We start from the raw sequence: 57,671 nt of genomic DNA, 5'->3' as shown, positions 1-57,671 counted from the left end.
CGTCGCTGCTGCGCGGCTTCTCGGCACCGGTGATCGTCGAACACGAGTACACCATCGACGAACTCGCGTTCCTGATGGCGCACGACAGCGATCCGTTCAACCGATGGGAAGCCGGGCAGCGTCTGGCGACGCGCCAGTTGCTCGCCCTCGTCGAATCGATTCAGATGGGCCAGTTGCCGAGCGTGGACAGCTATGTGCTCGAAGCCTTCCGTCAGGTGCTGCGCGACGAAACGCTCGATCCGGCGTTCCGCGCACAGGCGCTGACGCTGCCCGCTGAGTCGTATCTCGGCGAACAGATGACGGAGATCGATCCGGCCGCCATTCATGCCGCGCGTCAGTATCTGCGTCAACGTCTGGCCGCGTCGCTGCATACGGAATGGCTCGCGGCGTATCACAACCATCGTGTGCCGGGCCCGTATCAGCCCGATGCCGCATCGGCGGGTGAGCGTGCGCTGAAGAACCTCGCCCTGTCGTACCTGATGGAACTGTCGGACGCCGGTGTCGCGCAAACGGCACGCACGCAATACGACACGGCCGACAACATGACGGACCGCTTCTCCGCGCTTACCGCGCTGGTGCAACGCGGCGGTGCGGCCCGCGAAGGCGATGCCGCGCATGGCCCGAACCACGCCGCCGAAGCGCTCGTGGACTTCTATCAGCGCTTCGAGAACGAGCCGCTCGCCATCGACAAGTGGTTTGCACTTCAGGCAATGCAGCGCGGCGACGGCAGCCACTGCGTGATCGATGCGGTGCGTGCGCTCATGGGGCATCCGGCCTTCACGCTGAAGAACCCGAACCGCGCCCGCTCGCTGATCTTCAGCTTCTGCAGCGGCAATCCGGCGCAGTTCCACGCCACCGACGGTTCGGGCTATCAGTACTGGGCCGAGCAGGTGCTGGCGCTCGATGCGCTCAACCCACAGGTCGCCGCACGACTGGCACGCGTGCTCGACCGCTGGCGCAAGTACACGCCCGCGCTTCGCGAGCGCATGCGTGACGCCTTGCAGCAAGTGGCGCAGCATCAGGCGCTGTCGAAAGACGTGCGCGAGATCGTCGAGAAGGCGCTCGCCTGATCGATGACGAAAGCATGCGGCCGAGGGCGATCACCGTCACGGCCGCATGACTTCGAAGTACCCGCAGGTCAGGCAAAGTTTGTAAGGCCAGCGCGGTCCCGCACCGATCAACGGCCGCAGCGCCGGCACCGGAATCACCACATCCTCGAACGTCCCGCCCATGAGAAAGTTGGCGGGATCGTTGCATAACTTCACCTTGCCGCTCATCGCACTGACGGTGATGTGCACGTCCTGCCCCGGGTAGGCGGGCGGATCGCGAAACGTCAATTGATAGATCATCATCACGTCGGCGTCCGGCGGACTCTCGACCTCGTAGGTGCCATTGAGCAGGTGCGAGCGAAACGTGATGCGCAGCGACTCGTCGAATGCCGCGTGAGACGCAACCGGTGAGCGAACTTCCGCGCGCACACTCCACCAGTGGGGCGAGCCCTCCACGAAATCCAGACGCACGTCGACAGGCAAGAAGCGCCGCTTTTCCTCGCCGTCGTAGCACCACGACTTCATGCAACCGTCGTAATGCAACGCCGCGCGTTCGGGCGTTCCCTGCTCGTCGATCATCACCCTTGGATAGCGGCTGTCGACGGAAACTGGCGGCACGAGATCACCGCGCGAAAGTAGAATGAACTCTTCCATGCGCTACCTCCCGACTTCTGCACTGCAATTCCGAGTCGTTGCCGCGAGCGTGTCTTGCCGTCACCCGCATAGGCGCGCAACTTGCTATCTCTAAAAGTTCTGATGGATGCGCGCCATTTGGAGCGCAGTCTAGTCAACGCAATGCAATTGCGCACCTGTCAACCCTGACAGGTGCGGCGTCGCGCCTTCCGATCCGAGAATGAAAAACGCTGCCCCGCATTTCTGCTTCGGCAGCGTTTTTCTTTCGGTGCAGTGTGACTGGCAGTATCCCGGGTGCCCATGTATTATTTGAACGAAAGTTTTTGGCTTTTACCATTAATTTCATTCATGCAACGCACCCCTATCGAACTTCGTCACTTGCAGACCTTGCTGGCGTTGCGCGACACCGGCAGCGTCTCCCGCGCGGCGTTGTGGCTTCACCTGACGCAATCCGCTCTGTCGCATCAGATCAAAGCATTGGAAGACTTCTACGGCTTGCCGCTATTCATCCGCAAGTCGGCCCCGCTCGTGTTCACCCCGGCAGGGAAGCGTCTGCTGGCGCTGGCGGAAGAGGTCGTACCCGCTGTCGACGAAGCGGGGCGCGACCTCACTCGACTCGCACAAGGCACGCAAGGGACATTGCGTATCGCCGTGGAATGCCATACCTGCTTCGACTGGCTGATGCCCGCGATGGACGCGTTTCGTCAGCGCTGGCCGGAGGTGGAGCTGGACATCGTGTCGGGCTTCCATGCCGACCCGATCGGGCTGCTGCATCAGGACCGCGCGGATCTGGCGATCATCTCCGAGCATGAGGAAGGCGAAGCGGTGGACTTCCATCCGTTGTTCCGCTTTCAGATGATGGCGCTCATGGCGAACGACCATCCGCTTGCCGCCAGGTCGCATGTCGACGCCGAAGATTTCCGTGACGAGACGCTCATCACCTATCCCGTGCCCGACGACATGCTCGACATCGTGCGACAGGTGCTGCGCCCGGCGGGCATCGAGCCGACACGTCGCACGACCGAGCTGACGGTGGCGATCCTGCAACTGGTGGCAAGCCGTCGCGGACTGGCCGCGCTGCCGCTGTGGGCGATTACCGGCTATCTGGAGCGTCGCTATGTGAGTGCACGGCCCATCACACCGCAAGGGCTGACAGCCGAACTGTGGGCTGCCACGCTACCGGCAACAACGGCACGCCCGTACATCGGCGAGTTCGTCTCGATCATGCGCGAGACGAGTCTGCTGACCTTGCCGGAAATCGAGTTGATCTGACGACGTGTGCAGGCGGAGCGAAACCTTCGCCGCGTTGCCGCTCGTCAGGCGGGACGCCGCACGGTCAGGCGGCAGACGCGCTTGCCCGAACTCGCGCTTGTGACGTCTTCTTCGTGAAGGACGACGCCCTCGTGCAGCGCTGCGCGCACCACGGCAGGCTCGAAGGCGCTGTAGAGACGACCGTCATCGTGCCGAAGATCTTCGCCCTGTGTCACGCGCCATGAGACATAGAGCACGCCACCGGGGCGCACCAGCGTCCATAGCCGGTCGGCGGCCTGCGCGATCTCCTCGGCAGGCAGATGCATCAGTACCGTCTCGCAGATCACGTTGTCGAACTGCGTCGTCACGCTCTCCATTAGCGGCAAACGGTCGACGTGAAACGTCACCCACGGGAAGGTCTTGCGCGCCACCGCCACGAGCGCCGGTGAGGCGTCGTAGCCGGTGACCTCGAAGCCTTGTTGCGCGAGCCATGCAGCGTCGCGCCCATTACCGCATCCCACGTCGATTGTCCGGCCGCCCGGCACGAAATGGCGCATGAGCAATGCGTACATATCGTCGGGCGGTGGCTGTTCAAGCCAATCCTCACTGTAACGTTCGGCATTGGCCTCGTAGGCCGCTTCGGTTTTCAGGTCCACCATGATCGGGATCTCCGGGGGAGGCTGGGAACGCTAGCTTATTGCGAAATCTTCTCCAGCGCGATGTCCTTCGTGCGCGGCCCCATCAGGCCGATGGCGAGCATCACGATCAGCATCGCGCACGAGATGAACGCGAACACACCGGTCACGCCGAAATTGCGCAGCACCGACGCAATCAGAAACGCCGTGAAAATCGCCGAGAAGCGGCTCCACGAATAGACGAAACCCACCGCACGCGCGCGAATGCCCGTGGGGAACAACTCCGTCTGATACGCGTGGTAGCTGTACGACATGATGTTGTTCGCGAGCGTCAGGCCAATGCCCATTGCGATCAGCATGACCGACGACGTGACCTGCGAGAACACCATCCCGCACACGATGCCGATACCGGCCGTCCACACGATGGCGTGCTTGCGCTCGACCTTGTCGGCCATCCACAGCCCGATCAGCGGACCGACCGGTGCGGCCAGCGCAATCACGCTCGAATACGCCAGGCTCGTCGTCACCGTGACGCCCTGCTTGATGAGCAGCGTCGGCACCCAGTTCGCGAAGCCGTAGAAGCCGACCGTCTGGAAGATGTTGAAGAGAATCATCATGATGGCGCGCTTGCGATACGGCGGTACCCACATGTCGCGAAACGCGCTCTTGGGCACGACCGGCTCCGGCACGCCCGGCGCGGGCAGCGGCTTGCCGTACTCGCGCTCGACCTTGGCTTCAAGCGCCGAGAGCACACGGTCCGCTTCATCCAGACGCCCCTTCTGCGCGAGCCAGCGCGGGCTCTCCGGCAGGGCCCGGCGAATCCACCAGACGAACACCGCACCGTGCGCGCCGATGAGCACCACCCAGCGCCAGCCTTCCAGACCGAGGAATTCGCGCGGCACGAGCCAGTACGCCAGCAGCGCCACCACCGGCACCGCCGTGAAACCGACGGCCTGCTCACACGCGAAGGCGCGCCCGCGAATCTGCTTGGGGACGAGCTCCGCGATGTAGGTGCCGATCGTCACCAGCTCGACGCCGATGCCGAGGCCGACCACGAAGCGCCAGAAGTTCACGCCGGTGGCCGTCTCCTGAAACGCCATGATGACATTAGCGACGGTGTACCAGAGCAGCGAGCCGGTGAACACCGCGCGACGCCCGAAGCGGTCGGCGAGAAAGCCGCACGCAATGGTGCCGATAAACAGGCCCGAGAACAGCGCGGCGATGAAACTCGCCACGCCGGTCGTGCCGAACAGGCCCGGTGTCGTGGGCGTGAGAATGCCGCTTTTCACCAGACCCGGTGCGATGTAGCCGGTGTAGAGCAGGTCGTAGAGTTCGAAGAAGAAACCGAGACTGAGCAGGACCACCAGTTTCCAGACAGTACGGGTCGGGGGCAGACGGTCGAGTCGGGCGGAAATGTCGCCTGCGGTCAGGCGGGTTGCCGCTGTCGTTGCTTGAGCGGCGCGAGGCATGGAAGGCATTGATACGTCGGGGGATGGCATGGAAATCGTCTCCGGGCCCGTTCGGTCATGGCCGAACTGCTCACAGTCCGATGTCTCTTCGGACATCAGATACACCATGAATCGACAGGCGCGAGGCCGAAATTGTGCCACGAATGACACCGCGCCAGTCACCTTTGCCACGCACTACGAAAAATTGCGATGTTCATCAACAACAGCACAGCCGCATTCCGATGCGACGGTGCGCAGCACATCGTGTCGAATCGTCGATGCGCTGCGGCATGCGTCGCACACAGCGAAATCGTCGCGACGCGCGTTACTGCAATGCCGTCGCTTTCAATTCGTCGAAGCTGACGATGCGACCCAGCAACGCGCTCGCCGCGACCGTATAAGGACTCGCAAGCCAGACGCTGCCCGGTCCCGAGCGCCCCGGAAAGTTGCGATTGATGGCGCTGATCGTGACCTGTGTCGCTGCCGTCGATTGCCCCGGCCCGCAGTTCGCACACGCGCCGCAACCGGGCATGATGAGTGTCACACCGGCGTCTTCGAACGTCTTCAGATAGCCTTGCGCCTCGCAGTAGGCGCGCACGTCCATCGTGCCGAATTGCAGGAACAGTGACCGCCCCTGTGCGACGCGCAGTCCGTGCGCGACACCCCACGCAAGCACGTCGTGGTAGGCGTCGAAGTCATCGCGCTTGCCAGCGGTACAGGAGCCGCCGTAGGCGATGTCGATGGCGACGGGGGCGTCCAGCTCGGCGAGCGCCACACCGTTGCCGGGGTCGCCCGGACGCGCGAGCATCGGCGTGAGCGCTGCCGCGTCGATTCGGATCACGTCGCGATAGTGCGCGCCAGCGTCGCTCGTCATCCACGGTTCGAGCGTGAAGTCGATGCCTCGCCGCACCTTGAGGAACGCCACCGTTTTCTCGTCCGGTGCGACGATGCCGGTAAAGCCGCCCAGCTCGGCCACCATATTGGTGAGCGTGGCGCGCTCGTCGACCGACATGGCCCGCACGGCGCTGCCCGCATATTCGAAGACGAGGCCGATGGCGCCACCGCTGCGGATGGCGTCGAGGCGCAGCAGATGGAGCACGACGTCCTTGGCCGTCACACCCGGCGCGAGGTCGCCGTCGATTTCGATGCGCAACGTCTGCGGCACCTTGCAGCGCACGTAGCCCGTCACCCAACTGTTCGCAATGTCCGTCGCCCCCGCGCCGAAGGCGAGGCAACCGAGCGCGCCCGCGTGCGGCGTGTGCGAGTCGGTGCCGATCACGATCTGGCCGGGCAACGCGTAGCGCTCGGCCATGAGGGCGTGACAGATGCCGTCGGCACCGTGCTCACCGTCATCTGTCAGTTGCCCGTGCGCCAGCACGGGGTAGCGCGCGACGAACTCGCGGTGACCGCTCGTCAGGTTTGCGACACCGGGCAACAGGCCTTGCGAGACGTGCGGGAAGCTTTGCTCCGCGAGTACCAGATGGTCCTGGAACGCGATGATGCGCGACGGATCGTGCAGCGCCGCCGGTTCGCCGAATGCACGATGCATCAGATGCGCGCACATCCCCGTGAAGTAGTCGTGCGAGAAGCGCCAGTCGACGCGCACGAACACACCGTCGCCGTGCTCCGCCCCCGGCGTGGCCGGATGCAGGCGGCGCGCCATGATCTTTTCGACGAGGGTGCGCGGCGGTTGGGTGGGTGTCTTCGCTGTGTCGTCGTTCGCGAGCGGCGCAGGCCACTCCGCAAACTTGCTGTACGCGAGCAGGCCGCCGCTGCGGATGATCTGCTGCGTGAGGGCGTCGCGCCCCTTGAGAAATTCGGTAATCGGAATGGCTTCGCCCGCGAGAATGCGGTCGAGCACACCGAAATCGGTCGTCGTCAGAATGCCGATGTTGTCGCAATTCTGCTGATAGATGCGCTCGAAACTCTCGGCGACGATCAGACGGATGCCCGCCGACAACTCCGCCAGCGGGCTCGACTCACGCGACGAGCCTTTGCCGTAACGCTTGCCAGCGACGGTGACCTGAAAGCCACCGCGACGCACCTCGTGCTCGCCCACGGGCATCTCGTTTCCCGCTTTGAAACCGACATACGGATAGCGTCCGAGCCGCTCGTCGTACGTCAGCATGACGGTCACCGGTGTGATTTCGTCCGTTGAAACGTTGTCGCGCAGCACACCAGCCTCGGCGCGCGTGACGGACTCGCCCGACAACTGGCGGCGCACGATGGCCGGGTCGTCGGACAGAAACAGCACACGGCCGTCGAAACGAATGATGTCTTCCATGCGGCATTAACCTCCGGAAGACAGCATAGCGGCCGTGTCGTCGCCCTGCCGTGCCGTCTCGGCAAGGCGGGCGTGACCGATGGCGAAGGAGGGAAAGTGCAGGCGCCTGGATGCTTACAGGCTCTGCGCGCCCTGCCCTTGCGCGAGGAAATTGACTACGGCCGATGCCGTTGCACTGAGTTGCTCACGCGACGGGAAGACCAGCCAGAGCTGACGATGCGCCCACTCGTCCGTGAGCGGACGCACCACGACATCGAGCTTGCCGACGTACAACTGGCCCACCTGCTCGGGGGCGATGGCGATGCCGAGTCCCGCATGCGCCATGCGGCACAAGGCGTCGAGGCTGGAGACGCGGATCTTGATACGCAACGACTCGCCCGCCGCACTCGCCTGCTGACGCAGCATCTGCGTGAGCGCGCTGTTGCCCTGAAGCCCCACCAGCGTCTCGCCGACGCACGCGGAAAACGGGATCTCGCCGGTACGCGCCGCAAGCGGATGCCCCGCGGGCAAGATCACGGCGAGCCGGTCGCGGCGATACGGCACCATCGTGAACGCTTCGATGCCCTCGACGGCGTTGCAGATGCCCACGTCCACCGCGCGCTCAGCCACGCGTTGCAACACTTCGTTGCTGTGCTGTTCGTCGAGTTCGACATCCACGGCGGAAAAGACACGCCCGAACGCCGCCAGATCCTCGGGCAAGAACTGCACGATGGCCGACAGATTGGCCGCAATGCGCACGCTGCCGCGCGCGCCCTCATGGAATTGGGACAGCTCGGCACCCAGCGATTCAATCGTGCCTAGAATACGTTCAGCGTAACGGCGCACGGTCTCGCCCACCGGCGTGACGGTGATGCCGCGCTGGTGACGCTGAATGAGGGGGAGTCCCACGATGGCTTCGATGTCGGCAATGCGACGGCTGATCGCCGAAGGCGCGATGAATTCGCGCTCGGCGGCACGCGCCATGCTCCGCTCCTGGCAGACGGCCACGAAAAGACGCAAAGAAGTGAGGTCAAGCTTGCGGAGAAGGTTTTCCATACCCGTACGGCAATACACCGGAAATGCCGGAAACGCCCGGCTGGCGCGGCCCCGCGAGGGGCACGTCTTTTGCTGGACAAACAACGAATCGACGCTTATTATACGCATCGCGTACACATTCCTGCCGACCCGACCATGAGTGCACAGCAGACTTTCCTGCGCGACGCGATGCGTCGCCTGAACATGACCCGCGACACCTTCGCCGAGCGTATCGGCGTTCGTCGGCGCGCCCTCGACACGTGGCTGCTGCCCGAAGATTCCAGCGAATATCGCACGATGCCGAGCATCGTGGAGAAATTCGTCGGTGAAATTCTCGGTCGCGAAGCGCCGTCTGCGGAATCTACGCAAAGCGCACACAAGCCGCTGCGCGAACGCATGGGGCTCGACGGCAAGCCGCATCTGATCTCCGTCGACCAATTCTCGCGCGATTCGCTGGAAGAATTGTTCCACGTTGCCGACATCATGCAACCGATCGCGCGCCGCCAGAAGATCTCGCGCGTGCTCGAAGGCGCAGTACTCGGCAATCTGTTCTTCGAAGCCAGTACCCGCACCCGCGTGAGCTTCGGCTCCGCCTTCTGCCGCCTCGGCGGCTCGGTGTGCGACACAACCGGCTTCACGTTCTCGTCGATGGCCAAGGGCGAATCGATCTACGACACGAGCCGTGTCATGAGCGGTTACGTCGACGCGCTTGTCGTGCGTCACCCGGAAAAGGGCTCGGTCGCCGAATTCGCACGCGCCACGAACATCCCCGTCATCAACGGCGGCGACGGCCCGGGCGAACACCCGAGTCAGGCCATTCTCGACCTGTACACCATCGGCCGCGAGTTCTCGCGTCTGGGCAAGCTGGTCGACGGCGCCCACGTGGCAATGGTCGGCGACCTGCGCTACGGCCGCACGGTGCACTCGCTCATCAAGCTGCTCGCGCTGTATCGCGGCCTGAAGTTCACGCTGATCTCGCCGCCGTCGCTGGAAATGCCGACGTATATTCTCGACCAGATCTCGCAGAACGGTCACGTCATCGTGCAAAGCAATTCGCTCGCCGATCTGGCCGGTGCGGACGTGGTCTACGCGACGCGCATCCAGAAGGAGCGCTTCGCCGACGAGGCCATCGAAGGCTACACGCCGGACTTCCAGATCAACGAAGCGCTGATCAACCAGTATTGCGATAGCCGCACGATCATCATGCACCCGCTGCCGCGCGACAGCCGCCCGGGCGCAAACGATCTGTCGACGGACCTGAATCACGATCCGCGTCTGGCCATCTTCCGTCAGACGGACAACGGTATTCCGGTGCGCATGGCGATCTTCGCGATCCTGCTCGGCGTGGACAAGCAAGTGCAGCACAGCATGCGCGACGCTGCCTGGCGCTCGCCGTCGCACATCGGTCCGGACGACGCGCTGTTCGACGGTCTCGACTGATTTCGCACGCCGCGAACGCGTCGGAGAAATCCGAATCGTTCGTCGGACGATGCCGATACTGCACTGCCCCCAAGGATTTTTCGCGGGGGCAGTGTCGCTTTACGAGTAAAATTGCGGGCATCTCGATATGTACGCTTTTTCGCTTTTCCGGAGGCCCACATGCGGCGCAAGACCCTTACCCAATATCTGATCGAACAGCAGCGGGAATTCAACAACATTCCCGCCGAGCTTCGTCTGCTGATCGAAGTCGTCGCACGTGCGTGCAAATCCATCAGCCACGCCGTGTCCAAGGGCGCGCTCGGTGGCGTGCTGGGCAGCGCAGGCAGCGAGAACGTGCAGGGCGAGGTTCAGAAGAAGCTCGACGTGATCTCCAACGAGATCATGCTCGAAGCGAACGAATGGGGCGGCCATCTGGCGGCGATGGCTTCGGAAGAGATGGAAGACGTCTTCCACATTCCGAACCGCTATCCGCAAGGTGAATACCTGCTGATGTTCGACCCGCTCGACGGTTCGTCGAACATCGACGTCAACGTGTCGATCGGCACGATCTTCTCGGTACTGCGTTGCCCGGAAGGCGTGACGGATCCGACCGAGAAGGACTTCCTGCAACCGGGCACGCAGCAAGTGGCGGCCGGTTATGCGGTGTACGGTCCGCAAACGGTGCTGGTGCTCACGACGGGTCATGGCGTGAACTGCTTCACGCTCGATCGCGAGATGGGTTCGTGGGTGCTGACGCAGGAAGGCATGCGCATTCCGGAAGACACCAAGGAATTCGCGATCAACATGTCGAACGAGCGTCACTGGTATCCGCCGGTGCAGCGTTACATCGGCGAGTTGCTGCAAGGCAAGGAAGGCGTGCGCGGCAAGGACTTCAACATGCGCTGGATCGCGTCGATGGTGGCGGACGTGCATCGCATTCTGACGCGCGGCGGCGTGTTCATGTACCCGGCCGACAAGCGCGATCCGGACAAGCCGGGCAAGCTGCGCATCATGTACGAAGCGAACCCGATGAGCTTCCTCGTCGAGCAAGCGGGTGGCGCGTCCACGAACGGCACGCAGCGCATTCTCGACATTCAGCCGCAGAAGCTGCATGAGCGTGTTGCGGTGTTCCTCGGCTCGAAGAACGAAGTCGAACGCGTGACCGGTTATCACCTCGAAGGCGACAAGAAGTAAGCGACGTGAAGATGCGGTTTCGTCGTCGCGAAGACGATGCGATGACGCGAAAATTTTTTCGCGACGACGGAAGCGCAGGATTTCTGAAATTTCAATGATTTACGCGTGACTGATGCAGTCGCAGCGAAAAATCTTCGAAAAAAGTAGTGACAAATCCGTAAAGTCTGCTAATATCCCACATCTTCGCAGCGCCGGAGTAGCTCAGTCGGTAGAGCAGCTCATTCGTAATGAGAAGGTCGGGGGTTCGATTCCTCTCTCCGGCACCAGCGACTTACTCAGTCCCTGGTGATGCAAGCAAGACGAAGTACTTAGCAGTCAACAGAAAAGCCGCCCGATTATGTCGCGCGGCTTTTTTGTTTTTCGGCACTCTCCGATACCGGAGAGAGGGATCGAATCCTCCCCCTCTCCGCAGTCCCTCATTACTTTCCTGCGTTGCCTTCGTCGTCATCGATGGCGTTGTCATTCGCACCATCTTCGTCTTCCGCCGGTTGCGCCATCCATTCGTGGTAGCCCGCGACACCCATCTTGCGCATCAGCGCTTCGTTACGTTCGTATATCGTTTCGGCTTCCGGGAAGGCTTCCACCGCGCGGTCGATGCTCGCTTCGCGCAGCAAATGCAGAATCGGATACGGCGAACGATTCGTGAAATTCTCGGCGTCGTCCGGATCGGTGCCTTCGAACTGATAGTCCGGATGGAAACTCGCAATCTGTAGTTCGCCTTCGAGCTGCAACTGCTTGAGCATGCGCTCGGCAAAGAACAGTGCGTCGTTGTACTCGTGGAAGTCGAGCAACGCGTCCGGCACGATCAGCAGCGTCGTATCGACCGCTTGCGGGTCGGTCTGCGCCAGCCACTGCAACTCCTTCTCCAGATCGAGCAGCACGCCCTCCATATCGCGCGCGGCGCTCACGACATACCGGATCTGATCTTTGACGTGCACCGCCTTCGCAAAGGGGCAAAGGTTCAGGCCGATCACGGCGCGCGTGAGCCAGTGGCGTGTCGCCGCAATCACGGCCTCGTTGTCCTGCGTCTGCAACGGGTTCGTGGCGGACGCGGCGTCTGGAATGTTTTTCTCCGTCATACAAAAGCGTGGCGATGATTCATGAATACCGCATTGTAGTGCGGCATTCGCGCCGCGTCGGCATGTCCGTCATGGAGAACCTGACGGGGCGAATGCCAAAACCCGCACGCGGCGCGTGCGCGACCATGCGGCTTCTCCACGCCACGCGCCCAACGACCATGCCCAGTACTCCGCCCATCACCACCAGCGCTCACAGTACGTACACCTTCAGCGCGAGCGACAACATCGCCGCCTCCCATCCGCAACCCGAGGGACGGCATTTGTCCGCCACCTCGTTGGTCGACCTGCTCGACGTGCGACGCGGCTCGCTGTACCACGCACAGGACATCTGGAACATGCTTGTCGATCCGCAGAGTTGTGCGGGACGCGAGTTGCGCGGCGCGTGCGAAGCCGCATCGCCGAACGGTCCGCTGTTTCTCGAAATGGTGACGTTGCTGACCCTGCCCGAATCGGAGCGCACGATAGACCGGCTCACGGACGCAGGCGTCTTCCTCATTCCTGCGCGTGCCGGTTACCTGCGTCCAGAAGACGCCGCCCTGCTACGCAGCAACGAAGGACTGCTCCTCTGGCTGCAATATGCGGCAACACCGACGGCTTACCTCAAGGTGTTCGACGGCTCCGACATCTTCGGTGCGACGTCCACGCACGACCGCACACGCATCGCCAAGATTCTGCGGATTCTCATCGCCTGCGGACGCGATCGTACCGCCGCCACGCCATCGAATCCATCCGACCTCGCCCCCGTCAATCCGCTCTCCCATCTGTGCAGCCAGGTCGCGCCGCACTGGTTGCGTCGCGTGCTCGAACTCGGCGGCTGCCCGCATCAGATGAGCCAGCGGGGTGTGCCGCTGATTGTTAATGCCATGCGCGCGGAAGCGATCCGTCTGCACAACGCCGGGCAAGACTTCATGTGCGCCCACACCTCACTCCGGCAACTCGCCGAACTGCTCAAACGGCACGGCGCCGATCTGACCCAACCGAACGGACGCGGCGTGCCCTCCGTCGCGCTACTCGCCTTTCATGGGCTGTGCGGCGCAGCCGAAGCGCTGCTCATCAGCGGCGCCAGTCCGAACGCGGCCGATACGCATGGCAACACCCTCTTGCATCACCTGGCCCATGCAGTTCACATGCGGGAGACCCCAACGCACACCGAAAACGCCAAGCTCGCCCACTACGTCCTGATTCTCGCCCTACGCCACGGCGGCAGTCTGGACCGGCCGAATGCATCGGGACATACGCCCCGCTCATGGTTGCCCGAACCGACATCGCTCGGCCCGCAAGTCGACGAAGCCTTCCTCACGACGGTCCGTACCGCTGCCTTCCGTCGCATCAGAGCCCTTAGCTGATCCTCTCGTCCGACATGCCCATCCCCTCAGTCACCGCCCACTCGATATCGTCAGCGACGCATCTCGGTTCCGTAAGCGACAGTGCCGTCCCACCGGAAAGCCTCGCGCTCGAAGCACTCCTTCGTGCGCGACGTGAGGCGCGTTGTACATCGCGCGAAGTGTGGGACATATTGATGTGCCCCACGACGGCCGCTGGCTGCGAACTCCACGACAGTTGTTCGCTTGCAAGACCGGACAATCCCAAAAGGCTGGTCTTCTCGATGGCCACTCTGTTTTGCACACCGGTGCAGCACAGAACCCTGAGCGATCTCGAGAACGCCGGTATCTTCGTCGACCGCTCACGGCGCGACGACCTCGAACCAGATGACGCCGATCTGCTGCTCAGCGACTTCGGCCTTCAACTCTGGCTTCGGTACGCAGCGGAGCCATCGGCTTACCCCACGGTATTCGTCGACGCCCTTATGGCTGATGACTTCCCAGCGCTCCCGTCGTCCACCGCTGTCAGCGCGTTGCGCGTCCTGATCGCGTGCGGTCGCGACAAGACCAACAACGTGCCGGTGTCCGAGGTCACAGGAGACGTACACCTGCCGCTCACGCATTTGTGCGGTCACGTCGCCGTGGAATGGCTGCCGTCGCTTCTAGAACTAGGTGCCGACGCCAATCAGGCCACGGCAAACGGCGTGCCACTCATCGCCACGGCGATGGCTGCCGAAGCCGAGCGTCTGTATCTGAACGGCAGTGACCTGCTCGTGGCAAACGATTCGCTCTTTCGTCTGGGAAAGATGCTCCAGTCGCACGGTGCCAGCCTCACACAACCCGCACTCACGGGCTCGCCCCCGGTCGTGTTACTGGCATTCAATGGCTACTGCGCAGCGGCCGACGTTCTGCTCTCGCTAGGTGCCGCCTGCAACACCGCCGAAGTCGGTCGCGGGGGCAACACGCTCATGCATCAGCTCGCGGCCACCACGCGGTTGCGCCCCTATTCGTTTTCCGCCTTTTTCCTCTTCATCCTCGCACTGCGATACGGCGGCGACCCCGATCAGGTCAACTTCACCGGCGTCACCCCCGCATCGCTCTTGCCGGAAAGCCTCGTGCAATACCTGCGGCTAACGCAAAAGATGGTGAAGCAGGCACGCGAACGCGCCGTGCACATGATCGCCAACCCGGGAACGGTATCGGGCAACGCGACACTGGATCACGTACCTGCTGCTAGCGCGGCCATGATGCGCGAAGCGAAGCGGCTTTGCGACGCCGGACAGGATCCGCTGCGGGCGCACGAAACCCTTTTTGCGATGGCCGCGCTGCTCCAGCAGCGTGGCATGGATTTGACGCAACCCCATGCGGACGGCACGCCGCCGGTCATATGGCTGGCGTCACAGGGCTATTGCGGTGCAGCCGAGGTGCTGCTCGCCTTTCATCCCGACTGCAACGCGCCCGTGTATGAGGGCAACTCGATCATGCACTTCCTTGCTGCGACGACACACCATCCCCGCGACGCCATCTACGCCGACTACATGCTCAACACCGCGCTGCGCTACGGCGGCGATCCGACCCGGCCCAACAATGCGGGCAACACGCCGCTCACGGCGCTCTCTGCCGAACGGGTTCGCTTCGTGCGCGCAGGCTTCTTCTTCATCGATCAGACCCGCAAGCGCGCCGTCCAGATCGTCGAGCGCCGCCGCGCACCTCGTCTCGGACAACACCTGCCCTCACAGCAAGCTGCGCCCACCGATCCGTTGCGACATTCCGCCGCAGCCCTATAACATGCATTTAATTTGCATCTTATAATCACTCCGCCGGCCCCCTGAAAGTTGTTGTCGAGTTGTGCGAGTTGTCCATGATGTGAGCCCTGGGGACCGGCGACCGAATGCCGCACCGTGGACGCCCCAGAGCGTGAGCGTCGACGGCGTCGATGAAACACCCACAAGTACGACCAAAAAGATGCATTTAATTTGCATCTTATAAATTCAGGAGTCTTGCCATGCTTTCCGCCGCATCCCGCCCCTACATCGACGCAAGCGTTCCGGTCTTGCGCGAACACGGTCTTGCGATCACGCGCCATTTCTACGCGAGCATGTTTGAAGCGCATCCTGAGCTGCGCAACCTCTTCAACATGGGCAATCAGGCAAGCGGCGCGCAACAGCAATCGCTCGCCTCTGCCGTCTTTGCTTACGCCGCGAACATCGACAATGCAGCCGCCCTCGCCCCCGTGCTTGAGCGCATCGTTCACAAGCACGTCTCTGTCGGCATTACGCCCGCACACTACCCCATCGTCGGACGTTATCTGCTCGCCGCCATCAAGGCCGTGCTGGGCGACGCCGCGACGCCTGAACTCATTGCCGCCTGGGACGAAGCCTACTGGCTACTCGCTGGCGAACTGATCGCGGCCGAAGCGCGACTGTCGGAGCAGTCGCGTGCGCCGCTGGGCGCGCTGCGCGAGCTGGTCGTGGCTGACGTCGACCGCGAGACCGAACACGTCGTGTCGTACTACCTGCGCACGCCGGAAGGCGGCTCACCGGGCGAGTTCGCACCGGGCCAGTACGTGAGCGTCGCCGTCACGCTGCCGGACGGCCTGCAACAGCGCCGCCAGTACAGCCTCTCGGACGCCCCCGAAGCGCCGCACTGGCGCATCACCGTCAAGCGCGAAGAAGCCAATGCGTCGAAGCCGGAAGGGATGGTTTCGAACTGGTTGCACGCGAACGTCAAGGCGGGCGATCGCATTCTGGTCGGTCCGGCCTACGGCGAGTTCACGCTGCCGCAAGACTCCGCCCGTCCGCTCGTGCTGCTGAGCGCCGGTGTAGGGATCACGCCGATGATGTCGATGGTTGCGGCGCTGGCCGCCAAGGGATCGCGTCGCGAAGTGCTGTTCGCCCACGCCGGTCGCAACGGCTCGCACGTGGCGCTGCGCCGTCATCTGGCCTTCGCGAAGACGCAGTTGCCGAATCTGCACACCGTCACGTTCCTTGAAGCGCCGTTGAGCACGGACCGTGAAGACGTCGATTACACGCATGCCGGACGCATGGACCTGTCGCGTCTCTCGCTGCCTGCCGACGCCGACTACCTGATGTGCGGCCCGTCCGCCTTCATGCAGACGCAGTGGCGTGCCTTGCGCGACGCCGGTGTGTCCGCAGGTCGCATGCGCCGCGAAGTCTTCGGCCCGGACGCACTGGATCACCTGCTGTAATCCTTCGCAGACACTCGTCACACCCGAAACGCAAAAGGCTCCCGAGGGAGCCTTTTTGCATGAGGGCATTGAGCGCGACATCGCTGCCACAACCGGCTCAGTCGATCAACTTACCCGCCGCGTCATAGAACGGATGCGAACCGCCTGCGTCATCGACGAATGCGAGATGCGAGACGAGTCCCGTCTGCGGTGTGAATCGATGCAATTGGAACGCTGGCGGATCGAGTACCCACGCCGACGGCCCACCCTCGCGCAGATCGAGCGCGACCTGATGCGCAGGCGACGGACACACGCTCGCTACGGTACCGGCAAAGCGCGTATGAATCGGACGATGCACGTGGCCGCAGATCACGCGCTCCACGTTGTCGAACTGACGCACGATGGCAGCCAGCTTCGCCGCATCGCCCGAGTCGAGCGCCTGAATGTCCATGTGCTCGATGCCGCACGCGAACGGCGGATGGTGCATGGCGACGACCGTCGGCGTTTGCGTATCGCTGGCAAGCGTCGCTTCGAGCCATTGCAGGCGCTCGTCGCACAACTTCCCGCCGCCATTGGGCGGATCCTGCGTATCGAGCGCTACGAGTCGCAGCGGTCCGAACATCGCCGTGTATTGCACGAAGTCGCCCGGTTTGCCGAGATACGTGTGCTCGGGGAACACTTCGCGCAGCGCGTCGCGGCCGTCGTGATTGCCGATGACGAGGTAGTACGGGATTTCCAGCGGCGTGAGCAAACGACGCAGATGTTCGTATTCCTCGCGCGCACCGAAGTCGACGAGATCGCCCGTCAGCACAACAAAGTCGGGACGCGGCGTAAGCGTATTGAGACGTGCCACACAACGCTCGAGATAAGCGGCGGTATCGACGCGGCGATAGGCCAGCTTGCCGGGGCGTTTGATGTGAAGGTCGCTGATTTGCGCGAACAGCATGAGCGGTTTATCCGTGAAGCGAAAAGACATGGGCGGCGGGCAGCGACAGGCCCACCTTATCGCCGACGCGGCACTCGCGACGGCTGGAAACTTCGACGAGCACCGCACCGGCCGTGGACACGCCAGTGAGCGTCAGACGCGTGCGGTCGCCGAGGAACTGCACCTCTTCGATCTGACCGGTCAGCGGCGCGTCGCCAGCGGGCACGACGATGGCGTCCTCGGGGCGGAAGTACAACTCCTGCACATCGGCACGCACGTTCGGGCATTCGACGCGACCGCCTTCCAGATGGAAGTGCCCGTCACGCCACACACCGGCCAGACGATTGAGCGTGCCGACGAAGTTCGCCACGTGACGCGACGCCGGTTGGTAATAGATGTCGCGCGGCGCACCGATCTGTTCGATACGACCGGCGCTCATCACCACGATGCGGTCGCCAAGCGCCATCGCTTCGTCCTGATCGTGGGTGACGTACACCGTCGTCACCCCGAGCCCACGCAGCAGGCGGTCCATGTCCGCACGCACCGTCTCGCGCAGCTTGGCGTCGAGGGCAGTGAGCGGTTCGTCGAGCAACAGCACGCGCGGCTCCGGTGCGAGCGCACGTGCCAGTGCGACGCGCTGCTTCTGGCCACCAGAGAGCTGTGCGATCGCGCGGTCTGCGTAGGGCGTGAGATGCACCAGATCAAGCAACTCGTCCACACGCTTGTTGATCTGCGCCGAGGGCAGACCGCGCAACTTGAGGCCGTACGCGACATTGCCGCGTACGGTGAAGTTCGGGAACAGGGCGTAATTCTGAAAGACCATGCCGACGCGGCGCTTCTCGATGGGCAGGCGCGTGACGTCTTCGTCGCCGAAGCGAACGCGTCCACCGGCGTCGGGACGCTCAAGCCCTGCGATCATGCGCAGGGTCGTGGTCTTGCCGCATCCCGACGGGCCGAGCAGCACCAGCGTCTCGCCCGCACCGATCGTCAGATCGAGCGGCTGCAGGACAGTGTTGCCGTGGAACGTCTTGGCGCAGCGTTCGAGATGAATGGGGATGGAAGTCAGTTTCATCGTCATATCCGTAATCAGGTGCGACCGCGCGAATTGCGGACTTTTGCCCGTTGAGCCGTCATCTGCATGACGATGAGCAGCGGCACGATCAGCACGAAGAACACCGCCGTGTACGCACTGCCGATCTCCAGACGCAGCGACGCGTAGGCGTCGGCCAGCCCCACCGGGAGGGTCTTGGTGTCGGGCGTGTGCAGCATCCACGTGAGGTTGAATTCGCCGAGCGAGAGCGTCACGACGATCAGCGCCGCCGCCACGATTTCGCCGCGGATGTTAGGCAGCACGACGGTCATGAAGCGTCGCAGGAAGCTCGCGCCGAGACTTGCCGCGCCCTCTTCCATCATCTTGATGCGCGAGTCGGCGCAGGCCGCCGCCACCGCACGCACCATGAACGGCAGCGTGAAGATCACGTGCCCCACGACGATGAACGCCAGACTTTCGCGAAAGCCGCGCATGCCGCCGTACACGCTGATGAGGGCCAGCGCACTCGCCAGTCCCGGCAGCGCGATGGGCAACGTCAGCAGCTCTTCGATCCAGCGCGCGAAACGGCTCTGCCAGCGGGCGAGCACGTAACCGGCAGGCACGCCGAGCAGCGCGACCAGCACGAGCGTGGCGGCACCGACGTACAGCGAATTCAGAATCGCGTCGTGATAGTCCTGCCAGACCTGAATCACCCACTTGAACGTGAGACCCGCCGACGGACCACGGAAATAGTTCACCGACAGCCCGGCGAGAATCGACATCCCCACCGGAATCAGCAAGAACGCGCACATCAGCAGCGTAAGCAGCAGTTGCAGCGTGAAAAGGGTTTTCTTGAGCATGCGGATCAACCTCCGGCGGCGACAGCCTGCCCAGTGAAATTGCGGGCGAGCATCAGCACCGCCCACGTGACGATGCCGAGAATCACCGAGAGGGCCGCCGCCGTCGCCACATTGGCGTTAAGCGTGAACTCGGTGTAGATGGTCATCGGCAGCACGTCGATGTCGGTGGCGAGCGTGAAGGCCGTGCCGAACGCGCCGACCGAGGTCGCGAAGCACATCGCGCCCGAGGCGATCAGCGCAGGGGCAAGTGCGGGCAGCGTCACGTCGCGGGCAATCGCGAAGGGCCCTGCGCCCAGCGACGACGCCGCTTCCGTGAGCGAATGATCGAGGGATTCCGCGGCGGCCATCACGGCCAGAATCACACGCGGAATCGAGAAGTACAGGTAACCGAGAAACAGGCCCGTGAGCGAATACGCGAACACGACCTTTGAGCCGAAGAGTTTCGACGTCAGATCGCCGATCAGGCCTTGGCGACCCGCCAGCATGATGACCATGAAACCGACCACCACGCCGGGGAACGCCAGCGGCAGGGTCAACATCGACACGAGTGCCGATTTGCCCGGAAAGTCATGACGGGTGAGGAAGAGGCCCGCCACAAGCGACAACGCCAGAGTAGCCAGTGTGACCAGGGCTGACAGCACCACGGTTTGCCACAGGCTATCGAGATAACGCGCATTGGTGAGAATGGCGCGATAGGTCTCGAACGCGTGACCGTCGCCGCTTACCTGCACAAGTGCGGCCATCGGCAAAAGCCAGAACGCCAGAAAGACCGCCAGTGCCGGTAGCAAAAGTGCCACGCGCCAGCCGCGCGGCAGAGTCAGGTCACGCATCGCTTGCTTTGCTCCTCTTCCTCGTTGGACATTACCGTGCGTTTAGTCGCGAGGACTTAGCGCACGTTCTTCAGATACTGCTGACCGAACGCGTCCTGCTGTGCGGCGAGCTTTTGCAGATCGACCGGCTTCACGCGGGCATAGTCGCTCGCGGGCAGGAACTTCGCAGCGACGTCGGCCGGCATGGTGCTAGCGCGAACCGGACGCAGGAACGCTTGCGCCCAGTGGGCCTGCCCCTTGTCCGACAGCGTGTAGTCGATCACCTTCTTGCCGTTGTCGGCGTGCGGCGCGTTCTTCACGAGCGCGATCACGTACGGCAGCGACACCGAACCTTCCATCGGAATCACGAACTGCACGTTGGCGCGGTCCTTGTAGATGGCGCGGTAAGCGTTGAAGTCGAAATCGATCAGGATGGGGATTTCACCCGAGAGCACGCGGGCATACGCCGTTTGCTTCGGCACGATCGGCGCGTTGGCCTTGAGCTTCTGGAAGAAGCTGATCGCCGGACCGAAGTTCTCCATCGAACCGCCGAGCGCCTGGTTGGCGGCAATCGCGGCTGCGTAGCCTGCGAAGGCGCTGCTCGGGTCCAGATAACCCACCATGCCCTTGTATTCCGGCTTGAGCAGGTCGGCCCACGAACGCGGCACCGGCTTGCCTTCCAGGGCGTCGCGGTTCACGAAGAAGCCGACCGTGCCCGAGTGGATCGTCGTCCACAAGCCGTTCGGATCCTTCAGGTTGGCCGGTACCTGATCCCAGTTTGCAGGCTTGTACGGAGCGAGCAGGCCCTTCTTGCCCGCTTCGATCGCCGCCGTGATACCCAGATAGACGATGTCGGCGACCGGTGCCTTCTGTTCTGCGATCAGTTGTGCGACCGCTTGTCCCGAGTTCTTGTTGTCCAGCGGCACGCGAATGCCGGTGTCTTGCGCAATCGACTTGACCTGACCGGCCCAGTCCGCCCATTCCGGCGGGCAGTTGTAGCAGATCGCCGTCTGCTGGGCATGCGCGGCGCCAGCGCCGAGCAAGGTGAACAACGCCAGCGTGCGAGCGGCGCGGGTGATCCAAAGCTTCATTTCTGGGCTCCTGAAAGTCTGAGCGTTGGCGGCACGCGTGTGCCGCCGCAGGTTACGTTTCTACCGTGTGGTACAGGCCTTGCGGCCGGATGCCTGATTGCCTCGGCCCACGCCGCGCTCTCTTGATGGAGTCGGTCGTCGGCCACTTTCTTGCTTGCTAGTACTGGGGTCCTGCGTACTGCAGTGCTGCGATTGCTTCGAAACCGGTGGTGCGCGTCGTCATGCGGGTTTGGCGGGCGGTGCCGACACCGTGCCGCCCCGGCGAATCTCGTGTGGCAGGATCAGCGCATGGTTGAGCGCGGGATCGTGCGATGCGGTCACACCGGCCGCGCCGACACGTCCGTCGATCTGTGCGAGCAGACGCTGCGCCGCGTGGCGGCCGATCTCCACGCTGGGCTGCACGACCGTCGCGAGCGTCGGCGAGAGCAGTTCACCGACGGCGAGGCCGTCGAAGCCGAGCACGGAGATGTCGTCCGGCACACGCAGCCCGGCTTCGCGCAGCGCACGCATGACGCCGAGCGCGAGCAGATCGTTGGAGCAGAACAGCGCCGTGGGGCGCGCGCCGTCGCGCTCACGCTGCGCCAGCCATTCGCGCACCCGCTCGCCCCGCGCCCCGCTGTTGAAGTCGATTTCGAACGCTGGCAGCGGCGTGAGACCGGCGGCCTGCATGGCGTCGCCGTAGCCGAGATAGCGACGCTTGGCGCGGTCGGACGCATGCAGCGCCCCCGTCACCATCACGATGTCGCGATGTCCGGCCTCGATGAGCATGTTCACGCCCTGAGCGGCGGCCGCGCGGTTATCCACGGACACGCACGGGCGCTCGGGGGCGTCGTTATAAACGAGCTGGCACGCCACGCCCTCGGCCGCGAGATCGTCGACGAGCGCGCTGTGTTCGGCATCGGCGAGCGTGAGGAGCAAACCATCGACCCGCTGTTGCAGCAGGGTTTCGATGGCGTTGCGTTCGCGTTCCGGATCGTATTGGGTGGTGACGAGCAACAGGCGGCGGCCCGTGCCGTCGACAGCGGCTTCGATGCCTTCGAGGCAATCGGCGAAGACCGGATTGCCGAGTGTGGGCAGCATCACGCCGATCAGGCCGGTGCGCTCGCCGCGCAGTTGACGACCGAGCGCGTTGGGACGGAATTTGAGTTCAGCGGCCGCCGCCTGCACGCGGGCGAGCGTCTCGGGACGCACCAGTTGCGGCGAATTAAGTGCACGCGACACCGTCGCGATCGAACAACCTGCACGCTGCGCCACATCCCGAATATCAGCCACACCCCGCTCCTCTTATCTGGACCGTCGAATTTTGAAGTTGACGGATTTTACGCAAATGTAAACGTTTACGAAAACGTTTTCACTCCGGGATTCTATGGAGGCATTGTGATGAATTCATGACAGTCCGGGGAGCCTCATGGATGCTGGATCGGCGCATTGGCCGTCCTTGCATGGCGACTTGCGGCTATCGAAACGGACGCGCCGACGCTCTCCGTGATGCCGCCTATACTGAAAATCCCCCCTCCAACGGGGGGCATCGCGGCATGAGGACCACCTCCATCCACGACCGGGAACGGCCATGAACGACTATCACTTCCTCACCTTGTGGCGGCTCACCGCGCCGCTGAACGAAGTCTGGGACACGCTACGGGACGTCGACCATTGGGCCCGCTGGTGGCCCTGCGTGCGGGAGGTGCGCACGCTCGATCCGGGGGATGCCGACGGTATTGGTGCGGTGCGCGCACTGACCTGGCACGGGGCTTTGCCCTATTCGCTGACCTTCGAGACCCGCATCACGCACATCGACCCGATGCGCGAGGTGCGCAGTGTGGCGACAGGTGAGGCCGAAGGCACGGGGGTCTGGCGCTTCGAGACGGAAGGCTCGATTACGGTGGTGCGCTATGCGTGGGACGTCCACACCCGGCGTGAGTGGATGAACAAGCTCGCGCCGCTGGCCCGGCCGCTGTTCCGCTGGAACCACAATTACGTGATGCGACGTGGCGGCGAGGGACTTGCTGCGGTGCTGAACGCCCATCTGGTCGAGTGTCTCGACAGCGACCTGCCACCGGCCGCCATCGGCAAGGAACGCGATCCGCGCGAGTTGCGCGAGGCCCGGGCGCGTGTGAGTCACGATTCGCATCGTTAGCCGTCACGACCGACGATATTCCCATTGACACACGGATCGTCGGAGCTCCATACAACGATGATGAGCGCGGCAGCGCTGTCTCTGGGCTGCGAGTTGCCTCCCGCGCCTCTTTTCCCCCATCTATTCCATTAAGGAATAGACGCCACGATAGATTTCATTATTTTTTATATCGACGGTTGCCTAGACTTGTGAGCATCCGGCGGTTGTGCCGTGACGCTGCGTTGCATGGCGTCACCGGCGACCTGCCGCCCCGCAAAACAATCCGCTCCAGGAGACCTCGTGAGCCTTGCGAATGCGCCGCTGCTGCGGCATTACGTGGATGGTGCGTTCGTCGCCACCGATCGCCAGTTCGATAACGTCAGCCCGGTGGACGGCCACCTCGTCGCGAAAGTGTGCGAAGCCGATGCCGCCACCGTCGACCGCGCCGTGAGCGCCGCCCGTCGCGCCCTGCACGACGGCCCGTGGGGCAAGACCACGCCCGCCGAGCGGGCCGCTGTCCTGCACCGCATCGCCGACGGCATTCAGGCCCGTTTCGACGAGTTCGTCGCCGCCGAAGTGGCCGACACTGGCCGCCCCGAGGAACAGGCACGCACGCTCGACATCGCGCGTGGCATCGCCAACTTCCGCATGTTTGCGGACCTCATCAAGACCGCCGGTAGTGAAGTTTACGAAATGCGCGCAGCCGACGGCGGCGACGTGATGAACTACGTTACGCGCAAGCCGCTCGGCGTCATCGGCATCATCTCGCCGTGGAACCTGCCGCTGCTGCTCTTCACATGGAAGGTCGCCCCCGCGCTGGCGATGGGCAATTGCGTCGTTGCGAAGCCCTCGGAAGAAACGCCTTCGTCCGCCACGCTGCTCGCCGAAGTCATGGACGCCGCTGGTGTGCCGCCCGGTGTCTTCAACCTCGTGCACGGCTTCGGTCCCAACTCCGCCGGTGAGTTTCTGACCAAGCACCCGGACGTCTCCGCCATCACCTTCACCGGTGAATCGCGCACCGGCAGCGCCATCATGAAAGCGGTGGCCGACGGCGTGAAGGAAATCTCGTTCGAACTGGGTGGCAAGAACGCCGCCGTGGTCTTCGCCGACGCCGACTTCGACAAAGCGGTCGACGGTGTGGTGCGTTCGTCCTTCACCAACGCCGGTCAGGTCTGCCTGTGCTCGGAACGTGTCTACGTCGAGCGCCCGATCTTCGATCGCTTCGTCGCCGCGCTCGCCGAGCGTGCCGCCGCGCTGCGTATCGACGCGCCGGACGCAGAAGGCGTTCAGATGGGTCCGCTCGTTTCCCGCAAGCATCGCGAGAAGGTGCTCTCGTACTATCAGTTGGCCGTCGAAGAAGGCGCGACGGTGGTCACCGGCGGTGGTGTGCCGACCTTTGGCGACGCGCGCGACGAAGGTGCTTTCGTCCAGCCGACGGTCTGGACGGGACTCCCCGACACGGCCCGCTGCGTCCGCGAAGAGATCTTCGGCCCGGTGTGCCACGTCGCCCCGTTCGATAGCGAGGACGAAGTCATCCGCCGCGTGAACGACAGCGACTACGGCCTTGCCGGTTGCGTGTGGACGACGAACCTGTCGCGCGCGCACAGGGTGGCGCGTCAGTTCCAGACAGGCCTCGTGTGGGTCAACACGTGGTTCCTGCGCGATCTGCGCACGCCGTTCGGCGGCGTGAAGCTCTCGGGCCTCGGCCGCGAAGGCGGACGTCACTCGCTCGATTTTTATTCCGAAATCACCAACATCTGCATCAAGCTATAAACAACGCGGTACGTCAAAGCCATGTAGGGAGGCGACGGTGCGGCAATCTCGATGGGGGTCGAGGCTGCCGCACCCGCGCGCCGTCCCATGACAAGAACACAACGGAGACTCGAATCCATGAGCGCATCGCAAAACACGCAAGCCCGCGTCGTCGAAGGCAAAGCCAAGCCGCGCGGCAAGTTCCCGCACATCAAACGCGCAGGTGACTTCCTGTTCGTCTCGGGCACCAGCTCGCGACGCCCCGATAACTCGTACGCCGGTGCGCAGGTCGATGCGCTGGGCGTCACGCAGCTCGACATTCGCGAGCAGACGCGCACCGTCATCGAGAACATTCGCGACATTCTCGCGAGCGAAGGCGCGACACTGGCGGACGTCGTCGAAGTCGGTTCGTTCCTGGTGAACATGAACGACTTCGGCGGCTACAACGAGGTGTACGGCGAGTATTTCGACGAGAACGGCCCTACCCGCACGACGGTCGCCGTGCACCAGTTGCCGCATCCGCTGCTGCTCATCGAAATCAAGTGCGTGGCCTATGCGCCGCGCGCACGCTAAGCCTTCGCTTACGTATGAATGCAGGCAGGCACACATAACACCACGCGACATGACCCGGGAGACAAGCATGTTGACGTATGGCAAGCCGTTCAATTTCCAGCGCTGGATCGATGATCACGCGCACCTGCTCAAGCCGCCGGTCGGCAACCAGCAAGTCTGGCAGGACAGTGATTTCATCGTGACGGTCGTCGGCGGTCCGAACCATCGCACCGACTATCACGACGATCCGCTCGAAGAGTTCTTTTATCAGTTCAAGGGCAACGCCTGGGTCAATCTCTGGATCGACGGCAAGCCCGAGCGCATCGACCTCAAGGAAGGCGACATCTTCCTGTTGCCGCCGCATGTGCGCCACTCGCCGCAACGTCCCGAGGAAGGCAGTCTGTGTCTCGTGATCGAGCGCCAGCGCCCGGCCGGTCTGCTCGACGGCTTCGAATGGTACTGCCTGAGCTGCGGCACGCTGGTGCACCGCGTGGAAGTGCAACTCAAGAGCATCGTGACCGATCTGCCGCCGCTCTTCGAAGCGTTCTACGGCAACGAAACGCTGCGTCGCTGCCCGGGCTGCGGCGAGATCCATCCGGGCCGTGCGGCACAACCCAAGACTACTGCGACGTCGGCCTGATCCGCCGCGTCACCCAGGCACACAGACACTCACACGTCACGTCATGAAGAAAATCGACATGCACGCCCACTTCTTCCCGCGCATCACGCAGGAAGAAGCGGCCCGCCTCGACGCCGCCACCGCCCCGTGGCTGCGGATCGACGAAGGCGGCGAGACCGGCAACATCATGCTGGACAATCGCGCCTTCCGCCCGGTTTACCGCGCCCTGTGGGACCCGTCGCTGCGCATTGAAGAACTCGACCGTCACGGCGTCGATCTGCAAGTCGTATGCGCCACGCCGATCATGTTCGGCTATCGCTACGACGGGCGCGCCGTCATGGACTGGGTCCAGCGCATGAACGACCTTGCGCTGGAGCACTGCGCCTACGCCCCGAACCGCCTGAAGGCGATGGCGCAGGTACCGCTGCAAGACCTCGACCTGGCCTGCGCCGAAGCCTCCCGCGCCAAAGCCACCGGCCACGTCGGCGTGCAGATCGGTAACCACCTCGGTGAAAAAGATCTGGACGACGAACAACTCGTGGCATTTTTGCGGCACTGCGGCGACGAACACATCCCCGTGCTGGTGCATCCGTGGGACATGATGACCGACGGCCGCATGAAGAAATGGATGATGCCGTGGCTCGTGGCCATGCCCGCCGAGACACAACTGTCGATCCTCTCGCTGATCCTCTCGGGTGCGTTCGAGCGCCTGCCGCGCTCGCTCAAGCTGTGCTTCGCGCACGGCGGCGGCGCCTTCCCGTACCTGCTCGGCCGCGCCGAGAACGCCTGGCATTGCCGCGACATCGTGCGCGCCGACAGCCCGCACCCGCCGTCGCACTATCTGGACCGCTTCTACGTGGACAGCGCCGTGTTCGATCCGCGCGCCCTGCGTCTGCTCGTCGACACGATGGGCACGGAACGCATCATGCTCGGCTCGGACCACCCGTTCCCGCTCGGCGAGCAGGACATCGGGCGTCTGGTGGCCGATCAGCCGGGCCTCGACGACACCGCGCGGCACCGCATTCTGGCCGGGAACGCGCTGGAGTTCTTCGGGCTGTAACTGGTGCTTTCCCGAGGTGTTTTTGAAAATGCTTGCCTACGCAAAAGGCGTCGTTTAGGCTGGGCATAGAAATATTTGATGCTTAAACAATTCTGGAAGTTTTGAATTAGTCTGACGCGCCTGGCCTGCCATGACCGACGTGAAGAAGCGGTCAAGTATCCCGGCGCGAGTCCGCAGCTGACAGTGCTTGAATTCATCGTTTGGAGACCATGATGACGGGAACGAAGACCACGCAACGCAAAGCCATCGCCGTGCTGGGTGCCATCGCAGCCGCTGCTGCGATGTTCGCATCGGGCGGCGCCCATGCTCAGGTGAAGATCGGCTTCATCGGCACGCTCTCCGGTCCGGGCGGCGCGCTCGGGCAGGACCAGTACGACGCCTTCATGCTCGCGGTCGAGCAAAAGGGCGGCAAGCTCGGTGGCGTGCCGGTGCAGGTGATCAAGGAAGACGACCAGCTCAAGCCGGACGTCGGCGTGCAAGCGGCGACGAAACTGGTGGAGCGCGACAAGGTCTCGCTCATCACCGGCGTGACGTTCTCGAACGTGATGATGGCCATCCACAAGAACGTGACGAACGCGGGCGTGGTCATGGTCGGCTCGAACGCTGGTCCGACGCCGATTGCGGGTGAGCAATGCTCGCCGAACTTCTTCTCGACCTCGTGGGACAACGACGAACTGCATGAAGCAGGCGGTCAGCTTTCCACCGATCTCGGCTACAAGAAGATGTACGTGATGGCCCCGAACTATCAGGCCGGACGCGACGCCGTGAATGGCTTCAAGCGCGACTACAAGGGCCAGATCGTCGACGAGGTGTACACGCAGGTCAATCAGCCCGACTATTCGGCCGAAATCGCCCAACTCGCCGCCGCCAAGCCGGACGCCGTCTACGTGTTCTACCCGGGCGGCATGGGCGTGAACTTCGTCAAGCAGTACCGCCAGGCCGGTCTGCTCGGCAAGATTCCGCTGATCTCCGTGTCGACCATCGACGGCTCGACCTTGCCCGCACTGAAGGAACAGGCCGTGGGCAGCATCACCAGCGCGCCCTACTCGCCCGACCTCGACAACGCGCAGAACAAGCAGTTCGTCGCGGCCTTCCAGAAGAAGTACAACCGCGTGCCGTCGATGTACGCCGCACAGTCGTACGACGCTGCGAATCTGATCGACTCCGCACTCACCAAGACCAAGGGCAGCGTGACCGACCGCGAGGCGTTGCGCGCCGCGCTCAAGTCCGCCGACTTCCAGTCCGTGCGTGGCTCGTTCAAGTTCGCCAGCAACCAGTTCCCCATCGCGCCGTTCTATCGCGTCGATGTGGTGAAGGACGCCAGCGGTGCCGCCTTCGTGAACAAGGGCAAGATCGATATCAAGACGCGCGCCAACCTCGCGTCGATGTGCAAGATCCGCTCGTAAGCCGCTCAACGTTGTGCAATGCAGTAAAGCGGGGGCGCCCAGCCCCCGCGGTCTTTGAGCACTATCGAGGGTTTATGAAGCGCTACCGCAATTTCGACGAAGCCGAGCTGGACGTTCAGTACAACGCTCGCGCCACCACACCCAACATTCTCGACATCCTCACGCAATACGCCGAGCAGAGCGCGCATGCCCGCGCCACCGTGCCCTGCGTGCTCGATGTCGCCTACGGGGACCACCCCGACGAAACGCTCGACATCTTCCCCGCGCCGCAGCCCGGCGCGCCGGTGTTCTTCTTCGTTCACGGCGGCTACTGGCGCGCGCTGAACAAGAGCGATTCGAGCAACATGGCACCGGCATTCACACAGGCGGGTGCCACCGTCGTCACCGTCAACTATTCGCTCGCGCCGGGCGCATCGCTCGACACTATCGTCGACCAGACGCGTCGCGCACTCGCGTGGGTCCTTCGTCACATCGGAGAGCATCAAGGCGACGCGCGCCGCATTCACATCTGCGGCAGTTCGGCAGGCGGTCATCTCGTCGGCATGCTGCTTGCGCAGGGCTGGCATGCCGAATACGGCGTGCCTGAGGATGTCGTCGCAGGGGCAGCACCGCTGTCCGGCCTGTTCGACCTCACGCCGATTCCGTTCACGCACATCAACGAATGGATGAAGCTCTCGGCAGACGACGCACAACGCAACAGCCCGTTCTTCCGCCTGCCCGTGCGCGGTTGCCCGCTCGTGGTCTCTTACGGCGAGACGGAGACGGCCGAGTTCAAGCGCCAGACCGACGACTATCTCGCCGTGTGGCTCGAGAAGGGTTACACGGGCGCGTACATTGCGATGCCGGGCACGAACCACTTCGACATCGTGCTCACGCTTAACGACGCGCAAAGCCCGCTCACGCAAGCCATCTTCCGTCAGATGGGCTTGCCCCGGGAGGCCACATGAGCCTGACGCTCTTCATCATGCAGTGCCTGAACGGACTGCAACTCGGGGTGCTGCTGTTCCTGATGGCCGCCGGTCTCACGCTGGTGTTCGGCATCATGAACTTCGTGAACCTCGCGCACGGCTCGCTGTACATGATGGGGGCGTTCATCGCCGCCACCGTCTACAACTACACCGGGTCGTTCGCGCTGGCCGCTATCGCGATCATCCCGGCAATGTTGTTGATCGGCCTGATCGTCGAGTTCGTCGCGCTCAAGACGCTTTATGACCGCGATCACCTCGACCAGGTGCTCGCAACCTTCGGTCTGATCCTGTTCTTCAACGAACTGGCGCGCATGATCTGGGGACCGTCGCCGTACTACATGGAAGTGCCAGAATGGCTCTCCGGGACGGTCAACCTCTTCGGTCTCGACTATCCGGCTTATCGCTTTCTCATCATCGTGGTGGGCCTCGTGGTCGCGCTCGGCTGCTACCTGCTGATTCACCGCACGCGCATCGGCATGCTGATCCGTGCAGGCTCGACGCACCGTCAGATGGTCGGCGCACTCGGCGTGAACATCGTGCTGCTCAACTCGCTGCTGTTCGGGCTGGGCGCGATTCTCGCCGGGATTGCCGGTCTCATGGCCGGGCCGATTCTGTCGGTGCAACCGGGCATGGGCGAGCCGATCCTGATTCTGACGATGGTCGTGATCGTGATCGGCGGCATCGGCTCGGTGCGCGGGGCGTTCCTCGCAGCACTCATCGTCGGTGTGGTCGACACGCTGGGCCGTACGGCCCTGCCCTCGATACTGCGCAGCATGATGGAGCGCAGCACGGCCGACACTGCCGGTCCCGCGCTGGCGTCGATGCTGATCTATCTGGTGATGGCGGCGGTCCTGGCGGTGCGTCCGCAAGGTCTGTTCCCGGTGAAACACGGCTGACGATGGAAACGATGGAAATGAAACTCAACCTACGCACCGCCGTGCCGATACTGCTGCTGGTCCTGCTAGCGCTGGTGCCCCTTTACGCGACGTTTGCTCAGCAACCGTTCTTCCTCACCCTGTTCGGCCGCATCGTGGTGTTCGCGATCGCCGCCGTCTCGCTCGATCTGATTCTCGGCTACGGCGGCATGGTCAGCTTCGGCCATGCCTTGTATCTGGGCCTCGGCGCTTACGTCGTGGGCATCATGAGCTTCCACGGCATCGATAACGGCTTCCTGCATCTGGGTGTGACGCTGGTGCTGTGTGCGCTCGTCGGCGCGCTCACCGGCCTGCTCTCGCTGCGCACGACCGGCATCGCGTTCATCATGATCACGCTGGCGTTCGCGCAGATGTTCTACTTCCTCGCCGTGAGCCTGAAGCAGTACGGCGGCGACGACGGTCTGCCCGTCAACGCGGGCAGCCGCTTCGGCAGTGTGACGCTCGACGACCCGGCGGTGCTGTACTACGTCGCGTTCGCCGTGCTGTGCCTGTGCGTGTGGGGAGGCCGTCGCCTGGTCGAAGCGCGCTTCGGCATGGTGATTCGCGGCGCGCGTCAGAACGACCGCCGCATGCGCGCCCTCGGCTACCCGACGCTGCGCTACAAGCTCGTGGCCTACGTCATCAGCGCGATGGTTTGCGGCGTGTCGGGTATGTTGTACGCCAATCTCACGCATTTCGTCTCGCCCGCCTATATGGCGTGGACCGCTTCGGGCGAACTGATCGTGATGGTCGTGCTGGGTGGCCTCGGCTCATTCTTCGGGCCAGTACTGGGTAGCGCTGCAATGCTGCTCATCGAGGAGTGGCTCAAGGGCATGACGGAGCACTGGATGATCATCTTCGGGCCGCTCATCGTTGTGGCGGTGCTGGTCTCGCGTCGTGGCCTGTACGGGTTGCTGGGTGACCTGCAAGTGCGCCTCTCGCGTCGCACGCGCACCGTGGAGGGCAAAGCATGAGCCTCCTTCGTGTCGACCAACTGGTCAAACGCTACGGCGGACTCACCGCCACCGATCACTTCTGTCTCGACGTCGCGCCGGGCGAACTGCACGCCATCATCGGACCGAACGGCGCAGGCAAGAGCACGCTCATCGGCCAACTGGCGGGCGAGCTGCGCTCCGACGAAGGGAACATTCATTTCGACGGGCACGACATCACCTCGGTGCCCATCGAGCAACGTGCGCGTGCCGGGCTGGCGCGCTCGTATCAGATCACCTCGGTCTTTCGCGAATTCACCGCACTGGAGAACGTGCTCGTCGCCGTGCAGGCGATGCAGGGGCATAGCTTCGGCTTCTGGCGTCCGGCGATTCGCGAAGCGGCACTGGTCGAACCGGCGCGCGAGATTCTGGCGCGCACCGGGCTAGCCGCGCGTATGAACGTGCCCGCCAGCGCGCTCGCACACGGCGAACACCGTCAGCTCGAACTGGCAATGGCGCTGGCCGGACGGCCGAAGCTACTGCTGCTCGACGAACCGATGGCCGGTATGTCGCAGGCCGAGTCCGAACAGATGACGCATCTGCTGGCCGACCTCAAGGGTGACTACGGCATCGTGCTGGTGGAACACGACATGGACGCCGTGTTTGCGCTGGCCGACCGCATCACGGTGCTCGTCTACGGACGTGCCATCGCCTGCGGCGACGCCGACACCATCCGCAACGACGCGGGCGTGCGCGAAGCCTATCTCGGGGACGAAACCCGCAACGAAATGCTGGGAGCGACAGCATGAACACCTTGTTGTCTTTATCCGGCGTCGAGTCGTACTACGGCGCGAGTCAGGCGCTGTTCGGCATGCAACTGAACATCGAGCGCGGTGCTTTCGTCACCCTGCTCGGACGTAACGGCATGGGCAAGACGACCACCGTCAGGTCGATGACGGGGCTGATGCGCCCCGCACGCGGTGAGATCGTGTTCGACGGGCAACCGGTACACGCCAGCCCCTCGCATCGCATTGCACGAGCGGGCATGGGACTGGTCCCAGAAGGCCGCCAGATTTTTCCCACGCTCACCGTGCGCGAAAACCTCGTGGCGACCGCTGGCAATCGACATGGCGCGGCTTCACCGTGGACGCTGGAGCGCATCTACGGCCTGTTTCCGCGGCTGCGCGAGCGGGAGAAAAACCTCGGCAGCAATCTGTCCGGCGGCGAACAGCAGATGCTCGCCATCGGCCGTGCATTGATGACGAATCCGAAATTACTCATTCTCGACGAAGCGACGGAAGGCCTCGCGCCGCTCATTCGCGGTGAAATCTGGCAATGCCTGAAGCAACTCAAAGGCAGCGGCCTGTCGATCCTCTGCATCGACAAGAATCTGGCACCCATGCTCGAGCTCGGCGACCAGCACTACATCGTCGATAAGGGCCGTGTGGCGTGGCAAGGCGACTCGTCGAAGCTGCGTCAGTCGTTGCCGGAATTGCAGGCCTACCTCGGCGTCTGAGACGCGCGCCAAGCCACGCGCATCCCCTGTCTGCGTACACTCTACGGCACCTCGCCCCCACGAGGTGCGTAGTACTCGATAGGTGTCAGACGCGAAAATCGGGAGTGTTTTGTGAAAGCACCCAGCAAATGGATGTGGTGCAATCGGCTCCGCTTGATTGCCTTTGCAAGCGCACCCGATCAACAACTAACGACACCGGTCAGGACTATGGCTTACACCAATACGCCTTCGAATCCCTTCCGCTGGCTGCTCACGCAGGACACCGGTGCGCCGCCGCCCGCCGAGCCTGCTCAAGTCAAGAACGGGCTCCCTGCGGACCTCCCACTCAACATCAAAGAGTTACCGCGTACTCCACTTCCCAAGCTGGAAGTCTTTCCCGACGAGTTGCTTGCCCTGCGCAAACATCTGGGCATGTCCCGTAACGTCTTCGCCCACTATCTCCGGACCAATCCCCGGACGCTGGAGAACTGGGAGCAAGGGCGCGCGCGCCCGAACGCCCAGGCCGCCTGCCTGATACGGCTGGTCCAACAGAACCCGGGGCTGGTGTCTTCGCTCGCGCGCCTGTAAGTCCTTGTGCTCGCGTCATGAAAAAAGGGCGTGCCGATTCGTCGGCACGCCCTTTTTTCTATGCTCCGTGACTGCTACGGCTTAAGGCCGCACACCTCGCGCAGACAGGCGACGAATCGCGCACACGCCGGGCTGGGCGACTTGTCCGCGCGCAGCGAATAGCCGACGTCGCCGAAGCTGCCCGACATCGTGTCGGCGAGCACGCGCAGCAAGCCCGACTCCACGAACGGTGTCGCCGCCGCACGCGGCATGAGCGCGACGCGAGGCGTCTCCAGCATCAGGCCGATGTTGGTCAGCACGGAGAGCGATTCCACCACGTCTTCCGGCAACGCGAGCCCGGCATCGTGAAACAGCCGCTCCGCCGCCAGACGCGAGGGCGACTCGGGCACCGGCAGAATCCATGCGCCGTCGCGCAGTTCGGCGAGCGGTACACGGTCCGGCAGATGCGTCCAGTGACGCTTGCCGCCGATCACGCTGAGCGATTCGTTAAAGAGAATTTCGTGGGTCAGTGCAAAGGCGTTGGCCACCGGCAGCGAGCGCTCGGGCAAGCGTCCCACCACGATATCCAGATCCCCGCTGGCCAGCGCCGGAAAGAGTTGTGCGGTCGTCGCTTCACGCACCGTCACCAGCACGCCCGGCGTGCGCTCCTTGAGCATGGCGATCGTGCGCGGCAACAGGTCGGCAGCGGCCGAAATGAGCGTACCGACGATCACGTGTCCGCTCGTGCCCGCGCTGAACGCGTTCACTTCGTCCGTCAGGTAACGCAGTTCGGCCATCAGCGACTTCACGCGATGGCCTAGCAACTCGCCGAGTTCGGTCGGCTGCATGCCGCGGTTGCTGCGCACAAAAAGCGGGCCTTCGAAACAGGCTTCGAGCTCATGCACGATCTTGCTCACCGCAGGCTGCGTCAGTCCAGTTTCGTTGGCGGCGCGCACGAGCGAACCCGTTTCGAGCACGCGGTCGAAGACCTGAAGCTGGTGAAACTTGAGCTTTCGTCCGAGATTAAGGGCTGTCCAGGGAAGTGATCGCATCGGTGTCCTGTTCAGGCTGTCGCAGTCGTACCGGACGCCGTCACCGAATCTGCCCCCTGCGGCGCGGGCGCCGACTCGGCGGGCTCCGTCGACAGGAAGGCAGCAACGTACTCTTCGAGCATGGCCACGTCCGGCAGCGAGGCCGGGTTGACATGAATGTTCACGAGGCACCCGTCGAAGGTCAGCACGAGCATGTCGATAAGGCGCGCGCGTCGCACACCGTCACGTGCCAGGCGCGGCGCACAGGCCGCCAGCATCGCCGACAAGCGCTCCCTGAACCACTGAAGCAACGACGGATCGTAGGGATCGCCCGGCGTCACCGTGGAGAGCGCCTGCACCAGATTGTGCGAGAAGCCGTTGTCGAGCCTCGGCGTGTCGACCAGCAGGCCGGCGAGCAGCGCGCGCATGCGGGCATGCGGGCCGTGTGCCGACATGACTTCCGACTCAAGGGCCGTGATGCGCGCCTTGAACCATTTGTCGTAGACACAGAAGAAGACTTGCAGCTTCGCAGTGAAGTAGCTGTAAATGTTCGCGTGCGAAATTCCGGCACGCTTGGCGATCTGCACCATTGTGGTGTCCACATACCCTTTTTCGAGAAACAGGGCATGCGAGGCTTCGAGAATGGCGAGACGAATGTCTTCTTTCTTGACTTGTGGCATATGTGAGCCTGCACCGTTAGGCGGGGCACCTCGATCGTTAATTCTCAACTTCCACTGACATCGATACACAACGTCAGCGCGCACAGTATGCCAGTGCAAACGCAGCTTGCGGCGAAAACTAAGCGCAAACACTCCCCCGGACTTTCCCGGTATTTCCACGCACACAACGCGAATTGCGATGACAGACATCGCGTAATGCGTGGCGTTGCCGCACGTTGCCCGCATGCGCACGGGAAGTGGCTTCTTGCCTGATCTCCCCCGCCATATATTTCAAAATTGAACAATTTCGATGTCATGCATTTCACGCATGGAAACGGCGTCGATGCGCTGCGCGCTTCGTGTATGACGCCGAATACCCAAAGGAATATGGACGTCCTGTATTGAGGTCGGTGGGGCCGCATACGAATACGTACTTTGCGTATCTGACTGTGACGTCGACGCGCGCATGAGTTTCGTCGTAGGCATACGCCGTCAGCGCATTCCTACATTACTTCGGACTCCATTCAATAATCGATGCATTGTGTGCAACGCAATATCTCTGCAAAGCCCCACAGGACGGCACATTGCGAACCAATTACAAAGATTTACAAGATGCGGCGATCCAAATCCCGCAATCTGCGTCCAACTTGAGTCATTCCTTTAAACCAATTAGCCCATTCCAATCAATCCATGATGACGAAGCGCGGGACAAACACCGCGCTCGAACGGAGGTCATGATGAGAACGAACCGTGAAGGTGTTGCAAATGCTGAGGTGGCGCGCAGCGTGAAGTCGCGCATTGCCAAGGTGTCCTCGGCAGTCGGACTCGCGTCGGTCATGTTGACGTTGGCAGGTTGCGCGTATGAGGCGCCGCCTCAGCCGCGACTGCCCTATCGAGGTATCGAAAGCACGAATCCGGCATATCAATCGGCGGATCCGAACTGCGGCCCGCCGCCGTATGCGCCGGGTTCGGCGTGCAGCCCGTATGCAGCTCCGGTGGCACCGGTCCCGAACACCGACGCCTACGGTCGCCCTTATCCGCCGACGGACGCTTACGGCCGTCCGTATCCGACCGATGCGCAGGGACGCCCGTATCCGCCGCCTCCGCCGCCGCCAGCCTATCGGGAGTCCACCCCGGCCGACGGCCTGGCCGCGCCGGAGAACGGTTCAGCCACCGCGCACTGACCGCGCATCGTCAGCAGATATCCCGGGGCCTGCCGCCCCAACCGAAGGAGCATGCGTCATGAAAACCACACAACGATGGATCTCGCACATCTCACATCTTTCGCGCTCGGCCGCCCCGATCCTCGTGGGTGCGGCGCTCATCGGCACGCTGGCCGGTTGCGGCGGCATGACGCCGCGCGAATCGCGTAATACCGCAGTCGGCGCTGGCGTCGGCGCACTGGGTGGCGCACTCATCTCGGGCGGCGACCTCGGCACGACCGTGGGTGGTGCCGTCGTCGGCGGTGTGATCGGTAACGTCATCACGGACGATCGCCGTCGTCGCTGATCGGCTCCGATGGTCGACGACCGCAATTCAGGGGTGATGCACGCCCCCCCGCTAATCTCATGACGCAATAAGGAGAAGCGAGATATGAACTCTCAGGACACACTTCGCCAGCGGACGCTTCGCACGCTCAAGACACGACGCCTCGGCCGCCGGACCCTCGCTGTCGTGACCGTTTGTGCGGGCGCAGCCGCCCTGTCGCTGGCCACGATGCCGAGCTTCGCGCAGTCGGGCACGCCCCCCATCAACGGCGTCGTGCCAACCACGCCAAACCCGCCGCCGCCGCCCACGGCAGGGCCGGACTACGGCGACGCCGCCGATCAGAACGCCGCGCTCGGCCTGTACTTGCAGCGTTCGTTCGACGCCATCGATACCAATCACGATGGCAAGATCGATCGCAACGAATGGGCCGCGTATCAGCGCAGCCAGTTGCAGGCACGCCGCGCCACGTTCGAGCGCTATTTCAAGGCGGCCGACAAGGATGGCGACGGTTATCTGAGCCGCGACGAAGTCGCCGCCTCCGAGCCGTTCCTGTATCAGCATTTCGACGAGATCGACGTCAATCACGACGGCAAGCTCTCGCCTGCGGAAATCCGCAGTTTCTTCCGTCGTTACTATCACGACCGGGCACAGGCCGACGCCGCTACGACGAAGCCCTGATTGCCCCTGCCTGAAAACACGAAGGGCCGGGCCTGCATACCGCAGGACCCGGCCCTTCGCTTTCCAGCATTCAAGCTATTGAATCTTCCGACTGCCAGCGAAAGCGCGACCTGTCACCGTCGCGCATTCACCGCGAGGCATTACACGTGGAAGAATTCGGCGATGATCGCAGCGCCGAGGAACGTACCGGCGTTCGCGAGGAACGACACGACCACGATGCGCCAGCCCAGACGACGGAAGGCAGGCACGTCCTTGGCGACCGACAGACCGGCGTAGGTCAGCATCGGCGTGACCAGCGACAGGAAGTTGATCTTGCCCGTGAACTGCTCCACGACCGGCGCGAACGGGAAGGCCGGCGACGTCAGGAACATGGCGATCAGCGACACCCAGCACACGGCCGGCACCTTGCGGCGCGTGACGAAGTACAGCGCTTCACCCACGAGCACAGCACCGATGATGATCAGCATGCCCGGCACGCCGTCGAGGAACGGCGTCTTGAAGGCCATGCTGTTACCGACCAGCGCGAGCGCGCCCGAGAAGAACCATGCGAACAGACGTGCGCCGAAGTTCATCTCGACGGTGTGCGCCTTGCTGGCTTCCTTGAGTTCCTTGGCAGCGTCGGCGTCGGCCACAGCAGCGGCTTCGGCGTTGGCACGGCCACGCTTGCTCATGCGGCCCAGCACCGGCTCCATCACGCGGTAGCCCCACACGGCGAGCGGCAGCGAGATGAACAGCGTGAAGTACGTGCCGATGGTCGTCGTGATCAGGTTCGACGCAGCGGCGAACGTGGCGACTTCCTTGGCGACTTCCGGCGTCTGTTGTGCGGCAATCGCACCGGCGGCAGCGGCCATCATCGAACCCGAACCCACACCGGCGCCCATGGCGAGCGAGTGCGGATGGAACAGGTTCAGGCTGGCAACGAAGCCCGCGAACAGCGAGATGAACACTGCACCGAAGATGGTGCCCGTCAGGTACTCGGCGAGTACGCCACGGCCTTCCGGCGAGTCGAAACCGTACTTTTCGCCGATGATCGCGAGGCTCGGCTCACGGCCGACCGAGAAGGTCGCGCCAATGGCTTCGCGTTTGATGCCGAGCATCAGTGCGACCGGCAGGCCCAGAATGATGGTGCCGACGAAGTGGCCGAACTCCTGGAACACCAGCGCCCAGCCAGCGGCCACGAGCTTGGGCAACGAGCCGCCCACGAGCAGGCCGAGCTTTGCCACGAAGAGCAGCAGCGCCGGTTGCAGAATGGCAGCCGCCTTGTGCTGCATCGACAGGTCGATCTGTGCGAAACGCGGCAAGCGCGCCTGCGACAGGCCCAATGCCGCGCCGAGCAACAAGGCCCAGACCATCGGCAACAACACGATCTTGCCGTGACCGGCATTGATGCTGATCGCACCGATCAGCTCCGCGACCACCAGGATCACGATTGCCCAAACATACAGGCGCACGCCATCGCTGAAGGCGCCTCCCTGCGGCTTGGCCGCTTTTTGTTCCATGACTGCCATCTGGGTCTCCACTGCACTTGCTATTGAGCCGGTCCGATGTCGTCCGCCGTCGAGCTATTCGGCGGGTCGGCCACCATTTCGGTAGTTAAGGAAGTTCGGCACGCCGTCCGTCCGGTCCATTCCGTCGATCAGATCACGACGGGATACACCGGCGAACTCTTGGGGCATGGCGGCTGAACGCCCGCCATGTTGGCACACCTTGGAGCGTAATCAATCCCCCGCGCCGAACCACCCGAGGGCGGCATTATACGCGGTCAAAAACACCGTTTCGGCCCCCTGTCCCGCAGGCTGAAACGATCGCTTGCCGGACAACGTCTCACGACCGGTGCCCGGCATACTCACTACCCTTTTATTGCCCTATTGCCATTCGTTCCCGACAACTGAACGCACGATGACAGCAATTCCCGCCGGGCGACTGAGGGCTTTCGCCCCCGCCCGCCCCGTGCGTCACGCTCAGACGTAGCCGAACGGCGTGGCCGGATTGGCGGCCGTCTCGACCCAGACGCTCTTCGTCTGCGTGTACTCATACAGCGCTTCCACGCCGCTCGAACGGCCATAACCGCTGTGGCCGTAGCCGCCGAACGGCGAGGCGACGTTGATGGTCTTGTAGCCGTTGATCCAGAACGTACCGGCGTTGACCTGCGACGCCACACGGTGCGCGCGGGCCACGTCCTGCGTCCAGACGGCACCGGCCAGACCGAACTCGCTGTCGTTCGCGATCGCCAGCGCTTCTTCTTCCGTGTCGAACGGAATCGCCACGACCACCGGGCCGAAGATTTCGGTGCGGGCCACGCCCATCGAATTGTTGGCGTCGGCCAGCACGGTCGGGCGCACGAAGAAGCCACCGTCGCTACGTTGCTGCGAACCGGCCGCCAGACGCGCGCCGCCTTCGACGCCTGCGTCGATCATGTTCATGACGTGCTGGTACTGCGTGCGGTTGCAGATCGGACCGACTTCAGTGGTGTCGTCCATCGGCTCGCCCACACGAATCTTCTCCGCGCCACGTGCCAGCATGTCGATCATCTGGTCGTACACGCCGCGCTGCACTAGCAGACGCGAACCGGCCACACAGCTCTGACCCGCGCTCGAGAAGATAGCGGCCTGTGCACCGAGGCACGCGCGCTTGAGGTCGGCGTCGTCGAACACGATGTTGGCCGACTTGCCGCCCAGTTCCAGCACGCTCGGCAGCAGACGTTGCGCGGCGGCGGTGGCGATCTTGCTGCCCGTAGCAGGCGAACCGACGAACACGACCTTCTTGACGACCGGATGCGAAATCGCGGCTTGACCCGTCGTATGGCCGAAACCGGCGAGCACGTTGATGAGACCGCGCGGCACACCGGCCTGCTCGGCGAGGGCTGCGACGACCAGCGAGCTGGCCGGCGTGAGTTCCGACGGCTTGAGCAGCACGCCGTTGCCCATAGCGATCGCCGGGGCCAGTTGCCAGCCGCAGGTGAAGACCGGGGCGTTCCACGGCGTGATTTGCAGCACCACACCCATCGCTTCGCGACGCGTGTAGTTCAGGTGCGTGCTCGGCACGGGAATGACGTCGCCGAAGAACTTGTCCGTCCATCCGGCGTAGTACTCGAACATCTCCGCCACCTTGGCGACTTCGCCGCGGCAATCGCGGATCGGCTTGCCTGCGCCGATGGATTCGAGCTGGGCGAGCGCTTCGGCGTTTTCGCGAATCTTCGCGCCAACGGCTTGCATCACACGACCGCGCGCGGCGTGCGTGAGCGCCCACCAGGTCTTCTGTGCAGCTTGCGCGGCATCGGCGGCTTGCGCTACGACGGCAGCACCCGCATCGCGGTAGGTCAGCACCGTCTGGCCGGTGGCCGGGTTCACGATGTCGATGCCCGACTCGCCCGTGCCTTCAACCAGTTCGCCATTGACGAACGAGCCGATGGTGGTGGCGTTAGGGAAAAACTTGGCGAATGCGCCGAGCAAGGCGGCGGCTTGTTGGTCTGCCATGAGAAAGCTCCGTGCGATGCGCACTCAGGTGCGCATCGTGTCGTCAAAACAAAAAATCAGAGGGGTACGTCGTGAAACATCGATGCAGGTGCGCAGCGCTTAGGCGCGGCCCGGCTCGATGAATTGCACGATGCGGTTGAAGTCCTCGTCGTCGCCCACGGTCGCGGCGCTTGCGGCCCACAGGCGTCCGACTTCCGCCGACAGCGGACCCGTGGCGAGCGTGCCCGTCTGCTCGGCCAGTGCCATGGCCAGACGCACGTCCTTGCGCATGAGCTTCATCGTGAAGCCGGAGTCGAAGGCGTCGTTCAGGATCCACGTCGGATAGTTGGTTTGCGTGATGCCGCTGCGGCCCGACCCGGCGTTCAGACCTTCGAGCACTTGCTCCGGGGCCACACCGGCGGCCTTCGCCAGACGCATCGCTTCTCCGGCCACCACGAGGTGGGCGGCGCACATCAGGTTGTTGATGAGTTTGGTCACGTGACCGGCACCCACGTCGCCAATGTGCACGCGCTTGGCCGACATGGCGGCGAGCACCGGCTCGATACGGGCGACGTCTTCGACCGAGCCGCCAAACACCATCGTGAGTGCGCCGTTCAGCGCGCCCTTCGGACCGCCGGAGACCGGTGCATCGACCAGGGCAATGCCTTTTTCGCGCAGCGTGACGGCCAGCGCGCGGGTGCTTTCCGGATCGGCCGTCGACGTGTCGATCACGACCAGACCTTCGCGTCCGTTCGCGGCGATGCCGTCCGCACCGTTCACCACGGCCTCGACGACTTGCGACGTCGGCAGCGACAGCACGAGGGCGTCGGCTTCGCGAGCCAGTTCGGCAACCGAGGCGCGCAGGCCGATACCGGCCTCAGCGAGCGCGGCACCGGCGGCCTGCGACGGATCGAACCCAAGCACCGTGAAACCGCCGCGCTGCAACGACAGCGCCATGCCGCGTCCCATATTGCCCAGTCCGACCACTCCGATGATTTTCATGTTGACTCCAATTTGACTGCGAAGATGACGCCGCCCCCACGGGCGACGCCGCGTTGCTCGACACCGCCCGGGACATCCGGTCGGTGAGTAAATTCAGGGGATCGTTATGCGTTGACGGGTTCTGGTCGGGGCGCTAGTGATTGACGAACTCCAGCACCACATTGCCCGCGAATTCGGGCTCCACGACCAGTCCGTGCTCGTTATAGCCATAGGGCACGCCGTTCTCCCGCCACAGCGCCTCGACGTGCGCCAGATCCGGCGTGAGCAGCGTGATCGCCACGGCATGCGTGCGTACGCCCTGCGCCATCGGCAGGCCCACGGCGGCATAACGCGCTTCGGCGCGCTGCGGTGACATCGCCCGCAAGTGCCCGCACCCGGTGTCGGCCACTGCGCCGCCGTCGTACAGATCGACGTGACGCGCGCCGTACATGCGCTGCCAACGTGTGGCGAGCGTGCGCAACGACACCGTGTCGGGCGTCACATACGTAATGCCGACGATGCCGGTGACACCGTTCGCGTGTTTCTGCCACTCGGGCACCCAGATCAGCTCGGGGCGATGCTGGTGACAGATGAAATTGGAAGCGTCGCCGAGCACGTCGTCGATGAACAGGCCCAGCGCCACCACGGCCTCGTCGGGCGTGCCGTCGGGTTTGCGCATCGCGCGGCGAAAATCGATGATGCCCTGCGTCTCCAGCCCGGCCTGTGTGAGGCGGCTGTGGTCGGCGCGCGCATCCTTGCTGTGCAGTGCAACGAGGGAGACGCCCTCTTCGCGGGCGAGGAAACTGCCGAGATAACGGCCGAAGCAGAAGTCGCCGACGGCGTTCGTGCCGAACTTGCTCGCGTCGTCCACGCCGATCAGTTCGATGAAGTTGTCGCCGAACATCATCAGCGACGTGACCGTGCCCCACGGGTGATACGACACCGGCGACGGGGCAAACCCCATGCGCTCGTAATGCGCCAGCCGCCGCGGATGGTCATGGACCGTCACCAGCGGATGATCGATGCCGAATCGCGAATTGCGCGGCGGAATCGTCGAGCTCATCGGGGGGCCTCCGAGGGGTGAGTGGCGCGGAATCGGACCGCCGACACCGGGCCTCGCCTGGGTTCGTTGCACGGCGTCGGGGCCGATCCGCATGCTTCGCAGTGTGGATTGAAAAAAAATGACGCTCAATGACAACGCTTGAACATTTTTGTTCTAATAATTAGTCTTTAGGGCATGACACCCGCCATCAACGAAAGCCGTCTGTCGTATCTGTTCGAAGCCGTCCAGTGCGGCACGGTGCGCGCCGCCGCCGACAGACTCGACATCGCCCCATCCGCCGTCAGCCGCCAGATCGCCCTTCTGGAGGCCGAACTGGCGCTGCCGCTCATCGAACGTCACAAGCGCGGGGTCCACCTGACGCAGGCTAGCCGTTTGCTCATGGAGTACTACCGCGAGCAGCGCGCGCACCAGGAGGACTTGCTCGCCAAGCTTCAGGAAGTGCGCGGGCTGCGGCGCGGCCACATTCGGCTGGCCGTCGGCGAGGGCTTCGTCAGCGACCTGATGGGAACGCCGTTGCAATTTTTCTGCAAACGCTACCCCGACATCACCCTCACGCTGGATCTGGCCGGGACGAACGAAGTCATGCGGCTCGTGGCGGAAGACGATGCGGACATCGGTCTGGTCTACAACCCGCCCGCCGAGCCAAAAATCGTCTCGCGCGCCCAGTTGGCGCAGCCAGTGCACGCGATCGTCGCCCCCGGTTCTCCCCTGATCGAGAAGGCGGACAAGCTCGGTACACTCACGCTCGACGCACTCTACGATGTGCCGCTCGCGCTCATGCATGGCTCCTACGGCACGCGTCAACTGATGGAGCTGGCCGAGCAGTCGGAGAAGCACCGGCTCGTGCCAACGGTCACGACCAACTCGATTTCCGTGCTCAAGCACTTCGTGCGGGCTGGCCTCGGTGCAACGTTCTTGCCGACCTTTGCCGTCTCGCAGGAAATCGACGCAGGTGTGCTGCGCGCCCTGCCCATCGACCATCCGATTCTCAGCAGTGCCGAGGCGCATCTGATCACGCGCGCCGGGCGACGCTTGTCCGGTGCCGCCAACCGATTGCTCACGCACCTTGCCAGCAAGATGGAAGCCTTTGGTGCGCCGGACTGACGCGCTCGAGCCGTAGACCAAAACGGACGACTGAAACACCTCCACGGGACTTTTCGCCACAGAAATGTCACGCCGGGCGCTTTCTGGTTGCTGGCGCGCAACAGTCGAAAAACTAAGCCTTTCCCTTATGTTGCGCCAGGAGGAATTCGGATATAAAGAAGCCAATCAGGCGAAGGTGCGTTTGTATCGCGTCACGAAATCGTACGTAATACGAACTTAATCAGCCAGCAGGCTGGTTCAGCCCCTTCCCGCCACGCATTCCGGTCGCATGGCTGCGCGCGCATCGCGCTGCCGCCGACCCAACGCCAGTGGACTGCCATGACGACGATCTCTGAAAACCAGAGCGTAACGTTCGAGATGTTCGAAGTGTCCGAAATGGATATGCAGAACGTGCAGGCATCACTCGCAACCGGCCGCGTTCCCCCACGCGGCGCCCGTTGCCCAGGCGTCCCCGCTTGCCGATTTCTCGTCACTCGTAACGATATTTCAGGCTTTTCCGCCGATGTCTGTGTACGCCCCCGCGCGGGCGTGTCGCGACGACGACGGGCATAACCACGCAAAAGAAGGTGCGGGGCAAAACGCAACCTGGGGAGCAAATCATGAAGAAGAAGCTCATTGCAGCAAGCCTGCTTTGCGGCATCGGTACGTTTGCGCACGCGCAATCTAGCGTGCAACTCTACGGCCGCGTCGATGGCGGCTTTCAGTTCATGAACAATTTGCAGGACGGCAACGGCGGCACCGCTTCGCGCTTCAGCGCACAAGGCGGCGACTACGGCACGAGCCTGTTCGGCCTGCGTGGCTACGAGGATCTCGGACAGGGATTGCATGCGGTATTCAATCTGGAAGGCGGCTTCCAGTTGATGAACGGCTACAACAACAACGGCTCGGGTTCCATCTTCGACCGCCGTGCCTTGGTCGGCTTCAACTCCCGCTCATGGGGCCAGTTGACGCTCGGGCGCAACCTGTTCATCAGCAACGGGGTCTGGGACTTCGATCCGTTCCAGCAGCAGGCCTTCTCGTCGGCGTCGCTGGTGCGTGGACGCAACTGGCCGCAGGCGAGCAATACCGTCAACTATCAAAGCCCGAACTGGCGCGGGTTCGACATTGCCGGTCAGTACGCCTTCTCCAACATCGCCGGGCAGTTCAACAACGGCCGTGGCATGGGCGCGCAGTTGACGTACACGCACGACCGGTTCCAGTTGCGCGCGTTGTATGACGAAATTCGCGACACCAACGGACGCTTCACCGACGTGTTCGCCACCTCGCGGGAATACTTCGCCGGTGCGAATATCTTCCTGAACCGCTTCACGATCTCGCTGGGCTACACGCACATGGCCGCGCCGGACGCGCCCGCCCCCAGCTTCGCCACACGCGCCGACCATTACTGGGCCGGGGTGAAGTATCAGGCGACGGCAGCGTGGGCAGCGAATGCGGCGGTGTATCACGTGAACGTGCCGGGCGGCTTCGGACACGCCACGATGGCGGAGCTGGGCACCACTTACAACCTCTCGAAACGTACCTTCCTGTACGGCACGATCGCGTATGTGATGAACAGCTCGGGCCAGAGCTTCTCGGTGGCGGCAATTCCGAGCGACTCGCTGGACAACCCGCCTGCGGGCAAGAACCAGATGGGGGCTTACATCGGGGTGTCGCACTCGTTCTGACGACGGCAAAGCGCGTCACAAAAGGACAAACCGCCCGGTGCTGACCGGGCGGTTTGCTTTTTGGGGGCCTGCTTGTTACAACCTGCGCTTCGGCGCCTGTCGTTGGCGTTTGTGTCAGAACATGTATTTCGCCGTGACGCCGCCCGCGTAGGCCTTCTCCCCCGCGCGCAGGCTCAGATTGCCGCCGACATGGACATTGAGTTGCCGGGTAACGCGCACGTCTGCGCCGAGATCGGCGGTGAAAATATCGCGGCCGAGCTTGACACCCTTCACCGTGAACGCACGCGGGGCACCATAAATGGCGTTCGTGAGGCTGCTTTGCGTATCGCCGAACTCGTGTTCGTACGCCAGACGTAAGGACGGAATCACGCTGCCGCCGCTCGTATTCACCAGCTCACGCCACAGACGCACGCCGAGAATGGCCCGTCGCGAGTTGCTGACCTGCGACCCGACGTGCAGGCCATTCCGGCCCTGTCCGGCGTCGCGATCCGTTTCGTCGTAGCCGTTCAGACGCGTCGAGGCGATCCGCATACCGATAAACGGGTCGACGTTCATACCGCCAGCAAGCACGCGCTGACCGACTTCACCGAACAGCCCGAGTGTGCGGCCGCTGGTCTTGCCCTCGAGCCGTGCAGAAACATCCCGCGCGGCCACGGTGCGCTCGGTTGTCACGTTATGGTTGGTGAAGAAGAGGCCACCGTTAGCGAACCAGCGTGTGTCGCTCAGATACGAGCCGTACAGGCCCAGGCTGGCGCTCCTGATGCTGGCGTCGCCCGGCAGATCGTCGGCGCGGGACGTCCGGCTGCCCAGTCCGAACGACACGCCCACGAGCGCGTTCCGGTTGAGGCGTTTGTCGATGCCGAAAGCGCCGTCGATGCCGGAGGTCGCGAAGCTCTGTTCGCCGTCACTCCGATTCGCACCCGCCCCCTTGAACGAGCCCCAGACCGACGTGCCGTTCTGGCTCGCGCGCTGCCCGTTGGTTGCGTTGCAGTCGGACAGCGAGCCGCCCGCGAGCATGCGCGTCTGCATGCTGCTGCGAAAGGCGTCGGACGCACTGTAGGCGGTGTCGGCGTTGTTCACGAGCGATTCGCCCGAGAGCATGCGTGCCGCACGACGCTGCTCGGCGGCGCCTGCGGGAAGCAGCACCAACTGACCGAGGACTGCGCCGCCCACCCGGCCTTCGACGATGTCGTTGAGCGTCACGCCCTGAAACGAATCCAGCAGGCCCTTTTCGTTGCCCGTGTAGGGCGCACTGGGATCGAGGAATGCGATCTCCTTGCCCGGATCGATGACGACGTCACCGTCACCGTCGCCGCCGTCGCCGCCTTCGCCAGGCTCCGTGGGAATGCTGCCGTAGTCGACCTCGCCGAGTTTCACGTCGGCATCGGGATCATGCGTGACGACCTGAATCTTCTTGTCGAGCAGTTCTTTGGGGGTCACCGATCCATCCGGCGTCAGAACGATCTTGGTATCCGTGAAGTCGCCTTTCTTTTTGATGTGAATCGTGCCGCGATGCACTTCGTCGGGCGCATTCGGATCGCGCTTGGCGTCCGACTCGATCCTGGCATCCTTGCCCTTCGATTCGTACTCATCCATCACGATCCGGTAACCGTGGAGTTTGAGCGTGCCCGCATTCTCGAATTTCTTGACGTCGTAGACATCGTTGGCCAGCGAGATCGTACCGGGTGCCCAGAGGGCGAGCAGCCCGGTACCGAGGGCGGTGCGGTGCGCTGCGGTGAGCGTGCCGTTCTCGACCGTCAGCGAATCGATGCCGCTCTGGTCACCGCTGAAAGTGAGGTTGCCGGTGCCGACTTTGGCGACGGTGGCACCGAGCTTATCGGTGTCGAGCTTGACGATATCGCCGCTGAAGACGTCATCTTTGCCAAGCGCGCCGAGCTTGAGCGTCTTGCCGCCAGTGATGACATGGCCGCTACCGGACAGCGAGCCGATGGTCAGTGACTGTTCGGCCAGTGGATCGGCTGGGGGATTGGACTCGAAGTCCACAAGACTGAGCGTGCCGCCCTCCATTGCGATGGTTGCCGAGTCCGCCGTTGTCGTTCCGGAAAGATGGGTCAGGCCAGCGTTGACGATCTGGCGCGTCTCCAGGTCGCTATCTACCACAGCGAGTTGCCCGCCCTGCCTGTTTTCAATGGCCCCGGCCCCACCCTTGGCTTTTCGCATCCCCACGAACCCACTGTTAAGGATCGTGGCGTCGGCGGCATTTGCCTCATCGAACCCGACGACTCCGCCCTTCTCGACGTCGATGACGCTACGGCCGCCGGTCGAGCCCGGGTGGAATGTGAGTGCGCCTGCGTCGTGGATCTGGAGCCTTGCGGCACCGGCACTCGTTCCCTTGAAGAAATCGATCGTGCCCCCCGGTGCGTCCGGTGACTGCCCATCCGATGTCCCCGCACTCAGCGTGATGTGCTGTGCGTCATCCGAAACGCCCTGCCCGCCCTCCACGAATTTGAGCACCCCCTTGCTGCCGACATTCATCGTCAGGGTGCCTTCCCCGTCGATGCCCTGATGAACGGAGAGTGTGCCGCCGTCGACACGCACTGTGTGATCTGCGCCGTTGACCGCTCGGATTGTCCCTACATCGCGCTGCTGATTGGTGGCGCCGTAAATTGCGTCGGACAATTGCCCGGAGCGCGCCGAAATCTCCAGCGTCGTTTGGGCATCGATCAGCGACTGGCCATCGACAGGCACGGTATCCGACATGAAGTCGATCTGGTTCTTGTCATTCCATGTGACGTAGTTGGTATCGGGAACAAGATCTACCCCGCTGACAGAGGCATTCAATTCCTTGGTGACGCTGAGATTGCTCGCGGTCTTTTCATCATTGGCGTCACGCCAACGTTGAAGTGTGTAGCCAACGAGCTCGGCATCCTTCTTTGCCTGAACCAATGCCGCGAGCGACTCATTGAATTTGTTCGCATCACCCGACAAGAGATTATCCAAGGCAGTGCGCTCCGGCCCTGCCAATGGATTTTGGCTATTCGCCAGCGCATCGACCGTCCCTTTCAGGTCACTCAACTCCTGAATAAGAACTCTATCCTTCGGCAGTTCCTTCCCCTCATCTATTCGCTTTTGAACAACATCGATGGCGCCTTGAATATCCGCCACATGATTTCCCAGGGCCTTCTTCAACTCGTCGGCATCGGAAATGTTTGCCAGCGAATTATGAATAGGAATCTCCGATCCTAGCAGAGACATATTCTTTTCATGTTCATCCGTTTTCTCCTTTTCGACGGTTTTTTTTTGCTCATCGAGGGGAACAAGCTCCTGCAACCTTTGCTCTCTGTTTTCCATCCCGCTGGACCGAAGACTTCCTGCCGATGCATTCGGAGCCCCTCCTATTACTGCAACCACCATGATGATCGCCGCATAAATCTCTGTCTGACACAGCGCATACGACTTCGGACGATTTCCTCGCATTAGATAACTCCTATTCAATTCGCCTCAAATGATGATTTCCCTCATCACGCTTCAGACAGTGGCTTGTCGGCCGCCATCATTCCGGCAAATTCTGGAGTCGATTTATCCGAACACTCTCGATATCAATACGCTTTGGTACTTAGCCCAACCATCACCAGTTAATCGAATAAACGTAAAATCCCAATGCGATTAATTTTAAATTTCAATCAATCGCTCATACAGGGATGCGTTTTATCCGCCTCTCTCCTAAACGGACGTCGGCCTGACGCTGTGACACCACATATCGCCCGAGCAATTGCGACATTTCCTCTGACTTCTTTTGGGATTTCGGAACGAAAAAACCCGCCGCGTCCTCGTGGACACGACGGGTTTCGTCGCTGCATTTAGCCGAGCCTCAACACACGCGGCCCGACGCATCGCTTAGAAGCGATACTTCGCCGAGATGCCGCCGCCCACTGCGTTCTCGCCCTGGCGCACACTAACGTTGCCGCCGACGTGCACGCTGACTCGCTTTTTGAGCTGGAGGTCGACGCCGAGGTCGGCCGTGAAGACGTCTCGACCCAGCTTCGCGCCCTTCACGTTGAACGCGTGAGGTGCGCCGTACAGCGAATTCGTCAGGCTCGCCTGCGTATTGCCGAACTCATGCTCGTACGCCAGTCGCAGCATCGGCGTCACCTTGCCGCCGTCGAAGCTGATCACGTCACGCGAGAGGCGCACGCCCAACACGCTGCGAACCGACGTCTGCGACTGCGCGCCGACCTTCAGCCCGTCATTACCTGCGCCGTCACGATTCGTCTCGTCAAACGCATTCAGACGCGTCGACGCAAGACGCACACCCACTGACGGATCGACGTTAAAGCCCACCACATCGAAGCGCTTGCCGATCTCGCCGAACGCGCCAAACGTGTTGCCGCTCGTCTTGCCGGACAGACGCGCCGATGCGTTGCGTGCCGCCACCGCGCGGTCCGTCGTCACGCTGTGATTCGTGTACGACACGCCACCGCCGACGAATATGTTGGCGTCGTTCAGATGAGAACCGTAGAGACCGACGCTCACGCTGTTGATCTTCGACTCGCCCGGCATACCCTTCGCCTTCGAGTTCTGGTTGCCCATACCGACCGACGCACCGACCACCGTGTTGCTGCCGATTTGCTTGTCGACACCGATCGCGCCATCGATACCGCGCACGTCGAACGACAGGGCATCACCACGTTGCGCCGTGTTGCCCCCCGAGAACGACGCCCAGCCAGCGATGCCATGGCTATCGGCATTCGCACCGTTAGCGGTCCTGTCGTCGAACATTGCGCCGCCCGCCAGCATGCGCGACTGCATACCGCGCTGGAATGCCGTTGTCGCGCCTTGCGCGGCGAGGGCATTGTTCACCAGCGATTCGCCCGAGAGCAGGCTCGCCGAGCGGCGCTGCTCGTCCGAACCCGCTGTTTGCAATGCCATCTCCGAGAGGACTTTGCCGCCGACCTTGCCCGAGGTCAGATCGCCCACGGTGATGCCGTTGACCGACGCCAGCACCGCCCGCTCGTTCGCGCTGTAGTTGCCGTCAGTCGCCAGGTACTGCACGACGTTCTGGCTGGTGATGATGCCCGACGGATCGGTCGGGTCGGTGGGTTTGGTCGGATCGGTGGGTTTGGTCGGATCGGTGGGTTTGGTCGGATCGGTGGGATCGGTAGGGTCCGTCGGATCCACCGTCTTCCCGCCAACGATGCTGCCGATCGTGACTTTGCCGAGCTTGGCCGTTTTCCCTTCGGCTACGCTCACCACGCCGAGCTTGTCCTGAATGTCAGCCAGCGCGATGTCGTTGGCCACGGTGACGTCGATGGCCGTGTTCGTGAAGTCGCTGTCTTCCGACACCTGAATCGCCCCACTGGCGACGCTATCCCCCACGCGGGACACATGCGAACTGATTTTCGCGCCCGCCTTCGACGTGTACTTCTGCACAGCCAGCTTGTTCGTGCCGAGGTCAATCCGACCGGCGTTGTCAACGTGGCTCACGCCGTCGACATCGGACGCCAGCTTGACTGCGCCCTTATCCGTCACTGTCACAGTGCCCGAGCCAAGAGCATTCGCGTGCGCGGCCGTCACGCTGCCGCTTTCGATACGCAGACTGGCAACGCCGCTCTGATCGCCACCCAGTGTCAGATTGCCGGTCCCCGTCTTGACGACATCCGAGCCGGTTGCCGCCGCAACTTGCGTGTGCGACTTGGTAGCGCGGCGCGGTGTGTTGGCGTCTGCGCCGGAAGACGCCTCCTCGCGCACGATCTCGCCGTCGAAATAGTCGTCTTCGTTGCGCTCGCCCAGCACCAGCTTCGTGTCTCCCGTGACAACTTGCCCGATGCCGCTCAGAGAACCGATGGACAACGTCTTCTCGGCCTTGCGTCCCGGCGCCTGCGCCTCGATATCCGCGATGTTCAGCTTGCCGCCCAGCATTTCGATTCGGGCACCGTCTGCTTGTGTATTGCCTCGCAGTTTGACGACGCCGACGTTGGCCAATCCGAGTTGTTGCAGATCTGAATCGAGCACATCCACATGTCCATCGATGCCATTGATCAACGTTGCCGATCCGCCCCTGGTCTTTTCCAACTGAATCCGGCCCAGGTTGACGAGTTCGACGCGCTGAAGATCGGTGTCCTGGAACGTCGTCAGCCCACCCGCCGTATTCACGATATCGGCGCGACCCGCCTGTGCCCCCGCCTCGAACGTCAGCGTCCCGCTGTTCTGGATCTTCGCGGCGGCGGCATTCGCCGTGTGGAACGTGGCATTTGCCCCCGTTGCAATGTCGATGTCGCTGATGCCTGCGTCGGCGCCCTCGGCGAAATGCAGGCTTCCGCCCTGTTTCAGGATGATCTCGGCCGTCCCCGAGCTCGTACGCTTGCCAAACTCGATCGCGCCGCCATCGGGGGATCCCTTCTCGCTGCGGACGGCCCACAGTGTCACGTCGCCTGCATCCGATGACACGCCGACACCGTCGTCGGCAAAATGAAGCTTGCCGCCCTTACCGACCGTGATATCGAGTCGGCCGTCCCCGCCAATCTCCTGATGAACGTTCAGCGTGCCGCCGTCGACGCGCACATCATGGTCCGCAGACCTGCGCGCGTGGAGCGTGCCCACGTCACGCACGCCGCCGGTTCCTGCAATCGCGTCCGATTCCTCTCCCGAGCGACGCGTGAACTCAAGGATGCTGTCCTTGCCGATGACGTCATGGGTAGCGGTCACCACATCGTCCGCCATGAAGTTGGTCAGGTTCCTGTCGCTCCACGTGAGCACGTCCTGATGTGTCGCAGCGCCGGGCGTCGTCGCATCCAGTTGGCGCGTGTTCTTGAGTGCGTTCAGTCCGGCCTCGGAATCGACCTCTCTAACACGGGTCTCTTTCAGGGCGAGCAGATCGCTTTTGCGCTCGACCGGCTCGCGGGCCTTCACGGTGTCGTCGAGGAAGCCGGTGTGCTTCTTCATTTCATCTTCCAGAGCAGTAAGCGCGGTCGCCATCGCGTTACGGTCCGATCCTGCCGCTGCCTGCATCGCAGCTTCGATGCGCGCTTTAAACGCCGAAAGCTCGCCCTTCTTCTTTAACCCATCGGCCGTCAGATATTTATCATCTGTTTTTAACGTCTCATCGACGGACGTCACCAACAATTCAAGCAAATCTTTTATATCAGATCTCTTTGCACCTTCAACAAGTGCAGCCGATGCGGCATCCATTTGCTCATGAATCTTCTGGGCAAATGCCTCCGTCGCCCTCGCCGCACCAAGCTCCGGATCCAACGCGCCGATTGCGCTGGACAGTACGGTCATACGTGCATCACGTTCACGCTCCCACTGCGGTTCCGTCTGCGATACCGCATGCCCCGGCAGCGCAGCAGCCGTCACCACCGCCGCAGCTGCCACACAAATCTTCGTCTGACGCAGGACATTCGACTTCGGATGATTCTTTTGCATTCGATAAATCTCTTATTTTCAATTCACATCAAATAGCGAATTAACTCGCTATCGCCAAAACAGCGACACACCTGCCACCATCAAGGTTGTGAATTCTAGAGACGAGCTATCGAAATTCTGTCAGTTCTGATGATTTTTTAGTACTTACCCCATAATTCAATCAGAATTTTCATTTGGGACCATTCTTATAAAATCTATTTAAAGGTTTTCCGAATCATCCCAAAACAGTGTTTATTACGTTTCTTATTTCCCCAAAAACGTCGACACGTGCGGCGCGCGCGCAACGGCGTGACAGCGCCTTTCAGCCGCGTCCCACGCTTGAATTTCGGGTTGTTCCGCACGGGGAGTGCCCGTCATCAACGTATGAGGATGCCCTGCGGATGGCCATAAAAAAACCCGTCGCGCCCTTTCAGGCACGACGGGTTTTTCGACATTCATTCGACCGGCGGGGCATTACCCACCTAAGTCTGCCCGGCAGTCTTCAACGCAGGCAGCGTACGCCGCCCGCGTTCAGGCCACGGGCTTGCGCTTGGGCTTGACGTCCGGGCTGTCGATCTCCTCAAGGACATCGCGGAATTCTGCGATGTCTTCGAAGCTTCGATAGACCGACGCGAAGCGGATGTACGCAATCTTGTCCAACCGCTTCAACTCGCGCATCACCAGTTCGCCGATGCGCTGGCTGATGACTTCACGCTCCGCACCGGCCAGCAGCTTGTACTCGATGCGCGCAATCGCGGCATCCATCGCTTCGGCACTGACAGGGCGCTTGCGAATCGCCAACTGCATACTGGCGCGCACTTTCGCGCGGTCGTACTCGGCGCGGCTACCGTCTTTCTTGACGACAACCGGCATCGCGAGTTCGACACGCTCGTAAGTCGTGAAGCGCTTGTCGCACGACGGGCATTTCCGACGCCGCCGGATAGCGGCGCCGTCTTCCGCTTCACGCGAGTCGATGACCTGCGTGTCGTCGTGTCGGCAGAATGGGCAGCGCATGCGTGCGACGCCGTGGCTTAGCCGTAGACCGGGAAACGCTTGGTCAACTCAGCCACTTGTGCGCGCACGCGGGCCAGGTTTTCTTCGTTTTCCGGGTTGTCCAGCACGTCGGCGATCAGGTTGCCGACCAGTTCGGCTTCGGCTTCCTTGAATCCACGCGTGGTCATGGCGGGCGAGCCCAGACGGACACCGCTCGTCACGAACGGCTTTTCCGGATCGTTCGGAATCGCATTCTTGTTGACGGTGATGTGCGCAGCACCCAGCGCGGCTTCGGCAGCCTTACCGGTGATGTTCTTGGCGCGCAGGTCGACCAGCATCACGTGCGATTCGGTACGGCCCGACACGATACGCAGACCACGCTTGACCAGCGTCTCGGCCATCACGCGTGCGTTCTTCGCGACTTGCTGTTGGTATTCCTTGAATTCCGGCGATGCAGCTTCCTTGAACGCGACGGCCTTACCGGCGATCACGTGCATGAGCGGGCCACCTTGAATGCCCGGGAAGATGGCCGAGTTGATCGGCTTCTCGAACTCGGCCTTCATCAGGATCACGCCACCGCGCGGGCCGCGCAGGCTCTTGTGCGTGGTCGTGGTGACGAAGTCGGCGTGCGGCACCGGGTTCGGGTACACACCTGCGGCGATCAGACCGGCGTAGTGCGCCATGTCGACCATGAAATAAGCGCCGACCGACTTGGCGATCTTGGCCATGCGCTCGAAATCGATCTTCAGCGCGAAGGCCGAGGCACCTGCCACGATCATCTTCGGCTTGTGTTGTTGCGCCAGCTTCTCTGCAGCGTCGTAATCGATGTCTTCGGCTTCGTTCAGGCCGTAGCTCACGACGTTGAACCACTTGCCCGACATGTTGACCGGCGAACCATGCGTAAGGTGACCGCCGTGCGCGAGGCTCATGCCCATGATCGTGTCGCCCGGCTTGAGCATGGCGAAGTACACGCCCTGGTTAGCCTGCGAGCCCGAGTTCGGCTGCACGTTGGCGGCTTCTGCGCCGAACAGCGCCTTCACGCGGTCGATCGCCAGTTGTTCGACGACGTCGACATACTCGCAACCGCCGTAATAGCGCTTGCCCGGATAACCTTCCGCATACTTGTTGGTCAGCTGCGAACCCTGCGCTTCCATCACGGCCGGGCTGGTGTAGTTTTCCGACGCGATCAGTTCGATGTGATCTTCCTGACGCTGGTTTTCTTTCTGAATCGCTGCCCAGACGTCGGGATCGACGGAGGCAACGGTAGATTTCGATTTGTCGAACATGGCGGTTCCGTTGAGTTGAACAGATTTTCCGGGAGGGGATGCTGCGGCGCGTCTTCCTTTGTGCTTCGGAAGACGATGACAGGGCAGCACCAACCATCACGGCTGCCCAGGCGAACGGCAAATAAGACCCCGGCGCTTCCCGGTGGGTTGCTCCACCTCGGGCACACAAGGGTGTGGGCCCTAATCGCCAGTCACGCGGGGTTTGTGGCGTCGATAGTTTATGCGAGCTTGGGACGTTAGGCAACTGACCCGGAGACGCGCACCACCACCTTGCCGAACGCCCCGCGACGCAAGTGCGACAGCGCCTCGGCGGCATCCGCAAAGTCGTAGACGGCGTCCACCACCGGCGTAATACCGTGGCGGTCGATCATCGCACCGAGCGCCTCCAACCCCTGCCGGTGCCCCACCCCGATGCCCTGCACATGCGCCCGCTTGAGCAGCACCGGATAGACCGGAATTTGCAGGGAATCCCCGCCCAGCGTGCCGATCACGGAGATTTTGCCGTTGGGCGCGAGCGCCGCCATCGTCTCGCGCATGTCGCCACCGGCCAGTTCCAGCACCTGTTCGACGCCCCGGCCTTCGGTGAGTCGACGGACCTCGTCCGCCCAACCTTCCCGGCGTTGGACACCGTGCGTCACCCCCAGCGCCGCCGCGCGGGCCAGCTTTTCCTCGCTGCCGCTCACGACGATGGCCTTTGCTCCGTGAGCAAGCGCCAGTTGCGCACCGAACAACGCCACACCGCCGGTGCCGATGGACAGCACCGTCTCGCCGGGCACGAGCTTGCGGCCGGTCCCGAACAGCGCAAACCAGGCGGTGAGCCCGGCACACGTCAGCGTCGAAGCAGCCACGTCGTCAAGCGTGGACGGCGCGCGCACCAGCGCCGCCTCGTCGAACACCGCGTACTCCCGAAGTACACCCTGCAAGGTGCCGCCGAAGATCTGCAAACCGGCCGGGGCTAGTTCCCCCTCGCTCCAGCGATCCCAGAACGTGTTGACGACGCGCTCGCCCACACTCACGCGCGTTACGCCTGTGCCCACGGCCACCACTTCCCCCGCCATGTCCGAACCGGGCACGAACGGGAACGTCACCGGCAATCCCATGCCGGTGTCGATCATGAGGGCATCGCGATAGTTGAGCGACACCGCATTCACTTTCACGAGCACTTCGCCCGGCCCGGGCGTCGGGACTTCCCCGGTCGCCAGCTTGAGCGAGGCTTCGCCCAGCGTCGTCATTTGCCATTGCTGCATCGTTGTCATTGCCAATTTCCTCGTCGACGTTCTCAAAACGGATATCCCGGCAAGCCGGGTGGACAAGGATCAGCTTATTGGAGAATACTTCGAAGCAGTGATGGCAATTTATCTACTGATTGGCGACTTATGAGAACCAATGAGACCTACACACCCGACCGGCTTTCGGGCATCTCGGCGTTCGTCGCGGCGGTCGACGCCGGGAGCTTTGCGGGCGCGGCCGAACGATTGCATCTCACCCGCTCGGCTGTCGCCAAACGCATCGGTCGGCTGGAGGCGCGGCTGGGCGTACGCCTGTTCCACCGCACCACCCGCAGCCAGCACCTCACCGGCGAAGGCCAGACGTTTTACCAGCGTTGCACGAAGGTGCTGACGGAATTGTCCGAGGCAGAAGACGAGCTGAGTGCCGGTTCGCAGACGCCGATGGGCAAGCTGCGCGTGACGATGCCCGTGCACATCGGGCGGCAGTGCATTGCGCCTGTCTTGCTGGCGCTGGCGAAGACGCATCCGCAGTTGCGTCTCGAGATGGCGTTCTGCGACAGCCGCATCGATCTGGTGGAAGAAGGCTACGATCTGGCCGTACGGAGCGGGCGGCTCGACGACACACCAGGACTCAAGGCGCGCTCGCTTGGCGAACAGACGATGATGCTGTGCGCGTCCCCTGCCTATCTGGCGACGTACGGCACACCGCAGACGGTCGACGATCTCGCCGGTCACGAATGTCTGATGTACGGACGCGCGGGCAATCTGTATCGATGGCCCACGCCGATGATGCCCGCCGACGGACCGCATCGCTCGCCGCGCTTCATCCTCGACGATCTGATCGCGCTCGTGGAAGCTGCCGAGCAGGGGCTTGGCATCGCGTGCATGCCGCACTGGGTCATCATGCGCGCGATCGCCGACGGCACGCTAGTGCGCTTGCTGCCGCAGATTCGCGTGCCGGGCACCCCGTTACATCTGGTCTGGCCCGACACGCGGCATCCGTCTCCCAAGCTGCGCGCCGCCATCGATACGCTCGTGAGCGCCGCACCGGCACTGCTGGGGAT

Annotated in this window: 48 protein-coding genes, 1 tRNA gene and 1 riboswitch (2 of these 50 only partly in view); of the genes, 26 read left to right on the top strand and 23 right to left on the bottom strand. The window is 63.0% G+C overall.

Annotated features, from left to right (window positions below):
• On the top strand, positions 1 to 1,070 hold the final stretch of the coding sequence (pepN, locus tag ACIQWO_RS13415; protein WP_402824467.1) for an aminopeptidase N. 1,642 nt of this gene lie to the left of the window's left edge; 1,070 of the gene's 2,712 nt are visible here — the last part of the coding sequence; its start codon lies beyond the left edge, outside the window; its stop codon occupies positions 1,068 to 1,070.
• 36 nt (positions 1,071 to 1,106) lie between these two features.
• Here pepN and ACIQWO_RS13410 read toward each other — a convergent pair whose 3' ends face one another.
• The gene (locus ACIQWO_RS13410) at positions 1,107 to 1,703 is read right to left on the bottom strand and encodes a hypothetical protein (RefSeq protein WP_402824464.1); all 597 of its coding nucleotides are present in this window, start codon (positions 1,701 to 1,703) and stop codon (positions 1,107 to 1,109) included.
• Between the two features lie 327 nt (positions 1,704 to 2,030).
• Here ACIQWO_RS13410 and ACIQWO_RS13405 point away from each other — a divergent pair, with 327 nt between their 5' ends.
• Positions 2,031 to 2,954, top strand: coding sequence for a LysR substrate-binding domain-containing protein (locus tag ACIQWO_RS13405; RefSeq protein WP_402824461.1), 924 nt, complete (start codon positions 2,031 to 2,033; stop codon positions 2,952 to 2,954).
• A gap of 44 nt (positions 2,955 to 2,998) precedes the next feature.
• Here ACIQWO_RS13405 and ACIQWO_RS13400 read toward each other — a convergent pair whose 3' ends face one another.
• The 4 genes from ACIQWO_RS13400 to ACIQWO_RS13385 all read right to left on the bottom strand — a co-directional run bounded on the left by ACIQWO_RS13400 (position 2,999) and on the right by ACIQWO_RS13385 (position 8,335).
• Positions 2,999 to 3,592, bottom strand: a complete 594-nt coding sequence (locus tag ACIQWO_RS13400; RefSeq protein ID WP_402824458.1) for a class I SAM-dependent methyltransferase — start codon at positions 3,590 to 3,592, stop codon at positions 2,999 to 3,001.
• A gap of 35 nt (positions 3,593 to 3,627) precedes the next feature.
• Positions 3,628 to 5,046, bottom strand: a complete 1,419-nt coding sequence (locus ACIQWO_RS13395) for an MFS transporter (protein WP_402824455.1) — start codon at positions 5,044 to 5,046, stop codon at positions 3,628 to 3,630.
• A 295-nt stretch (positions 5,047 to 5,341) separates the two neighbouring features.
• On the bottom strand, positions 5,342 to 7,300 hold the full coding sequence (locus ACIQWO_RS13390; protein WP_402824452.1) for an aconitase family protein: 1,959 nt from the start codon (positions 7,298 to 7,300) through the stop codon (positions 5,342 to 5,344).
• Between the two features lie 114 nt (positions 7,301 to 7,414).
• A complete protein-coding gene (locus tag ACIQWO_RS13385; protein ID WP_402824449.1) occupies positions 7,415 to 8,335 on the bottom strand; it encodes a LysR substrate-binding domain-containing protein in 921 nt (306 codons plus the stop codon).
• Positions 8,336 to 8,470: 135 nt separating this feature from the next.
• Between ACIQWO_RS13385 and ACIQWO_RS13380 the strand changes: the two genes are divergently transcribed.
• The 3 genes from ACIQWO_RS13380 (at position 8,471) to ACIQWO_RS13370 (ending at position 11,193) form a co-directional block, all read left to right on the top strand.
• Complete coding sequence (locus ACIQWO_RS13380; RefSeq protein WP_039402605.1) at positions 8,471 to 9,754, top strand: aspartate carbamoyltransferase; 1,284 nt, start codon at positions 8,471 to 8,473, stop codon at positions 9,752 to 9,754.
• A 159-nt stretch (positions 9,755 to 9,913) separates the two neighbouring features.
• Positions 9,914 to 10,927, top strand: a complete 1,014-nt coding sequence (locus ACIQWO_RS13375; protein ID WP_402824445.1) for a class 1 fructose-bisphosphatase — start codon at positions 9,914 to 9,916, stop codon at positions 10,925 to 10,927.
• A 190-nt stretch (positions 10,928 to 11,117) separates the two neighbouring features.
• Positions 11,118 to 11,193: transfer RNA gene (locus ACIQWO_RS13370), tRNA-Thr, on the top strand.
• Between the two features lie 153 nt (positions 11,194 to 11,346).
• On the opposite strand, the gene ACIQWO_RS13365 is transcribed toward ACIQWO_RS13370, so the two are convergent.
• A complete protein-coding gene (locus ACIQWO_RS13365; protein WP_402824442.1) occupies positions 11,347 to 12,006 on the bottom strand; it encodes a DUF1415 domain-containing protein in 660 nt (219 codons plus the stop codon).
• Positions 12,007 to 12,164: 158 nt separating this feature from the next.
• Here ACIQWO_RS13365 and ACIQWO_RS13360 point away from each other — a divergent pair, with 158 nt between their 5' ends.
• From ACIQWO_RS13360 to ACIQWO_RS13350, 3 genes are all read left to right on the top strand, one after another.
• Complete coding sequence (locus ACIQWO_RS13360; RefSeq protein WP_402824439.1) at positions 12,165 to 13,352, top strand: hypothetical protein; 1,188 nt, start codon at positions 12,165 to 12,167, stop codon at positions 13,350 to 13,352.
• A gap of 260 nt (positions 13,353 to 13,612) precedes the next feature.
• The gene (locus ACIQWO_RS13355) at positions 13,613 to 15,115 is read left to right on the top strand and encodes a hypothetical protein (protein ID WP_402824436.1); all 1,503 of its coding nucleotides are present in this window, start codon (positions 13,613 to 13,615) and stop codon (positions 15,113 to 15,115) included.
• A gap of 218 nt (positions 15,116 to 15,333) precedes the next feature.
• Positions 15,334 to 16,536, top strand: coding sequence for a globin domain-containing protein (locus ACIQWO_RS13350; RefSeq protein ID WP_402824433.1), 1,203 nt, complete (start codon positions 15,334 to 15,336; stop codon positions 16,534 to 16,536).
• Between the two features lie 97 nt (positions 16,537 to 16,633).
• Here the strand turns inward: ACIQWO_RS13350 and ACIQWO_RS13345 are convergent, their stop codons facing one another.
• The 6 genes from ACIQWO_RS13345 to ACIQWO_RS13320 all read right to left on the bottom strand — a co-directional run bounded on the left by ACIQWO_RS13345 (position 16,634) and on the right by ACIQWO_RS13320 (position 22,502).
• Entirely contained in the window at positions 16,634 to 17,461 is an 828-nt protein-coding gene (locus ACIQWO_RS13345; protein ID WP_402824430.1) for a phosphodiesterase, read from the bottom strand.
• Positions 17,462 to 17,468: 7 nt separating this feature from the next.
• Positions 17,469 to 18,512: an ABC transporter ATP-binding protein gene (locus ACIQWO_RS13340; protein ID WP_402824428.1), complete on the bottom strand. Its 1,044-nt coding sequence runs from the start codon at positions 18,510 to 18,512 to the stop codon at positions 17,469 to 17,471.
• A gap of 14 nt (positions 18,513 to 18,526) precedes the next feature.
• Positions 18,527 to 19,330, bottom strand: a complete 804-nt coding sequence (locus ACIQWO_RS13335) for an ABC transporter permease (protein WP_402824426.1) — start codon at positions 19,328 to 19,330, stop codon at positions 18,527 to 18,529.
• A 5-nt stretch (positions 19,331 to 19,335) separates the two neighbouring features.
• Positions 19,336 to 20,160 (bottom strand): ABC transporter permease, encoded by an 825-nt coding sequence (locus ACIQWO_RS13330; protein ID WP_402824423.1) that lies wholly within the window; start codon positions 20,158 to 20,160, stop codon positions 19,336 to 19,338.
• Between the two features lie 56 nt (positions 20,161 to 20,216).
• Positions 20,217 to 21,230: an extracellular solute-binding protein gene (locus ACIQWO_RS13325; RefSeq protein WP_402824420.1), complete on the bottom strand. Its 1,014-nt coding sequence runs from the start codon at positions 21,228 to 21,230 to the stop codon at positions 20,217 to 20,219.
• A 219-nt stretch (positions 21,231 to 21,449) separates the two neighbouring features.
• On the bottom strand, positions 21,450 to 22,502 hold the full coding sequence (locus ACIQWO_RS13320) for a LacI family DNA-binding transcriptional regulator (protein WP_402824417.1): 1,053 nt from the start codon (positions 22,500 to 22,502) through the stop codon (positions 21,450 to 21,452).
• Between the two features lie 298 nt (positions 22,503 to 22,800).
• Here ACIQWO_RS13320 and ACIQWO_RS13315 point away from each other — a divergent pair, with 298 nt between their 5' ends.
• From ACIQWO_RS13315 to ACIQWO_RS13260, 12 genes are all read left to right on the top strand, one after another.
• Positions 22,801 to 23,367 (top strand): SRPBCC family protein, encoded by a 567-nt coding sequence (locus ACIQWO_RS13315; RefSeq protein ID WP_402824414.1) that lies wholly within the window; start codon positions 22,801 to 22,803, stop codon positions 23,365 to 23,367.
• Between the two features lie 279 nt (positions 23,368 to 23,646).
• Complete coding sequence (locus ACIQWO_RS13310; protein ID WP_150666101.1) at positions 23,647 to 25,119, top strand: 2-hydroxymuconic semialdehyde dehydrogenase; 1,473 nt, start codon at positions 23,647 to 23,649, stop codon at positions 25,117 to 25,119.
• Between the two features lie 117 nt (positions 25,120 to 25,236).
• The gene (locus ACIQWO_RS13305) at positions 25,237 to 25,671 is read left to right on the top strand and encodes a RidA family protein (protein WP_402824410.1); all 435 of its coding nucleotides are present in this window, start codon (positions 25,237 to 25,239) and stop codon (positions 25,669 to 25,671) included.
• Positions 25,672 to 25,738: 67 nt separating this feature from the next.
• The gene (locus ACIQWO_RS13300; RefSeq protein ID WP_402824407.1) at positions 25,739 to 26,290 is read left to right on the top strand and encodes a 3-hydroxyanthranilate 3,4-dioxygenase; all 552 of its coding nucleotides are present in this window, start codon (positions 25,739 to 25,741) and stop codon (positions 26,288 to 26,290) included.
• 43 nt (positions 26,291 to 26,333) lie between these two features.
• On the top strand, positions 26,334 to 27,329 hold the full coding sequence (locus tag ACIQWO_RS13295; RefSeq protein WP_402824404.1) for an amidohydrolase family protein: 996 nt from the start codon (positions 26,334 to 26,336) through the stop codon (positions 27,327 to 27,329).
• Between the two features lie 212 nt (positions 27,330 to 27,541).
• Positions 27,542 to 28,735 (top strand): ABC transporter substrate-binding protein, encoded by a 1,194-nt coding sequence (locus tag ACIQWO_RS13290; protein ID WP_402825357.1) that lies wholly within the window; start codon positions 27,542 to 27,544, stop codon positions 28,733 to 28,735.
• A 74-nt stretch (positions 28,736 to 28,809) separates the two neighbouring features.
• Positions 28,810 to 29,682, top strand: a complete 873-nt coding sequence (locus ACIQWO_RS13285) for an alpha/beta hydrolase (RefSeq protein WP_402824401.1) — start codon at positions 28,810 to 28,812, stop codon at positions 29,680 to 29,682.
• Positions 29,679 to 30,599 carry a branched-chain amino acid ABC transporter permease gene (locus tag ACIQWO_RS13280; RefSeq protein ID WP_150666096.1) on the top strand — a complete coding sequence of 307 codons (921 nt, stop codon included), beginning with the start codon at positions 29,679 to 29,681 and terminating at the stop codon, positions 30,597 to 30,599. Before ACIQWO_RS13285 ends, ACIQWO_RS13280 begins: the two co-directional genes overlap by 4 nt.
• Before the next feature lie 17 nt (positions 30,600 to 30,616).
• On the top strand, positions 30,617 to 31,591 hold the full coding sequence (locus ACIQWO_RS13275) for a branched-chain amino acid ABC transporter permease (protein WP_150577057.1): 975 nt from the start codon (positions 30,617 to 30,619) through the stop codon (positions 31,589 to 31,591).
• Positions 31,588 to 32,358, top strand: coding sequence for an ABC transporter ATP-binding protein (locus ACIQWO_RS13270; protein ID WP_402824396.1), 771 nt, complete (start codon positions 31,588 to 31,590; stop codon positions 32,356 to 32,358). The genes ACIQWO_RS13275 and ACIQWO_RS13270 overlap by 4 nt, the downstream gene beginning before the upstream one ends.
• Entirely contained in the window at positions 32,355 to 33,065 is a 711-nt protein-coding gene (locus ACIQWO_RS13265; RefSeq protein ID WP_402824393.1) for an ABC transporter ATP-binding protein, read from the top strand. Before ACIQWO_RS13270 ends, ACIQWO_RS13265 begins: the two co-directional genes overlap by 4 nt.
• A 207-nt stretch (positions 33,066 to 33,272) precedes the next feature.
• Positions 33,273 to 33,632, top strand: coding sequence for a DNA-binding transcriptional regulator (locus ACIQWO_RS13260; RefSeq protein ID WP_052252580.1), 360 nt, complete (start codon positions 33,273 to 33,275; stop codon positions 33,630 to 33,632).
• 74 nt (positions 33,633 to 33,706) lie between these two features.
• Here ACIQWO_RS13260 and ACIQWO_RS13255 read toward each other — a convergent pair whose 3' ends face one another.
• Entirely contained in the window at positions 33,707 to 34,663 is a 957-nt protein-coding gene (locus ACIQWO_RS13255; RefSeq protein ID WP_402824389.1) for a LysR substrate-binding domain-containing protein, read from the bottom strand.
• Positions 34,664 to 34,674: 11 nt separating this feature from the next.
• Positions 34,675 to 35,322 carry a TetR/AcrR family transcriptional regulator gene (locus tag ACIQWO_RS13250; protein ID WP_402824386.1) on the bottom strand — a complete coding sequence of 216 codons (648 nt, stop codon included), beginning with the start codon at positions 35,320 to 35,322 and terminating at the stop codon, positions 34,675 to 34,677.
• Between the two features lie 713 nt (positions 35,323 to 36,035).
• Between ACIQWO_RS13250 and ACIQWO_RS13245 the strand changes: the two genes are divergently transcribed.
• The 3 genes from ACIQWO_RS13245 (at position 36,036) to ACIQWO_RS13235 (ending at position 37,467) form a co-directional block, all read left to right on the top strand.
• Complete coding sequence (locus tag ACIQWO_RS13245; RefSeq protein WP_402824383.1) at positions 36,036 to 36,485, top strand: hypothetical protein; 450 nt, start codon at positions 36,036 to 36,038, stop codon at positions 36,483 to 36,485.
• A 58-nt stretch (positions 36,486 to 36,543) separates the two neighbouring features.
• On the top strand, positions 36,544 to 36,810 hold the full coding sequence (locus ACIQWO_RS13240) for a glycine zipper 2TM domain-containing protein (RefSeq protein ID WP_150661568.1): 267 nt from the start codon (positions 36,544 to 36,546) through the stop codon (positions 36,808 to 36,810).
• Positions 36,811 to 36,894: 84 nt separating this feature from the next.
• On the top strand, positions 36,895 to 37,467 hold the full coding sequence (locus tag ACIQWO_RS13235) for an EF-hand domain-containing protein (RefSeq protein WP_402824379.1): 573 nt from the start codon (positions 36,895 to 36,897) through the stop codon (positions 37,465 to 37,467).
• Positions 37,468 to 37,607: 140 nt separating this feature from the next.
• On the opposite strand, the gene ACIQWO_RS13230 is transcribed toward ACIQWO_RS13235, so the two are convergent.
• From ACIQWO_RS13230 to ACIQWO_RS13215, 4 genes are all read right to left on the bottom strand, one after another.
• Positions 37,608 to 38,975: a DUF3100 domain-containing protein gene (locus tag ACIQWO_RS13230; protein ID WP_402824376.1), complete on the bottom strand. Its 1,368-nt coding sequence runs from the start codon at positions 38,973 to 38,975 to the stop codon at positions 37,608 to 37,610.
• A gap of 453 nt (positions 38,976 to 39,428) precedes the next feature.
• Positions 39,429 to 40,943: an aldehyde dehydrogenase family protein gene (locus ACIQWO_RS13225; RefSeq protein WP_402824373.1), complete on the bottom strand. Its 1,515-nt coding sequence runs from the start codon at positions 40,941 to 40,943 to the stop codon at positions 39,429 to 39,431.
• A 99-nt stretch (positions 40,944 to 41,042) separates the two neighbouring features.
• The gene (locus ACIQWO_RS13220; RefSeq protein WP_402825354.1) at positions 41,043 to 42,017 is read right to left on the bottom strand and encodes an NAD(P)-dependent oxidoreductase; all 975 of its coding nucleotides are present in this window, start codon (positions 42,015 to 42,017) and stop codon (positions 41,043 to 41,045) included.
• A gap of 40 nt (positions 42,018 to 42,057) precedes the next feature.
• Positions 42,058 to 42,966, bottom strand: a complete 909-nt coding sequence (locus tag ACIQWO_RS13215; RefSeq protein ID WP_402824370.1) for a VOC family protein — start codon at positions 42,964 to 42,966, stop codon at positions 42,058 to 42,060.
• A gap of 174 nt (positions 42,967 to 43,140) precedes the next feature.
• Here ACIQWO_RS13215 and ACIQWO_RS13210 point away from each other — a divergent pair, with 174 nt between their 5' ends.
• Together ACIQWO_RS13210 and ACIQWO_RS13205 are read left to right on the top strand one after the other, a co-directional pair.
• Entirely contained in the window at positions 43,141 to 44,070 is a 930-nt protein-coding gene (locus tag ACIQWO_RS13210; RefSeq protein WP_402824367.1) for a LysR substrate-binding domain-containing protein, read from the top strand.
• Positions 44,071 to 44,669: 599 nt separating this feature from the next.
• The gene (locus ACIQWO_RS13205; protein ID WP_402824364.1) at positions 44,670 to 45,734 is read left to right on the top strand and encodes a porin; all 1,065 of its coding nucleotides are present in this window, start codon (positions 44,670 to 44,672) and stop codon (positions 45,732 to 45,734) included.
• A 114-nt stretch (positions 45,735 to 45,848) separates the two neighbouring features.
• Here ACIQWO_RS13205 and ACIQWO_RS13200 read toward each other — a convergent pair whose 3' ends face one another.
• The 5 genes from ACIQWO_RS13200 to ACIQWO_RS13180 form a co-directional block, all read right to left on the bottom strand.
• Positions 45,849 to 49,172 carry an autotransporter domain-containing protein gene (locus tag ACIQWO_RS13200; RefSeq protein ID WP_402824361.1) on the bottom strand — a complete coding sequence of 1,108 codons (3,324 nt, stop codon included), beginning with the start codon at positions 49,170 to 49,172 and terminating at the stop codon, positions 45,849 to 45,851.
• A 420-nt stretch (positions 49,173 to 49,592) separates the two neighbouring features.
• Positions 49,593 to 53,120 carry an autotransporter domain-containing protein gene (locus ACIQWO_RS13195; RefSeq protein ID WP_402824358.1) on the bottom strand — a complete coding sequence of 1,176 codons (3,528 nt, stop codon included), beginning with the start codon at positions 53,118 to 53,120 and terminating at the stop codon, positions 49,593 to 49,595.
• A 510-nt stretch (positions 53,121 to 53,630) separates the two neighbouring features.
• Positions 53,631 to 54,113, bottom strand: coding sequence for a transcriptional regulator NrdR (nrdR, locus tag ACIQWO_RS13190; RefSeq protein WP_039396961.1), 483 nt, complete (start codon positions 54,111 to 54,113; stop codon positions 53,631 to 53,633).
• 17 nt (positions 54,114 to 54,130) lie between these two features.
• Positions 54,131 to 55,378, bottom strand: a complete 1,248-nt coding sequence (glyA, locus tag ACIQWO_RS13185; protein ID WP_402824355.1) for a serine hydroxymethyltransferase — start codon at positions 55,376 to 55,378, stop codon at positions 54,131 to 54,133.
• Between the two features lie 97 nt (positions 55,379 to 55,475).
• A riboswitch (ZMP/ZTP riboswitch) is annotated at positions 55,476 to 55,583 on the bottom strand.
• Positions 55,584 to 55,614: 31 nt separating this feature from the next.
• The gene (locus ACIQWO_RS13180) at positions 55,615 to 56,625 is read right to left on the bottom strand and encodes an NAD(P)-dependent alcohol dehydrogenase (RefSeq protein WP_402825351.1); all 1,011 of its coding nucleotides are present in this window, start codon (positions 56,623 to 56,625) and stop codon (positions 55,615 to 55,617) included.
• 129 nt (positions 56,626 to 56,754) lie between these two features.
• Here ACIQWO_RS13180 and ACIQWO_RS13175 point away from each other — a divergent pair, with 129 nt between their 5' ends.
• A protein-coding gene (locus ACIQWO_RS13175; RefSeq protein WP_402824352.1) for a LysR family transcriptional regulator crosses the window boundary here: on the top strand, positions 56,755 to 57,671 show its 5' portion. The gene runs 16 nt beyond the window's last position; 917 of the gene's 933 nt are visible here — the first part of the coding sequence; the start codon lies at positions 56,755 to 56,757; its stop codon lies beyond the right edge, outside the window.

It is taken from the genome of Pandoraea sp. NPDC090278, assembly GCF_044772185.1.
GTDB lineage: Bacteria > Pseudomonadota > Gammaproteobacteria > Burkholderiales > Burkholderiaceae > Pandoraea.
The sequence above is the reverse complement of the archived record's forward strand: the minus strand, read 5'-3'. Positions and strand labels throughout refer to the sequence as shown.

Excerpts from the sequence above, each read along its gene's own strand:
- ACIQWO_RS13410 (WP_402824464.1), bottom strand. The coding sequence starts at position 1,703 with ATGGAAGAGTTCATTCTACTTTCGCGCGGTGATCTCGTGCCGCCAGTT.
- ACIQWO_RS13405 (WP_402824461.1), top strand. The coding sequence starts at position 2,031 with ATGCAACGCACCCCTATCGAACTTCGTCACTTGCAGACCTTGCTGGCG.
- ACIQWO_RS13400 (WP_402824458.1), bottom strand. The coding sequence starts at position 3,592 with ATGGTGGACCTGAAAACCGAAGCGGCCTACGAGGCCAATGCCGAACGT.
- ACIQWO_RS13395 (WP_402824455.1), bottom strand. The coding sequence starts at position 5,046 with ATGCCTTCCATGCCTCGCGCCGCTCAAGCAACGACAGCGGCAACCCGC.
- ACIQWO_RS13390 (WP_402824452.1), bottom strand. The coding sequence starts at position 7,300 with ATGGAAGACATCATTCGTTTCGACGGCCGTGTGCTGTTTCTGTCCGAC.
- ACIQWO_RS13385 (WP_402824449.1), bottom strand. The coding sequence starts at position 8,335 with ATGGAAAACCTTCTCCGCAAGCTTGACCTCACTTCTTTGCGTCTTTTC.
- ACIQWO_RS13380 (WP_039402605.1), top strand. The coding sequence starts at position 8,471 with ATGAGTGCACAGCAGACTTTCCTGCGCGACGCGATGCGTCGCCTGAAC.
- ACIQWO_RS13375 (WP_402824445.1), top strand. The coding sequence starts at position 9,914 with ATGCGGCGCAAGACCCTTACCCAATATCTGATCGAACAGCAGCGGGAA.
- ACIQWO_RS13365 (WP_402824442.1), bottom strand. The coding sequence starts at position 12,006 with ATGACGGAGAAAAACATTCCAGACGCCGCGTCCGCCACGAACCCGTTG.
- ACIQWO_RS13360 (WP_402824439.1), top strand. The coding sequence starts at position 12,165 with ATGCCCAGTACTCCGCCCATCACCACCAGCGCTCACAGTACGTACACC.
- ACIQWO_RS13355 (WP_402824436.1), top strand. The coding sequence starts at position 13,613 with ATGGCCACTCTGTTTTGCACACCGGTGCAGCACAGAACCCTGAGCGAT.
- ACIQWO_RS13350 (WP_402824433.1), top strand. The coding sequence starts at position 15,334 with ATGCTTTCCGCCGCATCCCGCCCCTACATCGACGCAAGCGTTCCGGTC.
- ACIQWO_RS13345 (WP_402824430.1), bottom strand. The coding sequence starts at position 17,461 with ATGCTGTTCGCGCAAATCAGCGACCTTCACATCAAACGCCCCGGCAAG.
- ACIQWO_RS13340 (WP_402824428.1), bottom strand. The coding sequence starts at position 18,512 with ATGAAACTGACTTCCATCCCCATTCATCTCGAACGCTGCGCCAAGACG.
- ACIQWO_RS13335 (WP_402824426.1), bottom strand. The coding sequence starts at position 19,330 with ATGCTCAAGAAAACCCTTTTCACGCTGCAACTGCTGCTTACGCTGCTG.
- ACIQWO_RS13330 (WP_402824423.1), bottom strand. The coding sequence starts at position 20,160 with ATGCGTGACCTGACTCTGCCGCGCGGCTGGCGCGTGGCACTTTTGCTA.
- ACIQWO_RS13325 (WP_402824420.1), bottom strand. The coding sequence starts at position 21,230 with ATGAAGCTTTGGATCACCCGCGCCGCTCGCACGCTGGCGTTGTTCACC.
- ACIQWO_RS13315 (WP_402824414.1), top strand. The coding sequence starts at position 22,801 with ATGAACGACTATCACTTCCTCACCTTGTGGCGGCTCACCGCGCCGCTG.
- ACIQWO_RS13305 (WP_402824410.1), top strand. The coding sequence starts at position 25,237 with ATGAGCGCATCGCAAAACACGCAAGCCCGCGTCGTCGAAGGCAAAGCC.
- ACIQWO_RS13300 (WP_402824407.1), top strand. The coding sequence starts at position 25,739 with ATGTTGACGTATGGCAAGCCGTTCAATTTCCAGCGCTGGATCGATGAT.
- ACIQWO_RS13295 (WP_402824404.1), top strand. The coding sequence starts at position 26,334 with ATGAAGAAAATCGACATGCACGCCCACTTCTTCCCGCGCATCACGCAG.
- ACIQWO_RS13290 (WP_402825357.1), top strand. The coding sequence starts at position 27,542 with ATGACGGGAACGAAGACCACGCAACGCAAAGCCATCGCCGTGCTGGGT.
- ACIQWO_RS13285 (WP_402824401.1), top strand. The coding sequence starts at position 28,810 with ATGAAGCGCTACCGCAATTTCGACGAAGCCGAGCTGGACGTTCAGTAC.
- ACIQWO_RS13280 (WP_150666096.1), top strand. The coding sequence starts at position 29,679 with ATGAGCCTGACGCTCTTCATCATGCAGTGCCTGAACGGACTGCAACTC.
- ACIQWO_RS13275 (WP_150577057.1), top strand. The coding sequence starts at position 30,617 with ATGAAACTCAACCTACGCACCGCCGTGCCGATACTGCTGCTGGTCCTG.
- ACIQWO_RS13270 (WP_402824396.1), top strand. The coding sequence starts at position 31,588 with ATGAGCCTCCTTCGTGTCGACCAACTGGTCAAACGCTACGGCGGACTC.
- ACIQWO_RS13265 (WP_402824393.1), top strand. The coding sequence starts at position 32,355 with ATGAACACCTTGTTGTCTTTATCCGGCGTCGAGTCGTACTACGGCGCG.
- ACIQWO_RS13260 (WP_052252580.1), top strand. The coding sequence starts at position 33,273 with ATGGCTTACACCAATACGCCTTCGAATCCCTTCCGCTGGCTGCTCACG.
- ACIQWO_RS13255 (WP_402824389.1), bottom strand. The coding sequence starts at position 34,663 with ATGCGATCACTTCCCTGGACAGCCCTTAATCTCGGACGAAAGCTCAAG.
- ACIQWO_RS13250 (WP_402824386.1), bottom strand. The coding sequence starts at position 35,322 with ATGCCACAAGTCAAGAAAGAAGACATTCGTCTCGCCATTCTCGAAGCC.
- ACIQWO_RS13245 (WP_402824383.1), top strand. The coding sequence starts at position 36,036 with ATGATGAGAACGAACCGTGAAGGTGTTGCAAATGCTGAGGTGGCGCGC.
- ACIQWO_RS13240 (WP_150661568.1), top strand. The coding sequence starts at position 36,544 with ATGAAAACCACACAACGATGGATCTCGCACATCTCACATCTTTCGCGC.
- ACIQWO_RS13235 (WP_402824379.1), top strand. The coding sequence starts at position 36,895 with ATGAACTCTCAGGACACACTTCGCCAGCGGACGCTTCGCACGCTCAAG.
- ACIQWO_RS13230 (WP_402824376.1), bottom strand. The coding sequence starts at position 38,975 with ATGGCAGTCATGGAACAAAAAGCGGCCAAGCCGCAGGGAGGCGCCTTC.
- ACIQWO_RS13225 (WP_402824373.1), bottom strand. The coding sequence starts at position 40,943 with ATGGCAGACCAACAAGCCGCCGCCTTGCTCGGCGCATTCGCCAAGTTT.
- ACIQWO_RS13215 (WP_402824370.1), bottom strand. The coding sequence starts at position 42,966 with ATGAGCTCGACGATTCCGCCGCGCAATTCGCGATTCGGCATCGATCAT.
- ACIQWO_RS13210 (WP_402824367.1), top strand. The coding sequence starts at position 43,141 with ATGACACCCGCCATCAACGAAAGCCGTCTGTCGTATCTGTTCGAAGCC.
- ACIQWO_RS13205 (WP_402824364.1), top strand. The coding sequence starts at position 44,670 with ATGAAGAAGAAGCTCATTGCAGCAAGCCTGCTTTGCGGCATCGGTACG.
- ACIQWO_RS13200 (WP_402824361.1), bottom strand. The coding sequence starts at position 49,172 with ATGCGAGGAAATCGTCCGAAGTCGTATGCGCTGTGTCAGACAGAGATT.
- ACIQWO_RS13195 (WP_402824358.1), bottom strand. The coding sequence starts at position 53,120 with ATGCAAAAGAATCATCCGAAGTCGAATGTCCTGCGTCAGACGAAGATT.
- nrdR (WP_039396961.1), bottom strand. The coding sequence starts at position 54,113 with ATGCGCTGCCCATTCTGCCGACACGACGACACGCAGGTCATCGACTCG.
- glyA (WP_402824355.1), bottom strand. The coding sequence starts at position 55,378 with ATGTTCGACAAATCGAAATCTACCGTTGCCTCCGTCGATCCCGACGTC.
- ACIQWO_RS13180 (WP_402825351.1), bottom strand. The coding sequence starts at position 56,625 with ATGCAGCAATGGCAAATGACGACGCTGGGCGAAGCCTCGCTCAAGCTG.